Raw genomic sequence first — 55,328 nt, 5'->3', positions numbered from 1 at the left:
TGACATGGTCCTCCTGATTGGCCGAGGTGGGGGTGCTGTCGGTGACGGTGGGCGTCGCCAGATGCTTGTTCTCGCTCATCAGCGCGGCGGTCGTCACCTCGGCGATCATCAGGCCGGAGTTCAGGCCGGGATTCGGTGTGAGGAAGGGCGGCAGGTCGAAGCTGAGCGTCGGGTCGACCATCAGCGCCACCCGGCGCTGGGCGATGGCGCCGATCTCCGAAAGCGCCAGCGCCATCATGTCGGCAGCGAAGCCGACTGGCTCGGCATGGAAGTTGCCGCCCGAGACGATGCGGCCGTTCTGCAGCACCAGCGGATTGTCGGTGGCGGCATTGGCCTCGACCTCCAGCGTGCGGGCGGCCATGCGCAGCACGTCCATCGCGGCGCCGGTCACCTGCGGCTGGCAGCGGATGCAATAGGGGTCCTGCACCCGCGTGTCGCCTTCGCGGTGGCTCTCGCGGATCGCGGAGCCGTCGAGCAGGGCGCGCAGGGCGGCGGCGGCCTCGATCTGGCCGAGATGGCCGCGCAGGCTGTGGATCTCGGGCTCGAGCGGGGCGGTGGAGCCCATGATCGCGTCGGTGGAGAGCGCCGAGGTGACGAGCGCCGCCTGCGCCGCGCGCCAGCCGTCGAAGAGCCCGGCCAGCGCATAGGCGGTGGAGAACTGGGTGCCGTTGATCAGCGCCAGCCCCTCCTTGGGACCGAGCGTCACCGGGACGAGTCCGGCGCGGGCCAGCGCCTCGGCGCCCGGCAGCACCGCGCCGCCGATCTCCGCCTCGCCCGCGCCGATCATCACCGCAGCCATATGGGCGAGCGGGGCGAGGTCGCCCGAGGCGCCGACTGACCCCTGCGCCGGGATCACCGGGGTCACGCCCTCGGCCAGCATGCCTTCGAGCAGCACCACGATTTCCCAGCGCACGCCGGAGGCGCCGCGGCCGAGCGAGAGGAGTTTCAGCGCCAGCATCAGGCGGGCGACGGGGCGGGGCATCGGGTCACCCACGCCGCAGCAGTGCGACAGGATCAGGTTGCGCTGCAGGGTGGCGGTGTCCCTGGCGGCGATCTTCAGGCTGGCGAGCTTGCCGAAGCCGGTGTTCACGCCATAGACAGCCTCCTCGCCTGCCGCGGCCTCGGCGATGCGGGCGGCGGCGGCCTCGACCGCGGGGCGCGCCTCGGGCGAGAGCCGGGCGGCGCTGCCGTCGCGGTAGAGCCGTTCCAACTGGGCGAGGGTGGTCGCGCCGGGGATGAGGGTTTCAGACAAGCGAGCCTCCGAAGATCCGGGCATGGAGCGGCGTCGCGCCGATGCGGTAGCTGAGTTCGGCCGGGTGCCGCGCCTCCCAGACGGCAAGGTCGGCGCGCAGGCCGGGGACGATGGTTCCGGCGTCGCCGAGGCCGAGGGCGCGGGCGGCATGGGCGGTGGTGCCCAGCAGCGCCTCTTCCGGGGTCAGGCGGAACAGGGTGCAGGCCATGTTCATCGCGAGGCAGAGCGAGGTCATCGGCGAGGAGCCGGGGTTGCAGTCGGTCGCCACCGCCATCGGCACGCCATGGGCGCGCAGGGCGGCGATCGGCGGGGCCTGCGGATCGCGCAGCGTGAAATACGCCCCGGGCAGGATGACGGCGACAGTGCCCGCGGCCGCCATCGCCTCGACACCCAGATCGTCGAGGTATTCCAGATGATCCGCCGACAGCGCGCCATGCCGCGCCGCCAGCGCCGCGCCGCCGAGGTTGGAGAGCTGCTCGGCATGCAGCTTCACCGGCAGGCCCAGCCGATGCGCCTCGGCGAAGACCTCGGCGATCTGCGAGGGCGCGAAGGCGATGCCCTCGCAGAAGCCATCGACCGCATCGACCAGCCCCTCGGCATGGGCGGCGCGCAGGGCGGGCAGGGCGACCTCGGCGATATAGGCGTCGGCCCGGTCCTTGTAGTCGGCAGGCACGGCATGGGCGCCGAGGAAGGAGGTGAGGATGCGGACCTTGCGCTCCTGCCCGATGCGGCGGGCGACGCGCAGCATCTTCAGCTCGGTCTCGATGTCGAGCCCGTAGCCCGACTTGATCTCGATGCTGGCGACACCTTCGGCCAGCATGGCGTCGATGCGCGGCAGGGCCTGCGCCAGAAGCTCCGCCTCCGAGGCGGCGCGGGTGGCGCTGACGGTGGAGACGATGCCGCCGCCCGCGCGGGCCACCTCGACATAGCTCGCGCCCTTCAACCGCATCTCGAACTCGGCGGCGCGGTTGCCGCCGAAGACCGCATGGGTGTGGCAATCGATCAGCGCGGGCGTGACCAGCCGCCCTTCGAGATCCTGTCGCGGGCCGTCGAATTCCGCCGGCAGATCGGCCATGCGCCCGACCCAGCGGATCGTCTCGCCCTCGGTCACCACGCAGCCCTCTGGGATCAGCCCGTAGCCGCCCTGCATCGTCGCCACGGTCGCGTTGGCCAGAATCATCATGCCGCTTGCCTTTTGTCTGCGCATTGATTTAATTTGTCTGCACATAATAAACCCTGTCAAGAGGCTTGCCATGCAGGACGCGACGATCTGGGCCGAAACGGCGCTGCTGCCCGAGGGCTGGGCAAGGGATGTTCGGCTGACCCTGCGGGACGGCCGGATCGCCGCGCTGGAGACCGGCGTGCCGGGACAGGGGCTCGGCTGCCTGCTGCCCGCGCCGGTGAACCTGCACTCCCATGCCTTCCAGCGCGCCATGGCCGGGATGACCGAGCGGCGCGGCCCGGCGCAGGACAGCTTCTGGACATGGCGGCAGCTGATGTTCCGCTTTCTCGACGCGCTGACGCCCGAGGATGTCGGCGCCATCGCCGCCTTCGTGCAGATGGAGATGCTGGAGGCGGGCTATGCCGCGGTGGCCGAGTTCCACTACCTGCATCACCAGCCGGGCGGCGCGCCCTATGCCGATCCGGCCGAGATGGCGGGGCGGATCGTGGCAGCGGCGGCGGAGACCGGCTGCGGGCTGACGCTGCTGCCGGTGCTCTATCAGCAGGGCGGCTGCGACGGGCGGGCGCTGAGCCCGGGGCAGGCGCGCTTCGGCACTGACGTCGGGTGGTTCATGGCGCTGCGCGCGGCGGCGGGGCGCGGGCTGGCGGCCGACGGGGTGCTGGGCACGGCGCCGCATTCTTTGCGCGCGGTGAGCCGCGAGGGGCTGGCGGCGGTGACGGCGCTGCCCGGGCCGCTGCACATGCATCTGGCCGAGCAGGTGGCGGAGGTCGAGGAAGTCTCAGACGTCTACGGTGCGCGTCCGGTGGAGTGGCTCCTGGCCAACCACGCGGTCGATGCGCGCTGGTGCCTGATCCATTGCACCCAGATGCTGCCCACTGAAACCGAGGCTCTGGCGCGGAGCGGCGCGGTGGCCGGGCTCTGCCCGATCACCGAGGCCAATCTGGGCGACGGCATCTTCGACGGGGTGCGCTGGCTTGCGGCCGGCGGGCGCTTCGGCGTGGGCTCGGACAGCAACGTGCGCATCGCTCTGGCCGAGGAACTGCGGCTGCTGGAATATTCCCAGCGCCTGCGCGACCGGGGCCGGGCGATGCTGGCGGAGCCGGAGCGCTCCACTGGGCGGATGCTCTACGAGAGCGTGCTGGCCGGGGGCGCGCAGGCGGCGGGGCGGCAGAGCGGGGCGATCCGCGTCGGCGACTGGGCCGATCTTCTGGCGCTGGACACGCGGGCCGTCGATCTGGAGGGGCGGCAGGGCGATGCGCTGCTCGACGCCTGGATCTTCGCGGGCGATGATCGGATGGTGTCGGAGGTCTGGTCGGCGGGGCGGCCCGTGGTGAGCGGGGGGCGGCATGTAGGCCGCGACGCGATCGAGGCGCGCTACCGTAGGGTGATGGCCCGGCTGCGGGGGCTCCTGTGACGCCGCAGGGCTGGGAGGAGATCCGCGCCGAGGTGCTGCGCCGCATCCACGCCCGCGACTGGGCGCCGGGGGCGCTGATCCCGACCGAGGAGGCGCTGGCGCAGGAGTTCGGCTGTGCCCGGGCCACGGTGAACCGGGCGCTGCGCGAGCTGGCCGAGACGGGCGTGCTGGAGCGGCGGCGCAAGGCGGGAACCCGGGTGGCGCTCTCGCCGCCGCGCCGCGCCACGCTCGACATCCCGGTGACCCGGCTCGAGGTCGAGGGGCGGGGGCAGGCCTATGGCTTTCACCTGCTGGAGCAGCGGCTGCGCGAGGCTCCGGCGCCGGTTACCTCGCGGCTGGGGCTGGCGCCGGGGCTGGCGCTGCTGCAGCTGAAGACGCTGCATCTGGCCGACGGGCGGCCCTTCCTGCTGGAGGACCGCTGGCTGAACCCCGCCGTGCTGCCCGACCCGGCCCCGGATTTCGCCACGATCAGCGCCAACGAATGGCTGGTGGGCCATGTGCCCTATACCACCGGCGACATCGCCTTCTCCGCCGCCTCGGCCAGCGCGGAGGAGGCAGAGGTGCTGGGGCTGGCGGAGGGGGCCGCGCTCTTCATCGTCGAGCGCAGCACCTGGGAGCGGGATCTGCCGGTGACCACGGTGCGGCTCGCCTATGCGCCGGGCTATCGGCTGCGCACCGTGGTCTGAGCCGGCCGGCCGGGGGAGCCGCGCTTGGGGGCATCGAGCCCCCGCGAGCGGCGCTGCCGCGGACAGAGCGGCGGCGGGGCGCAGGGGGGGCAGGCATGAGTGGCCCAAGAAAAACCCGAAGGGTCAGCGGGCACCGAAGTGGCGCTGGACGATGCGCAGCAGGCGGCGGTGCATCGGGCTGATGCGGTGGCGCAGGTGCATCGCGGCATAGACCGGCTGGCGCAGCACCGGGGCATCGACCACGAGGCGGAAGCGCCCCGTGGCGATCATCTGCTGCGCGGTCTTCTCCAGCACATAGCCCGCGCCGCCCATGGCGTTGAGGAGCGCCGCCACCGTGGCGCTCTGCCCGACCGAGACCGGGGCGCCGGCGAGCTCGGGCAGGAGCTCGCGGTGCATCGCCTCGAAGGCATTGGAGAAATGCGCGAAGACGAAGCTGTCGGGCGCCACCTCGGCGCGGCGGTCGGTGTGGGAGGAGACCATCACATAGGGCAGCTCGCCCACATTGGTGAAATGCAGGTCGGGATGCGGCTTCGGCGCGAACATCACCGCGAAATCCTGCAGGCCCGTCAGCAGGTCGGCGCACATCTGGGTGGAATAGTCCGGCTCGATGTAGAAGGCGGCGTCGGGGATGGCGCGGCGGAAGTCGGCGACCCATTCGCCGATATGCTGGGCGGCGAGGTCGTTCTGGATGCCGAGCCGCACCAGATGCGCCGCCTCTCCGGGCACGCGGATGCGGCGGCGGGCCTCGTTCCATTCGTGGCGCAGGCTGCGGGCATGGGGCTCGAAGCGGCGGCCCTCCATCGTCGGCTCGGTCCCGGCCCGGGAGCGGTCGAAGAGCCGGGCGCCGAGCGCGGTTTCCAGCGCCGCGATCCGGGCCGAGACGGTGGATTGGGTGACGCCGAGCCGCTCGGCGCTGCGGTTGAAGCTGCGCGTCTCGACGAGGTCGAGGAAGGTCTCCAGAAGCTCGATCTGCATGGCTGCTCCTGATCGGGTTATCCGATCAATAGGGGGCTCGCGGCCGAATTGAAAGCCGTCTCGGCGCGCCCGATAGTGGGCGGCGACAGAGGGGGTGGACATGGCTGATTTTCCGACGAGCGCGCGTGTGGTCATCATCGGCGGCGGGGCGGTGGGGGCCTCGGCGCTCTACCATCTGGCGCTGGCCGGATGGACCGATGCGGTGCTTCTGGAGAAGAACGAGCTGACCGCCGGATCGACCTGGCATGCGGCGGGCAACGTGCCGACCTTCTCCTCCAGCTGGTCGATCATGAACATGCAGCGCTATTCGGCCGAGCTCTACCGCGGGCTCGGGCAGGCGGTGGATTACCCGATGAACTACCATGTCACCGGCTCCGTGCGGCTGGGGCACAGCCGGGAGCGGCTGCAGGAGTTCCGGCGGGTCCGCGGCATGGGGCGCTATCAGGGCATGGATCTGGAGGTTCTGGGGCCGGAGGAGATCCGCAGCGTCTATCCCTTCCTCGAGACGACGGGGCTGAGCGGAGCGCTCTATGACCCCTATGACGGCGACATCGACCCGGCGCAGCTGACGCAGGCGCTGGCCAAGGGGGCGCGGAGTCTGGGCGCGCGGATCGAACGCTTCTGCCCGGCGACGGGGGTGCGGCGCGAGGCCGGCGAATGGGTGGTGGAGACGCCGAAGGGCGAGATCCGCTGCGAGAAGGTGGTGAATGCCGCCGGATACTATGCCCGCGAGGTCGGCAAGTGGTTCGGGCGGGACATCCCGATGATGGTGATGAGCCATCAATACATGCTGTTCGACGCGATCCCCGAGCTCGCCGCGTGGTCGGCGGAGGCGGGGCACAAGCTGCCGTTGCTGCGCGACGTCGATTCCAGCTACTACCTGCGGCAGGAGAAGCAGGGCTTCAACCTCGGGCCCTATGAGCGGAACTGCCGGGCGCATTGGATCACGCCGGACGATCCCTTCCCGGAGGATTTCAGCTTCCAGCTCTTTCCCGACGATCTCGACCGGCTGGAGTGGCATATCGCCGACGCCATGGCGCGGGTGCCGCTGCTGGAGAAGGCCAATCTGACCAAGGTCATCAACGGGCCGATCCCCTACACGCCCGATGGCAATCCGCTGATCGGGCCGATGCCGGGCGTGCCCGATGCCTATGAGGCCTGCGTCTTCACCTTCGGCATCTGTCAGGCGGGGGGCGCCGGGAAGGTTCTGGCCGAATGGGTGACGGAGGGGCGGACCGAATGGGACATGTGGTCCTGCGACCCACGCCGCTTCACCGGCTTCGAGGATCGGGACTACTGCATCGCCAAGGGGATGGAGGTCTATGGCCACGAATACGCCATCCACTTCCCGCATCACAGCTGGCCCGAGGGGCGGGGCAAGAAGCTCTCGCCGGTGCATGACCGCATGGCGGACCTTGGCGCGCAGTTCGGCGCCTACAACGGCTGGGAGCGGGCGCTGTGGTATACGCGGCCGGGCGACGACACCTCGGAGGCGGGGACCCAGACATGGGACCGCGAGGGGCCGTGGTTCGGCGCGGTGAAGGCGGAATGCGAGGCGGTGCGCGACGCGGCGGGGCTGCTCGATCTGCCGGGCTTCTCGCGTTTCCGGGTGACGGGGCCGGGGGTGTCCGACTGGCTGGCGCTGCAGATCACCGGCAAGGTGCCAAAGGTCGGGCGGCTCGGCCTCGGGTATTTCGCCGACGAGGCGGGGCGGATCGTCACCGAGATGTCGATGGCGCGGATGGCTGATGACGAGGTGCTGCTGATCACCGCCGCCACGGCGCAGGCGCATGACCGGGAATGGCTGCTGGGGGCGCTGCCCGAAGAACTGCGGCTGGAGGACGAGACGGATGACTGGTCCTGCCAGATCCTCACCGGGCCTGCCTCGCGGGCGATCCTTGCCGGCGTGACGGGGGCCGATCTGGCGCGGCCCTGGCTCAGCTGGCAGGAAGCGGAGATCGCGGGGCTGCCGGTGCTGCTGCTGCGCGTCTCCTTTGCCGGCGAACTCGGCTGGGAGATCCACAGCCGTCTCGAGGATACGCCCGAGGTGGTCGAGGCGGTGCTGGCGGCGGGCGCCGGGCATGGGCTGCAGCCCTTCGGCATGTTCGCGCTGAACTCGCTGCGGATCGAGAAGGGCTACCGGGCGTGGAAGGGCGATCTGTCCACGGATTACACCGTGCTGCAGGGCGGGCTGGAGCGGTTCGTCGATTTCACCAAGCCCGCCTTCCGTGGCCGCGCGGCGCTGCTGGCCGAGAAGCAGGCCGCGCCGAAGCGGCGCTTCGTCAGCCTGATCGTCGCCGCGGGCGAGGCCGACCCGCCCTATATGTCGACCCTCTGGCACGGCGGCGCCGTGGTGGGCGAGACGACCTCGGGCTACTGGGGGCACCGCGGCGGGGCCTGCGTGGCGCTGGGCATGGTGCGGGCCGATCTGGCCGAGCCCGGGACCGCGCTGGAGGTCGAGATCTTCGGCGAGCGCTTCCCGGCGGTGGTGCAGCCGGATCAGGCGGTGTGGGACCCGCAGAACGCGAGGGTCCGGGCATGACGGCGGGGCGGGGCGAAGGGACAAGACATGGCTGAGATTCCGAAGCAGGCGCGGGCCGTCATCACAGGCGGCGGGATTTCCGGCTGCTCGGTCGCCTATCATCTGGCCAAGGCCGGGTGGACCGACGTGGTGCTCCTGGAGCGCAAGCAGCTGACCTCGGGCACGACATGGCATGCGGCGGGACTGATTGGCCAGCTGCGCGGCTCGCAGAACATGACGCGGCTGGCGAAATACTCCGCCGATCTCTACGTCCGGCTCGAGGCCGAGACCGGGGTGGCCACGGGGATGCGGCAGGTGGGCAGCATCTCGGTCGCGCTGACGGCGGCGCGGCATGAGGAGCTGCTGCGGCAGGCGACGCTGGCGCGCGCGCTCGACGTGGCGGTGCAGGAGATCTCGCCCGCCGAGGTCAAGGCGATGTATCCGCATCTGGAGGTCGGCGATGTGGTGGGGGCGGTGCATCTGCCGCTCGACGGGCAATGCGACCCGGCCAATATCGCCATGGCGTTGGCCAAGGGCGCGCGGATGCGCGGCGCGCGGATCGTCGAGGGGGTGAAGGTGCTGGCGGTGACCCAAGGCGCGGGCCGGGTCACCGGGGTGGACTGGGAGAGCGGCGGCGAGCGCGGCCATATCGCCGCCGATGTGGTGATCAACTGCGGCGGCATGTGGGGGCGCGATCTGGCTGCGGCCTCGGGCGTGACGCTGCCGCTGCATGCGGCGGAGCACTTCTATCTCGTCACCGAACCGATTGACGGGCTTGGACATTTGCCGGTTCTTCGCGTGCCGGACGAATGCGCCTATTACAAGTCCGACGCGGGCAAGATGATGCTCGGCGCCTTCGAACCCAAGGCCAAGCCCTGGGGGATGGGCGGCATCCCGGAGGACTTCTGCTTCGACTCGCTGCCCGAGGATTTCGACCATTTCCAGCCGATCCTCGAGGCCGCGATGCAGCGCATGCCGCTGTTCCAGACGGCGGGGGTGCATACCTTCTTCAACGGGCCGGAGAGCTTCACACCCGACGACCGCTACTACCTTGGCGAGGCGCCGGAGCTGGGCGGCTACTGGGTGGCGGCGGGCTACAACTCCATCGGCATCGCCTCCTCCGGCGGCGCGGGCATGGCGCTGGCCGCCTGGATCACCGAGGGCGAGCCGCCCTTCGACCTCTGGGAGGTGGATATCCGCCGCGCGCAGCCGTTCCAGAAGAACCGCCGCTACCTGAAGGAGCGGGTCTCGGAGACGCTGGGCCTGCTCTACGCCGACCATTTCCCCTACCGGCAGGTCGAGACTTCGCGCGGCATCCGCCGCTCGCCGATCCACGCGCATCTGCAGGCGCGCGGCGCGGTCTTCGGCGAGGTCGCGGGCTGGGAGCGGGCCAACTGGTTCGCCCGCGAGGGGCAGGAGCGGGAATACCGCTATGCCTGGGGGCGGCAGAACTGGTTCGAGAACCAGAAGGCCGAGCACGCGGCGGTGCGCGGCAAGGTCGGGCTCTTCGAGATGACCTCCTTCGGCAAGATCCGGGTGGAGGGGCGCGACGCCTGCGCTTTCCTGCAGCGGCTCTGCGCCAATGACGTCGATGTGGCGGCGGGGCGAATCGTCTACACCCAGATGCTGAACGCCCGCGGCGGGATCGAGAGCGACCTGACGGTGACGCGGCTGTCGGAGACGGCCTTCCTCTTGGTGGTGCCCGGCGCCACCCTGCAGCGCGATCTGGCCTGGCTGCGCCGGCATCTGGGCGAGGCCTTCGCGGTCGTGACCGATGTCACCGCCGCCGAGGCCGTGCTCTGCCTGATGGGTCCCGGGGCGCGGGAGGTGATGCAAGCCGTGAGCCCGAACGACTTCAGCAACGCGGCGCATCCCTTTGGCGTGGCGCGTGAAATCGAGATCGGCATGGGGCTCGCCCGCGCGCATCGCGTGACCTATGTCGGCGAGCTCGGCTGGGAGATATATGTCTCCACAGATCAGGCGGCGCATGTCTTCGAGACGCTGATCGAGCAGGAGGTCACGCTCTGCGGGCTGCACACGCTGGACAGCTGCCGGATCGAGAAGGGTTTCCGCCACTTCGGCCATGACATCACCGACGAGGATCACGTGCTGGAGGCGGGTCTGGGCTTTGCGGTGAAGACCGGCAAGGGCGACTTCCTCGGCCGCGAGGCGGTGCTGCGCAAGCGCGAGGCGGGGCTGTCGCGCAGGCTGGTGCAGTTCCGCCTGACTGATCCGGAGCCGATGATCTACCACAACGAGGGCGTGGTGCGCGACGGGCGGATCGTCGGCACCGTGACCTCGGGCAACTACGGTCATCACCTCGGCGGGGCGATCGGCCTCGGCTATGTGCCCTGCGAGGGGCAGAGCGAGGCGGAGATCCTGGGTTCGGTCTATGAGATCGAGATCGCCGGGCGTCGGCACCGGGCGGAGGCGTCGCTGGCGCCGATGTATGATCCCAAGGCCGAACGCGTGCGCATGTGATCGGGCCGCGCCCGGGGGTTTCACACCCCCGGACCCCCGTGGGATATTTTAGGACAGAAAATGGGGGAGATGATGGGCGAAGGTGAGGAGATTTGCGCACCGCGGGCGCGGCGGATGAGCGGCGGCGGCCGGGCGGCGCGGGTGGCGACCCGCTCGGCCCCGCTGGCCGAAAACCTGCGCCCGGTCCGCGCCGGGATGCCCGGCGGGCAGTACCGGCCCCTGACCGAGGCGGGGATGGCGAAGATCCATGCCTCGGCGCTGGAGGCGCTGGAGGTGATCGGCCTCAGCCAGGCGCCGGCCTCGGGGGTGGAGATCCTGACCGGCGCGGGGGCGATCCTCGGCGATGACGGGCGCATCCGCTTTCCGCGCGCGCTGGTCGAGGACATGCTCGCGGTGGCGGCGCGCGACATCACGCTCTTCGCGCGTGATCCGAAGTTCGATCTGCATCTTACTGGAAGCAATGTTCATTTCGGCACTGCGGGGGCGGCGGTGCATATCGTCGATCCGGTAACCAACAGCTATCGCGACTCCACCGCGCAGGACCTCTATGACGCGGCGCGGCTGACGCAGAACCTCGACAATGTGCATTTCTTCCAGCGCGCGATGGTCTGCCGCGACGTGGTCGACAATTTCGACATGGATATCAACACGCTCTACGCCTGTCTTGCGGGAACGAAGAAGCATGTCGGCACCTCCTTCTCCGACCCGGCCCACGTGCAGGGCTGCTTCGACCTTTTGCACATGGTGGCGGGCGGCGAGCAGGAGTGGCGCGCGCGGCCCTTCGTCAGCAACTCCAACTGCTTCGTCGTGCCGCCGATGAAATTCGCCGAGGAAAGCTGCATCACCATGGAGGCCTGCATCCGTGCCGGCATGCCGATGCTGCTGCTCTCGGCCGGGCAGGCCGGGGCGACCGCTCCGGCGCCGATCGCGCTGGCCATCGTGCAGGCCATGGCGGAATGCCTCGCCGGCGTGGTGTATGTGAACGCGATCAGCCCCGGCCATCCGGCGATCTTCGGCACCTGGCCCTTCGTGTCCGACCTGCGTACCGGCGCCATGTCGGGCGGCTCGGCCGAGCAGGCGCTCTTGACGGCGGGCTGCGCCCAGATGCACCGTTTCTACAACCTGCCGGGCGGGGCGGCGGCGGGGATCTCCGACAGCAAGCTGCCCGACATGCAGGCGGGCTGGGAACAGGCGATCACCAACACGCTGGCCGGGCTCTCCGGGCTCAACATGGTCTACGAGGCTGTGGGCATGCATGCCTCGCTTCTGGGCTTCTGCCTCGAGAGCCTGGTTTTGGGCGACGACATCCTCGGGCAGGTGCTGCGCACGGTGCGCGGCATCGACGTGACCGAAGACAGCACCAGGATCGAGGCGATGAAGGAGGTCTGCCTCGGCGGGCCGGGCCATTACCTCGGCCATGCCCAGACGCTGAGCCTGATGCAGACCGAATACATCTATCCCGCCGTCGGCAACCGGATGAGCCCGAAGGAATGGGTGGAGGCCGGGCGCCCGCTGCTGCTCGACCGCGCCATCGCCCGCAAGAATGCCATCCTTGACAAGGCCGGGTGTCAGGTGGACGCTCAGATCGACGCGGCGATCCGCGCCGCTTTCAACATCCATTTCAGGTGACTGGACGATGATCTCACAGCATGTTTCCGAGTTCTACATAAACGGCGAATGGGTGACGCCGTCGTCCGCGGCCACGAAGATGGGCGTGGAGAACCCGGCCACAGAGGAGATCGTCGCCGAGATCGCGCTGGGGTCCATCGCCGATGCCGACTGGGCGATCATGGCCGCCCGCGCCGCCTTCCCCGCCTACAGCCTCTGGCCGGTGGCGGAGCGCATCGCGCTGGTCGAGCGTCTGCTGACTGCCTACAACGCCCGCTACGAGGAGTTTGCGGAGGCGATGAGCCTCGAGATGGGCGCGCCGACCGAATGGGCCCGCGGCGCGCAAGCCTGGGCCGGGCAGGTGCATATCGAGAGCACCATCAAGGCGGCCAAGGACTTCCGCTGGGAATACAGCCGGGGCAGCACCCGCATCCTCCACGAGGGCATCGGCGTCTGCGGGCTGATCACGCCGTGGAACTGGCCGATGAACCAGATCGCCTGCAAGGTCGCCCCGGCGCTGGTCGCGGGCTGCACCATGGTGCTGAAACCCTCCGAGATCGCGCCGCTCTCGGGCCTGCTCTTCGCCGAGATCTGCCACGAGGCCGGGGTGCCCGCCGGCGTCTTCAACCTGGTGAACGGCACCGGCCCGGTGGTGGGGGCGCGGCTCGCCTCGCATCCCGAGGTCGACATGGTGAGCTTCACCGGCTCGACCCGCGCCGGCATACAGGTGGCCACCAATGCCGCGCCGACGGTGAAGCGGGTGGCGCAGGAGCTGGGCGGCAAGTCAGCCAACATCATCCTGCCCGGCGCCGACCTGCAGCTGGCGGTGACAAGCGGCGTCGAGGGCTGCTTCGGCAACTCCGGCCAGAGCTGCGACGCGCCGACCCGGATGTTCGTGCCCCGCGACCGGCAGGAGGAGGCGCTGGCCATCGCCAGGGAGGCTGCCGAGGCCACCGTCCCGGGCGATCCGAAGGACCCGGCGACGACCAACGGCCCGGTAATCTCCAAGGCGCAGTTCGACAAGATCCAGGGCCTGATCCAGAAGGGCATCGACGAGGGCGCGACGCTCGTCACCGGCGGAACCGGGCGGCCGCAGGGGCTGAACCGCGGCTGGTTCGTGCGGCCCACCGTCTTCGGCGACGTGACCAACGCCATGACCATCGCCCGGGAGGAGATCTTCGGCCCGGTGCTGGCGATCCTGCCCTACGACACGGTGGACGAGGCGGTGGAGATGGCCAATGACACGGTCTACGGCCTCGCCGCCTATGTGCAGGGCCCGCCGGAGGAGGCCCGCGCCGTCGGTCGCCGCCTGCGCGCCGGGCAGGTCAGCCTGAACGGCCCCGACTGGGACACCTTCGCCCCCTTCGGCGGCTACAAGCAATCCGGCAACGGACGGGAATATGCCGATTGGGGGATCGCGGATTTCTGCGAGGTCAAGGCCCTCGTTGGATATGGCGAGGCATGATGCGCTACGGATATATCGGACTGGGCAATCTCGGCGGCGCTCTGGCGATGAGCCTGCTGCGCGACGGGTTCGCCGTGACGGTGCATGATCTCGACAAGGGCCTGGCCGAGCGGCATCTTGCGATGGGCGCAAGCTGGGCCGAGAGCCCGGCGGCTCTGGCAGCGGAGGTCGATCACGTCTTCACCTGCCTGCCTTCGCCCGCCGTCTCGGAAGCCGTGCTGCGCCAGATGCTGCCGGTGCTGAAACCCGGCGCCACCTGGATCGAAAGCTCCACCCTCGGGCGCGACGACATCCTGCGGCTCGGGGCGCTGGCCGCCGAACATGGCGTGCGGCTGATGGAGGCGCCGGTGACCGGCGGGGTGCATCTCGCCGCCAAGGGCCGGATCACCGTGCTGGTCGGCGGCGACAGCGATCTCTACGACCGGCATCTGCCGGCGCTCGAAAGCATCGGCGACAAGATCTTCCACATGGGCCCGCTCGGCTCGGCGGCGGTGGTCAAGGTGATCACCAACATGCTGGCCTTCGTGCATCTGGTGGCCGATGGCGAGGCCTTGATGCTGGCCAAGCGCGGTGGGCTCGATCTCAAGACCGCCTGGCAGGCGATCGCCGCCTCCTCCGGCAGCTCCTTCGTGCACGAGACCGAGGGCCAGCTGATCCTGAACGGCAGCTACGACATCGCCTTCTCGATGGATCTGGCGCTGAAGGATCTCGGCTTCGCGATGGAGTTCGGTCGCGAGTTCGGCGTGCCGCTCGATCTCGTCGCCCTGACCGAGGAAACCTTCCTCAAGGGGCGCGAGGCCTATGGCGGTCAGGCGCAGAGCACGCAGATCGTCAAGCTCCTCGAAGATGCGCTGCAGACCGACCTGCGCGCCGAAGGCTTCCCGGCCCGGCTCACCTGATCATTTTCTGTCGGAAAATATCCTCGGGGGGTGAGCCGCGCAGCGGCGAGGGGGGCGGAAGCCCCCCTAAAATCCTTGCTCCAAGGATTTTCCGTCAGACCAGCCCGACGATCCGCCTTGCCTCGGCATGCAGATCGCCCAGGGCGTTGCGGTCCTCGCCGGGGAAGAACCGGGCGCGGGTGGCGGTGGGCAGCGGGCAGGGCGTCTCGATCAGCACGCGCGGGCCGATCTTCCGGGTCTCCTGCTGCCAGCTCCGCGCCAGCGCGATCTGCCCGGCCTTGGTCGCGCCATAGGCGCCGAAGAACGGCTGACCGGCGCGCGGGTCGTCGAGGAACAGCGCCGTGCCTTGCCCGGCGCGCAGCAGCGGCTCCACCATGGGGATCAGCATGCCGGTGGCGCGCAGGTTGATCGCCACCGACTTGTCCCAGTCCTTCGCGTCGAGATGCCCCGCAGGCGTCAAGGGGGCGGCATGGACCGCGGCATGAACCCAGAGATGCAGCGCGCCCCAGCGGTCGAAGATCGAGCGGCAGAGGTGGCGCATCGCATCGTCGTTGGTGATGTCCATCGGCGCCAGCGTCGCCAGCTCCGAGCCCGGGCGCCGCGCCTTGATGCGGTCGTCCAGCTCCTCCAGCCCGCCGACGGTGCGGGCGACGGCGACGACATGCCAGCCCTGCTCGGCCAGCTCTTCGGCCATGGCCATGCCAAGACCGCGCGAGGCTCCGGTGACCAGAGCGAGGCGGGGGGTGGGAAGGGTACTCATAGGATGACTCTCATGCAGATGCGCCGGGCGCGGCAGGCGGCGGTTACTCCGCCGCCTTCATCTCGAACCCCTGTTCGATCTTGTCGGAGGGAGCAACCGGATACTGGCCCGAGAAACAGGCATCGCAATATTGCGGCTGCTTGTCATTGCGGCCTTCCGCCTCGCCCGCGGCGCGGTAGAGCCCGTCGAGCGAGATGAAGCGCAGCGAGTCGACGCCGATCCAGTCGCGCATCTCGTCTTCCGACATGTTGGCGGCCAGCAGTTTCGAGCGTTCCGGCGTGTCCACCCCGTAGAAGCAGGGCCAGGCGGTCGGCGGGCTGGCGATGCGGAAGTGCACCTCGGCGGCGCCGGCCTCGAGGATCATGTCCTTGATCTTGCGGCTGGTGGTGCCGCGCACCACCGAGTCGTCGACGAGGATGACCCGCTTGCCCTTGATCAGCGCGCGGTTGACGTTCAGCTTCAGCCGGACGCCCATGTTGCGGATGCTCTCGGTCGGCTCGATGAAGGTCCGGCCCATGTACTGGTTGCGGATGATCCCCATGGCGTAGGGGATGCCGCTTTCCTGGCTGTAGCCGATCGCCGCCGGGGTGCCGCTGTCGGGCACCGGGCACACGAGATCCGCCTCGACCGGCGCCTCGCGCGCCAACTCCACGCCGATCTGCCGACGCGTCTCGTAGACGGAGCGGCCGCCGAGGATGCTGTCGGGGCGCGAGAAATAGACATGCTCAAAGATGCAGAAGCGCGCCTTCTTGCGCTCGAAGGGATGGAAGCTCTCCAGACCCTTCTCGTCGATCACCACCATCTCGCCGGGCTCGATCTCGCGCACGAACTCGGCGCCGATGATGTCGAGCGCGCAGGTTTCCGACGACAGGGCCCAGCCGTCGCCGACCTTGCCCAGCACCAGCGGGCGCACGCCCAGCGGGTCGCGCACGCCGATCAGCTTGCTGCGGGTCATGGCGACCACCGAGAAGGCCCCCTCGACGCGGCGCAGCGCGTCCTTCATCCGCTCGGGGATGTTCTTCTGGATCGAGCGCGCCATCAGGTGGATGATGCATTCGCTGTCCGAGGAGGACTGGAAGATCGAGCCGCGCTCGATCAGCTCGCGCCGCAGGGCGGCGGCATTGGTCAGGTTGCCGTTATGGGCGATGGCGGCGCCGCCCATGGCAAACTCGCCGAAGAAGGGCTGCACGTCGCGGATCGCGGTGGCACCCTTCGAGCCGGCGGTGGAGTAGCGCACATGGCCGATGGCGAGCGAGCCGGGCAGCGTGTCCATCACCGCGGCATTGGTGAAGTTGTCGCGCACATAGCCGAAGCGGCGGGCCGAGTTGAACCCGTGGTCGGGATGGTAGGTGACGATGCCGCCCGCCTCCTGACCGCGATGTTGCAGGGCATGCAGCCCGAGCGCCGTGAAGTTCGCCGCATCGGACACGCCGATCACGCCGAACACGCCACACTCCTCCTTCAGTTTGTCATCGTCGAAGGGATGGCTCAGGAAAGGACGCATTCTGTCCGGGCTCCGAATCCGAGGGGGGTTGACCCCTCATGTAGTGAGTTGTCACCCGAGTGTCACGGGCACAAAGCAGTTACTTTCAGTTCGCCGGGGCTGCGGGTGCCGCGGGGGCAGGCGTTGCCGGAACATCAGTCGCCGGAGCGGCACAGCTGCCCACCAATTGCTCGTAGCGCGCAACGATCCAGCCGGGAGCATCGGAGGGGATATTCTCGTCGATGTTGGATTGGAACGAGGCGAAGACCTTGGCGGAACGCGAGTTGTCGACCGTCGGGATGCTGTCTGCTGCGATGGCGCGATCATAGACGATGAAGGCCACGGCGACCAGAAGAATGCCGCGCACCACCCCGAAGAGGAAGCCCAGCCCCTGATCCACCCCGCCAAGCGCGGAGCGCTGGATGACCGAGGAGAACAGTGGCGTGAACAGCGACATGACGACGAGGCCGAGCGCGAAGACCGCAGCGAAGGCGGCGATGATCGACAGCTCGCAGCTGTCGCCGAGGAAGTCGCCGATCACCGGCAGTTCCTTGATCAGCGGCTGCGCCTGTGCCGCGAAGATGAAGGCGAGAACCGCCGCGCCGACCCATCCGGCAATGGCCATGATCTCGCGAACCACCCCGCGCGAATACGCAAGGATTGCCGACAGGACGATGACCACCGCCACAACGGCGTCGATGATGGTAAAGCCTTCCATTACGTGCTCCCCGGGGGACTAGCCTGCCCCGAACATTTCGCCCACGAACGCCGCGAGATCGGGCATCTGTCGCACCCGCATCCCTTCACCCTGTCCAAGCTTCGACCGGGACGGCGCAACTGCCTGTGAAAAACCAAGTTTCGACGCCTCTTTCAACCTGTTTTCGGTCTGCGTCACCGGGCGCAACGCGCCGGAGAGGCTGATTTCGCCGAAAAGCACCATGTCGGGCGGAATTGCCACATCTTCGCGGGCCGAGACGAGGGCCGCGGCAACCGCGAGATCGGCCGCAGGCTCGGAGACGCGCATCCCGCCTGCGACGTTGAGGAAAACGTCGAGCCCGGCGAAGGGGATGGCGCAGCGGGCCTCGAGCACGGCGAGGATCGTGGAGAGGCGGCCCGAGTCGAGGCCGACGACCGTCCGGCGCGGCGTGCCGAGGTTGGAGGGGGCGACGAGGGCCTGGATCTCGGTGAGGACGGGGCGGGTGCCCTCGATCCCGGCGAAGACCGCCGAGCCGGGGGCGGGGGTGTCGCGGTCCGAGAGGAACAGCGCCGAGGGGTTGGCGACCTGCTGCAGGCCGGCGCCGGTCATCTCGAAGACGCCGATCTCGTCGGCGGGACCGAAGCGGTTCTTCACGGCGCGCAGGATGCGGAACTGGTGGCCGCGCTCGCCTTCGAAATAGAGCACGGTGTCGACCATGTGCTCGACCACGCGGGGGCCGGCGATCTGGCCGTCCTTGGTGACATGGCCGACGAGGATCACCGCCACGCCGCGGCGCTTGGCGAAGGTGACGAGCTCGTGGGCGGCGGCGCGGACCTGGGAGACCGAGCCGGGGGCGCTGTCGACGGTGTCGAGCCACATGGTCTGGATCGAATCGATGATGGCGAGGCCGGGGCGTTCGGCGTCGAGCGTCGTCAGGATGTCGCGCAGGTTGGTTTCGGCGCCGAGGGCGACGGGGGCGTCGGTGAGGCCGAGGCGTTGGGCGCGCATGCGGACCTGGGCGGCGGCTTCCTCGCCGGAGATGTAGAGGCATTTCACGCCGCGGCGGGCGAAGCTGGCGGCGGCCTGCAGCAGGAGGGTCGACTTGCCGATGCCGGGGTCGCCGCCGACGAGGATCGCGGAGGCGGGGACGAGGCCGCCGCCGAGGACGCGGTCGAGCTCTTCCATGCCGGAACCGGCGCGGGGGGGCTCGGCCTCCTGGGTGGCGAGGTCGGTGAGGGGGATGGGGCGGCCCTTGGAGCCGAGCGATTTCGGACCGGAGGAAAGGGGGGCTTCCTCGACGATGGAATTCCAGGCTCCGCAGGCGTCGCAGCGGCCGGCCCATTTCTTGTGGACGGCGCCACAGACCGAGCAGGTGAAGACGGGGGAGGATTTTGCCATGCGGCCTTCATGCCCGGTTGAGGGGGCGGGTGCAAGCGGCGGGTTCAGGGGGTGGCGGGAATTGCGGGGTGGGGAATTTCACGCGTGAAAATCCGGGCAAGACATTGATATAAAAGGATAACCGCTGCGGCATTAAGGGGGTATTAGGGAGTGGTGGGTGGGCTGGAACCCCGCCCGGCGGAGTGGAGGAGGGAAATTGCCAGCGAGGCGAGGATGCAGGCGGTGAAGAGATAGAGGCCCCAGGCGGTCTCGACCGTGGCGAGGCCGATGCCCTTCAGCACGACGATGTAGAGCGCGATCAGGAAGATGTCGGCCATGGCGAGCTTGCCGAGGAGGTGCAGCGCCGGGAGCGCGCGGGGCGAGAGCAGGCCGAAGTGCAGAAGGGCAAGACCGATGGTCTTGAGATAGGGGGCGAAGAGCGCGCAGAAGGTGACGAGCAGAGCGAGGAAGACATCGGTCTGCCAGAGCGCTTGCAGGCCCGAGAGCACCGAGATTTCCGACAGGCCGAAGAGCGGCAGCATCCCGGCGCGCATCAGCGGCGCGAACCAGGCCAAGGGAAACAGCAGGAGCAGCGAGAGGTTCGCGAGGCGCAGCAGGCGGGTCATCGGTCGGCTCGGGCTCCGGCTCCGGCGCGGGGCGCGCGGGCGGGCCGGGGGGCCATCAGCGCAGCGCCTCGATCGGGCCCTCGGCGCGGCCGTGGATGAACTGTTGCACGTAAGGGTCTGGCGTCGCATCCATTTCCGAGACCGGGCCGCACCAGCGGATCTTGCCCCGGTGCAGCATCGCCACGTTGTCGGCGATGGCGCGGACGCTCGTCATGTCATGTGTGATGGTCATGGCGGTGGCGCCCATCTCGGTCACGATCTCGCGGATCAGGTCGTTGATGACGCCGGACATGATCGGGTCGAGCCCGGTGGTGGGTTCGTCGAAGAAGATGATCTCGGGATCGGCGGCGATGGCGCGGGCGAGGCTGACGCGCTTCTGCATGCCGCCCGAAAGCTCGGCCGGGAACTGGTCGGCCACCTGGGGCCCGAGGCCGACGCGGCGCAGCTTGTCGATGGCGATGGCGCGGGCCTCTTCCTTGGGGCGCTTGGTGGCGCCGCGCAGCAGGCGGAAGGCGACGTTCTCCCAGACAGGCATCGAATCGAACAGCGCGCCGCCCTGGAACAGCATGCCGAAGCGGGCGAGGAAGGCATCTCGCTCGGCGGTCTCGACATCCTCGTTGTCGAGCAGGATGCGGCCCTTGTCGGGATGCACCAGCCCGAGCACGCATTTCAGGAGCACCGACTTGCCGGTGCCCGAGCCGCCGATGATCACCATGCTGGTGCCGCTTTCGACCCTGAGGTCGATGCCGCGCAGCACCTCGTTCGATCCGAAGGATTTATGGACGCCGACAAGCTCGATCATGAGGTGAAGAAGATCTCCGTCAGCAGGTAGTTGGCGGCGAAGATCAGCACCGAGGCCGAGACCACGGCGGTCTTGGTCGCCCGGCCCACGCCCTGCGCGCCGCGGCCCGAGTTCATGCCGTGATAGCAGCCCATCAGCGCCACGATGAAGCCGAAGGCCGCGCCCTTCACCAGACCCGAGCCGACATCCCAGAATTCGAGGAAATCGACGGTGTTGCGCAGATAGGTCGCGGAGTTGAAATCCAGCCGGTAGACGCCGACCAGCCAGCCGCCGGCGATGCCGATGGCGTCGCCCACCGCGACCAGCACCGGCACGGCGAGCGTCGCGGCCAGCACGCGCGGCACGGCGAGATATTTCAGCGGGTTGGTCGAGAGGGTGACCAGAGCGTCGATCTGTTCGGTCACCTTCATGGTGCCGATCTCGGCCGCGATGGAGGAGGCGACGCGGGCTGCGACCATCAGGCCGCCGAGCACGGGGCCAAGCTCGCGCACCATGCCGATGGCGACGATGGAGGGCACGACGGCCTCGGCGGAAAAGCGTGCGCCGCCGGAGTAGATCTGCAGCGCCAGCGCGCCGCCGGTGAAGAGCGCGGTCATGCCGACCACGGGCAGGCTGAACCAGCCGATCTGCATCAGCGCGTGCAGCGCTTCGCGCGGGTAGAAGGGCGGGCGGAACAGGTGGCCGACGATCGCCGCGGCAAAGAGGGCGATGCGGCCGACCGCGGCCAGCCCGCCGAGCGTTGCCCGCCCGAGTGCGGCCACCGGGCTCAGCACGCTCACGCGCCGCTTCCCGTGTAGCGTCTGGTGTAGCGGGTGCCGAGGCTGGTCAGGATCTCGTAGCCGATGGTGCCGGCGGCTTCGGCCAGATCGTCGGGCGACTGCTGCGGACCGATGAAATCGAGCGTGGCGGGCACCTCGGGCAGATGGGTCACGTCGACGGTGATGAGATCCATCGAGACGCGGCCGATCAGCGGACAGGGCACGGTGTCATCCCAGAAGACGGCATTGTTGGAGAGGCTGCGCAACAGCCCGTCGGCATAGCCGCCCGAGAGCGTGGCCACGACCGAGGGCACCTCGGCGGTCCAGCTGTTGGCATAGCCCACCGTTTCGCCCACGGCGACGTCGCGCAGCTGCACGACGGGGAGCGAGAGGGTGACCACGCGCTGCGCCGCCTCATAGGGCAGGCCGCCGTAGAGGCCGATGCCGGGGCGGGTCAGGTCGAAGTGATAGTCGGGGCCGAGCAGGATGCCGCCGGTGGCCGAGAGCGAGCGCGGCACGCCGATGCCGTCGGTCATGGCGTGGAATTCGGCGAGCTGGGCCGCGTTCATCGGATGCTCGGGCTCGTCGGCGCAGGCGAGATGGCTCATCAGGAGCTCGGGGCCGGCGGAAAGCACCAGTTCGGCCACCGCCTCCCATTCGCCCATCTCCATCCCGAGCCGGTTCATGCCGGTGTCGAGCTGGATGCCGAAGGGATGGCCCGGCAGCGTCTCGAAGTGGCGGGTGATCTGGTCGATGGAGTTCAGCATCGGCGTGAGGTCGAGGCCGCGGATCAGATCGGTGTCGCCCTCCATATGGCCGGAGAAGACCGAGATCTGCGGGCCGGGACCGAGGGCCTGACGCACGGCGGCGGCCTCCTCGGCGGCGGCGACGAAGAAGCGCCGCGCCCCGGCCTGTGCCAGCGCCCGCGCCACGCGGGGGGCGCCGAGGCCGTAGGAATCGGCTTTCACCACCGCGCCCGTCTGGGTGCCGGAGGCGGTCATGCGGTCGAGCGCGCGCCAGTTGGCGGCGATCGCGTCGAGGTCGATGGTGAGGGATGCCGTTGCCATGGCGGTGTTTTGCCATTCGCGCGGCGAAGGTCAAGCGGAAAGCCGTGCCGCCCGGGGGGAGCCGCCGCCGGGGGCATCGAGCCCCCGCCGGCGGCCCTGCCGGGGAGGACCGGCGGGCGGTGCGACGGTGGCGGCCGAGGGAGGGCCCGACGGACGGGTGGCGTGGCGGCGGCGGGGCTGCTAAACCGCCGGAAAACCATCTGGAGAAAGACCATGTTCGATCTGACGGGAAAATCCGCGCTGGTCACCGGCGCCTCGGGCGGGATCGGCGGCGGCATCGCGCGCGCGCTGCATGCGGCGGGGGCGACGGTGGCGCTGTCGGGCACGCGGACCGGGCCGCTCGAGGCGCTGGCCGGGGAGCTGGGCAGCCGGGCGCATGTGCTGGCCTGCGATCTGTCGGATGCGGCCTCGGTCGAGGCGCTGCCCAAGGCCGCCGCCGAGGCGATGGGGGCTGTCGACATTCTCGTCAACAATGCCGGGATCACCCGCGACCAGCTGATGATGCGGATGAGCGATGCCGACTGGGATTCGGTGCTGGCGGTGAACATGACCTCGACCTTCCGGCTGTGCCGGGGCGTCATGCGCGGCATGATGAAGGCGCGCTGGGGGCGGATCGTCAACATCACCTCGATCGTCGGCACCACCGGCAACCCGGGGCAGGCCAATTACGCCGCCTCCAAGGCCGGCGTCGTCGGCCTGTCGAAGAGCCTTGCCGCCGAGGTGGCGAGCCGGGGGATCACGGTGAACTGCGTGGCGCCGGGCTTCATCACCACGGCGATGACCGACAAGTTGAGCGACGACCAGAAGAGCAAGCTTCTGGTGCAGGTGCCCGCCGGGCGGATGGGCGAACCGGGTGACGTTGCGGCAGCGGTGCTCTATCTTGCCAGCGTGGAAGCGGCCTATGTCACCGGTCAGACCTTGCATGTGAACGGCGGGATGGCCATGGTCTGAGGGCTGCGCGTGACGCGACGCTCGTGGCACGGGAAAGCGTTTGCCTTGCGCACACGCCCTTGCTATAGGCGCGTTTGAAGACCCCGGAGGCCGTGCCTCCGGCCCCCCGGCGCGTTGCCGGGACCAGCCGCCTTACGGGGCAAGGGACAACGAGACCGGGAAGCCTCCCGCAACGAATGAGGAAGTGACATGAGCGACATCGCTGATCGCGTGAAGAAGATCGTCGTCGAGCATCTGGGCGTCGAAGAGGACAAGGTGACCGAGAACGCCTCGTTCATCGACGACCTCGGCGCCGACAGCCTCGACACGGTCGAGCTCGTGATGGCCTTCGAGGAAGAGTTCGGCATCGAGATCCCGGATGACGCTGCCGAGACCATCCAGACCTTCGGCGACGCGGTGAAGTTCATCACGGAAGCCGCCTGATCGCATCGGGCACTGGGTTTCGAGACGGGCGTCCTTCGGGGCGCCCGTTTTGCTTTGCGGGCCCCCGATGCCCCCGCCATTCGCGAAGCACGAATGGCAGGCGGCGGTCCTTCAGGCGGAGCATGATCCTGCCGCGCCGGCGCTTGGGGCTTGCCTTTGGACCCGAGGGGCGGAACTGTCGTCTCCGGGCCTCGGGAGATGCGGCATGGCGACACTGGCGGAGATGTTCGGTGCGGGACCGGCGAAGACCTTCATGGGCCTGCCGGGCTGCCGCGATCTGGCGCGGCTCGATGCCGGGATCGCGATCATCGGCGCCGCAGGCTGCACGCCCTATCCCTCAGTGGGCTTCTATTGCGCGGGCGGGCCTGCCGCGATCCGCGGCGCGGCGGCGGATTACGCGGCGAACCTCGGGCATGTGAACTTCGATCTCGGCGGCCCGGTGTTCCCGACCGGCATTTCGGCGGTCGACGCGGGGGACCTGCCGCAGGAGGAGGGCGATCCGGCGGGCAACCGGGCGCGGATCTTCGGCGCGGTGAGCCATGTGCTCGACCGGCGCGGGGTGCCGGTGCTGATCGGCGGCGACGATTCCCTGCCGATCCCGATGCTCGAGGCCTTCGGCGCGCGCGGCAAACGCTACACCGTGCTGCAGATCGACGCGCATATCGACTGGCGCGACGAGGTCGGTGGCGAACGCTGGGGCCTCTCCTCCACCATGCGGCGGGCGAGCGAGATGGGCCATGTGGAGAGGATCATCCAGGTCGGCCAGCGCGGCATCGGCTCGGCCCGGCCCGAGGATCTGCGCGCGGCGCTGGACTGGGGGGTGGAATTCGTGCCCGCGGGTGAGGTGGCGCGGCAGGGGGTGTGGCGCGCGGTCGATCTGATCCCCGAGGGGGCCGAGGTCATCGTCTGCTTCGACTGCGACGCGCTCGACCCTTCGGTGATGCCCGCGGTGATCGGGCGCACGGCCGGCGGCATGAGCTATTGGCAGGTGCTGGAGCTGATCGGCGCGGTGGCCGAGAAGGCGCGGATCGCGGGCTTCGATCTGGTGGAGTTCATGCCCGGGCGCGACATCGACGGGCAGGGCGCGCTGGTGGCGGCGCAGCTCCTGGCGGGGGTGCTCGGCATCCTGGCAAGGCAGGCATGAGCGTGTCTTCCCTGGGCAAATATCCCCCGCGGAGCGTCGCGGCCGGCCGCGGGCGGCGCGCCTGATGGCTGCGCGCGGCTGGCCGCGGGCGCCAGAGCCGCAGGAGGGGGCTCGATGCCCCCGACGGCGGCGCCTCCGGGGCGGCGGGGCGCTCCGTGATCTGCCCCGTGATCTGCCCCATGATCTGCCCTGCGGTGGCGCTATGTTGCGAAGGGCAGGTGGGGCGTGTATCACCCGGGATTGCGAAGGCCCCAGCGTGGGTTGAAGAGGAGAAGTCGGATGCGTCGAGTGGTTGTCACGGGTCTCGGAATGGTTACGCCGCTGGCCTGCGGGGTCGAGGAAACCTGGTCGCGGCTGATCGCCGGGCAATCGGGCGCCGGGATGATCAAGCGGTTCGACACGACCAATGTCGTGACCCGCTATGCCTGCGAGATCCCGCTGGGCGACGGCAGCAACGGCACCTTCAATGCCGATCAGTGGATGGAGCCGAAGGACCAGCGCAAGGTCGACGACTTCATCCTCTACGGCATGACCGCCGCGGTGCAGGCGGTGCAGGATTCGGGCTGGATGCCCACGGACGAGGAGGACCGCTGCCGCACCGGGGTGATGATCGGTTCCGGCATCGGCGGGCTGTCGGCCATCGCCGACACGGCGGTGCTGATCAAGGAAAAGGGGCCGAAGCGGGTCTCGCCCTTCTTCATCCCCTCGGCGCTGATCAACCTCGTGGCCGGGCAGGTCTCGATCCGCTTCGGCTTCAAGGGGCCGAACCATGCGGTGGTCACCGCATGCTCGACCGGGGCGCATGCCATCGGCGATGCGGCGCGGCTGATCCAGTGGGGCGATGCCGATGTGATGGTGGCGGGGGGGGCCGAAAGCCCGATCTCGGAGATCGGCATTGCCGGGTTCAACGCCTGCAAGGCGCTCTCGACCAAGCGCGGCGACGCGCCCGAGACCGCCTCGCGGCCCTATGACGCGGATCGCGACGGGTTCGTGATGGGCGAGGGCGCGGGCTGCGTCGTGCTGGAGGAATACGAGCACGCCAAGGCACGCGGCGCCAAGATATATGCCGAGGTGCTGGGCTACGGGCTCTCGGGCGACGCCTATCACATCACCGCCCCGGCGGAGGATGGCGACGGCGGCTATCGCAGCATGTCGATGGCCCTGAAACGGGCGGGGGTGGAGCCGTCGCAGATCGACTACATCAACGCGCATGGCACTTCGACCATGGCCGACACGATCGAGCTTGCCGCCGTGGAGCGGCTTTTGGGCGAGGCGGCGTCGCGGGCCACCATGTCCTCGACCAAGTCGAGCACCGGGCATCTTCTGGGCGCCGCCGGGGCGATCGAGGCGATCTTCTGCGTGCTGGCGATCCGCGATCAGGTGGCGCCGCCGACCATCAACCTCGACAACCCGGCGGTGGAGACCAAGCTCGACCTCGCCCCCAACAAGGCGGTGAAGCGGAAGATCGACATCGCGCTGTCGAATTCCTTCGGCTTCGGCGGCACCAATGCGAGCCTCGTTCTGGGCAAGGTGCAGGGCTGATGTGGCGCTCGGTCGCCTCGAACGCGCTGACGCTGTTCATCGTGCTGCTGGTGGTGGCAGCCGGGCTTCTGGCACTGGGGCGCGAGCGGTTCTCGGGGCCGGGGCCGCTGACCGAGGCGGTCTGCGTGCGGGTGGAGCGGGGGGATTCGCTCTCGGCTGTCAGCCGCAAGCTGGAGGCGCAGGGCGCGGTGTCGGATGCGCGGATCTTCCGCATCGGCGCGGATTATTCGGACAAGGCCGCCGGGCTGAAGTTCGGCAGCTATCTGGTGCCGCCCGCGGCCTCGATGTCGCAGGTGCTGGATATCCTGACGGCGGGCGGGCAATCGACCTGCGGGCGCGAGGTGAACTACCGCATCGGCGTGCTGACCTCGGAGATCATCCTGCGCGAGCTGGATGCGGCGACCAACAGCTTCGTCGAGGTGGCGAAGTTCGACCCGGCGGTGGCGGAAGCTCCGGCGGCCTATACCGAGCTGGCCGGCGAGGACGATCTGCGCTGGCGGGTGACGCTGGCCGAGGGCGTGACCAGCTGGCAGGTGGTGGAGAGCCTGAAACGGGCCGAGTTCCTCGAGGGCGAGATCGCCGAGGTGCCGCCGGAGGGCACGCTGGCGCCCGACAGCTATGAGGTGACGCGCGGCGGCGACCGGGCGGAGCTCGTGGCCGAGATGACGGCGCGGCAGACGCGGGTGCTGGCCGAGCTCTGGGCGGCCCGCTCGCCGGATGTGCCCTACGAGACGCCGGAAGAGGCGCTGATCATGGCGAGCATCGTCGAGAAGGAGACCGGCATTCCCGAGGAGCGGCCGCAGGTGGCCTCGGTCTTCGTGAATCGGCTGGCGCAGGGGATGCGGCTGCAGACCGACCCGACAGTGATCTACGGCATCACCAAGGGCGAGGGCGCTTTGGGGCGCGGGCTGCGGCAGAGCGAGCTGCGGCGGCGGACGGAATACAACACCTATGTCATCGACGGGCTGCCGCCGACGCCGATCGCCAATCCGGGGCGACTGAGCATCGAGGCGGCGCTGAACCCGGCCGAGACCGACTATGTGTATTTCGTGGCGGATGGCAGCGGCGGGCACGCCTTCGGCCGGACGCTGGAGGAGCACAACCGCAACGTCGCCGCCTGGCGGCGGATCGAGGCGGAGCGCGGCCAGACGCCGCCGGTCGGGGTGCAGAGCGACTGAGTTAAGAAAAGGTTAAGCCTGCGCGCGGTAAGCCCTTGGCATCGCTGCGTTTTTTGATTGACTCTGCGCCCGGTCTGATCTATACCTTGGGGCATGCTAGAAGAAGTGGGAGAGCGGCGCGGGGTGACCCGGTGCCGCTTTTTCTTTTCGCTCGTGCGGACAGGCATGAAACGCGGAAGCTGCAGGGTATGACAATCGAGTTCTCCTCGGGAGATGGGCTGCCGGTGGATCTGCTGGCCGCCACGGAAGAGATGTATCGCGAAGCGGCGGAGGATCTGGTGCGGGCGAAGCAGAAGCTTCGCGCGGGCCAGTTCGACGAGGTCAAGGCGGCCGTGCAGGCGGTCAAAGATCTCAAGACGGCGCTTCATCTGGTGATGGAAGAAAGGGCGAGGGTTGAAAAACTCCGTAGACAGGTTGGTGGAGTCGCGCAGGACCACATGCTCGACTTCGACGCCGCACGCGATGAGATCGGGCGCCGCCTGGCTCGCCTCCGCGACGCCGGAGATGGTGAGTGAGTTTCTGGAAGGGCTGAGCGGCAATGCTCTGCTGGCCCTGCCGTGGATGTTCGAGTTCTGGGCGCTGCCGCATCAGCTGCCCCCCGAGGGCGCCTGGAAGAGCTGGGTGATCATGGGCGGGCGCGGAGCGGGCAAGACGCGGGCCGGGGCCGAGTGGGTGCGGGCCGAAGTGGAGGGCTCCGCGCCGCTCGACCCCGGCAGGTCGCGGCGGGTGGCGCTGGTGGGCGAGACGGTCGATCAGGTCCGCGAGGTGATGGTGTTCGGCGAGAGCGGCATCCTCGCCTGCTCGCCGCCGGACCGCCGCCCGGAGTGGGAAGCGGGGCGGCGGCGGCTGGTCTGGCCGAACGGCGCCACGGCGCAGGTCTTCTCGGCACATGAGCCGGAGAGCCTGCGGGGGCCGCAGTTCGACGCGGCCTGGGCCGACGAGCTGGCGAAGTGGAAGAAGGTCGAGGAGGCCTGGGACATGCTGCAGTTCGCGCTGCGGCTGGGGACGCATCCGCGGCAGGTTGTGACGACGACGCCGCGCAATGTGGGGGTGCTGAAGGCAATCCTGAAGAACCCCTCGACCGTGGTGACCCATGCCCCGACGGAGGCGAACCGGGCTTACCTCGCCGCGTCCTTCCTCGAGGAGGTGCGGGCGCGCTACGAGGGGACGCGGCTCGGGCGGCAGGAACTGGAGGGGGTGCTGCTGGAGGAGGCCGAGGGCGCGCTCTGGACGGCTGCGCGGCTGGAGGCGCTGCGGCTGGACGTGGCGCCGCGCCTGAGCCGGGTGGTGGTGGCGGTCGATCCGCCGGTCACCGGGCATGGCGGGTCGGACGAATGCGGGATCGTCGTGGTGGGGGCCGTCACCGAGGGGTCGCCGCAGGACTGGCAGGCGGTGGTGCTGGAGGATGCCTCGGTCGCCGCCGCCTCGCCCGATGCCTGGGCCCGGGCGGCGCTGGCGGCGGTCCGGCGGCACGGGGCGGAGCGGCTGGTGGCGGAGGTCAACCAGGGCGGCGATCTGGTGGAATCGGTGATTCGGCAGATCGACCCGCTGGTGCCCTATCGCGGCGTGCATGCGACGCGGGGAAAGGTGGCCCGCGCCGAGCCGGTGGCGGCGCTCTACGAGCAGGGCCGGGTCAGGCATCTGCGCGGGCTGGCGGGCCTCGAGGCGCAGATGTGCCGGATGACGTTGCAGGGCTACGAGGGCAGGGGCTCGCCCGACCGGGTGGATGCGCTGGTCTGGGCGCTGACCGATCTGATGATCGAGCCCTGCCGCGCCTGGGTGAACCCGCGGCTGCGGACGCTCTGAAGGCGCGCCCGGGGGCGGGCAGCCTTCGGGCGAGGGATTTCTTGCCAGGATGAAGACAGGACGCTGCGACCTTCGGGGCGCGGGCTGAGGGCGCGTGCCCGGACGGATCAGGAGGGTTGCGACATGGTGTTGGGGTTTCTGCGGCGGCGCGGGCCGGAGGTGGTCGAGACGAAGACCTCGGCCACCGGGCCGATGATCGCCTGGCAGGGCTCGGGGCGGGTGGTCTGGAGCCCGCGCGATGTGGGCTCGCTGACGAAGACCGGGTTTCTGGGCAATCCGATCGCCTTCCGGGCGGTGAAGCTGATCTCGGAGGCGGCCGCGGCGCTGCCTCTGGTGCTGCAGGATTGCGAGCGGCGTTTCGATCTGCATCCGCTGCTGGATCTGGTGGAGCGGCCGAACCCGGTGCAGGGGCGGGCGGATCTGCTGGAGGCGGTCTATGCGCAGCTTCTGCTGACGGGCAACGCCTATCTTGAGGCGGTGCCGGGGCTCGGCACGCTGCCGGGGGAGCTGCATGTGCTGCGCTCGGACCGGATGGCGCTGGTGCCGGGGGCGGATGGCTGGCCGGTGGCCTATGACTATACGGTGGGGGCGCGGAAGCATCGCTTTGACATGACGGGCGGCGTGGCGCCGATCTGCCATATCAAGACCTTCCATCCGCAGGACGACCACTACGGCTTTTCGCCCATGCAGGCGGCGGCGGTGGCGGTGGATGTGCATGTCAGCGCCTCGCGCTGGTCGAAGGCGCTGTTGGACAATGCGGCGCGGCCCTCGGGGGCGATCGTCTACAAGGGGCCGGACGGGCAATCCTCGCTGAGCGCGGATCAGTATGACCGGCTGGTGGGCGAGATCGAGGCGAACCATCAGGGGGCGCGCAATGCGGGGCGGCCGATGCTGCTGGAAGGTGGGCTCGACTGGAAGCCGATGGGCTTCTCGCCTTCGGACATGGAGTTCCAGAAGACCAAGGAATCGGCGGCGCGGGAGATCGCCATCGCCTTCGGCGTGCCGCCGATGCTGATGGGGATCCCGGGGGATGCGACCTATGCCAATTACCAGGAGGCGAACCGGGCCTTCTACCGGCTGACGGTGCTGCCGCTGGCGGCGAAGGTCACGGCAGCGGTGTCGCACTGGCTGGCGGGGTTCAGCGGCGAGCGGGTGATGCTGCGGCCGGATCTCGATCAGGTGCCGGCGCTGGCGGCGGAGCGCGACCAGCAGTGGATGCGGGTCGGGACGGCGGATTTCCTGACGGTGGCGGAGAAGCGGGCCCTGCTGGGCCTGCCGCGGATCGCGGAGGGCGAATGATCCAGCCGCGCAACGGGGGCTCGCGCTTCCTCTACGACAGTTTCGATGTGGCCAGCGCCCGGATCGACGCCAACGAGCGCGTCGCCGAGGAGCGCTGGAGCGCGCTGGAATACCGGCTGGGCCAGATCGAGAGCACGCTGGAGCGGCTGGAGCGCCGCATCTGGCTGGGGGTTTACGGGGTCGCCGCCTTCCTTCTGACGCAGGGGGCGGAGGCTGTGCTGAGGGCGGCGATGAGGTGAGGCGATGGGGATGAGGGACGTGTTCGGCGCGCCGGAGGTGAAGTTCCACCGGCCCGAGGCGGGGCTGGTGGTGACGGAAGGCTCGAAGGTGGAGGGCTATGCCTCGATCTTCGGCAGGCGCGACCAAGGCGGCGACGTGGTGCTGGCGGGGGCCTATGGCGGGTCGCTGGCGGCGCTGGCTGCGGCGGGGCGGCGGGTGAAGATGCTGTGGCAGCATGATCCGGGCCAGCCGATCGGGGTCTGGGACGAGGTGCGGGAAGACGCCACCGGGCTCTATGTCAAGGGGCGCATCCTGACCGAGGTGGAGCGGGGCCGCGAGGCGGCGGCGCTGCTGGCGGCGGGGGCGATCGACGGGCTGTCGATCGGCTATCGCACGCTCCGGGCGGAGCGCGATGCCAAGGGCGGCCGGGTGCTGGCCGAGGTGGAGCTTTGGGAAGTGTCGCTGGTGACCTTCCCGATGCTGGCGGAGGCGCGGGTCGCGGCCAAGGCCGAGACGCCGGGCGATTGGAACTGGCGCGATCTGGCGACGATCTTCGAGGATGCGCGCCGGGCGCTGGCCGAGGGCTGACAGGTTCACGAAAGGGAAAGACGGGATGACCGAGACGAGGACTCGGGCCGGGACAGGCATGTCCGAGGCCCGGACGCCGGTGGCGGAGGTGCAGACTGCCGTGACCGGGTTCCTGAAGGAGATCAAGGGCTTTCGGGATGAGGTGAAGTTGGTGTTGCAACAACAGGAAGAGCGTTTGACCATGCTGGATCGGAAAACCATGAGCTACGGGCGCCCGGCGCTGTCGGCGGCGGCCGAGACCGAGGCGCCGCATGTGAAGGCCTTCGACGCCTATCTGCGCTCGGGCGACGATGACGCGCTGCGCGGCCTCGTGCTGGAAGGCAAGGCGATGAGCACCGCGGTGGCGGCGGATGGCGGCTATCTGGTCGATCCGCAGACGGCAGACACCATCCGCTCGATGCTGGTCGCCACCTCGTCAATCCGGGCGGTAGCCAATGTGGTGAATGTGGATTCGTCGAGCTTCGACGTGCTGATCGACCGCACGGAAGTCGGCTCGGGCTGGGCGACGGAGGTGGCGGCGCAGGCCGAGACCTCGACGCCGACCATCGAGCGGATCTCGATCAAGCTGCACGAGTTGTCGGCCATGCCGAAGGCGAGCCAGCGGCTGCTGGACGACTCGGCCTTCGACGTGGAGGGCTGGCTGGCGGGCAAGATCGCCACGCGCTTCATCCGCGCGGAATCGGCGGCCTTCGTCAGCGGCGACGGGGTGGACAAGCCCAAGGGCTTTCTGCTGCCCGCCAAGGTCGCGAACGCCTCCTGGAGCTGGGGCAGCATCGGCTATGTCCCGACCGGGGCGGCGGCGGATTTCGCCGCGACCAATGCGGCGGATTGCATCATCAACCTGGTCTACGCGCTGGCGGCGGATTACCGGGCCAATGCGACCTTCGTGATGAATTCGAAGACTGCCGGCGCGGTGCGCAAGATGAAGGATGCCGACGGGCGCTTCCTGTGGTCGGACGGGCTGGCGGCGGCGGAGCCGGCGCGGCTGATGGGCTACCCGGTGCTGATCTGCGAGGACATGCCGGATATCGCGGCCAATGCCTATGCCATCGCCTTTGGCGATTTTTCCAGCGGCTACACCATCGCCGAGCGGCCCGACCTGCGGGTGCTGCGCGACCCGTTCTCGGCCAAGCCGCATGTGCTGTTCTATGCGAGCAAGCGGGTCGGGGGCGACGTGACCGACTTTGCCGCAATCAAGCTGCTGAAGATCGCCGTCTCCTGACCGGGGCGGCGCTGATCCGGCCCTGAGCGGCCGGAGCATGGGTGCGCATCGGGGCTCCGGCCCTCGCGCCGTCTAGCTGCTTCCTCCGTCCGAGCGACGCGGGTGTGCACCCATGAAATCTTCCGGGGGAGAGCGGGGAGTTCATCATGTTGATCGAGCAGACCACAGTGCCTGTCGCCGCCCTGCCGGTGCAGGGGCTGAAGGACCATCTGCGGCTGGGCACCGGGTTTTCCGACGACGGTCTGCAGGACGGGTTGATCGAGAGCCATCTGCGCGCGGCTCTGGCGGCGATCGAGGGGCGGATCGGCAAGGTGCTGATCGCGCGGCGCTTCCAACTGGTGCTGGAGGACTGGCGCCGCGACACCGGGCAGGCGCTGCCGGTGGCGCCGGTCTCGGCGGTGCTGTCGGTGACGCTGGTCGATGCGGCGGGCGCGGCAAGGCCGGTGCCGGCGAGCGACTGGCGGCTGGTGCCGGACATGCACCGGCCGAAGCTGATGCCGGTGGGGCTGCTGTTGCCCACGGTGCCGACCGGAGGGCGGATCGAGGTGGTGTTCGATGCGGGCTTCGGGGCTGCCTGGGCCGCGGTGCCTGCCGATCTGGCGCAGGCGGTGCTGCTGCTGGCGGCGGACTATTACGACACCCGCAGCGAGGCCGGGCTGCGCACGGCTGGGCTGCCCTTTCCGGTGGTCGCGCTGATCGAGCGCTGGCGCACGGTGCGGGTGCTGGGCGGGGGGCAGGCATGAGCGTGGAGCTGGGCCGCGCGCTGGTGCTGGAGCGGCCGGTGCGGGTGGCGGATGGTGCGGGGGGCCATGCCGAGAGCTGGGTGGCGCTCGGCACGCTCTGGGCCGAGGTGGCGCCGGGCTCGGGGCGCGACGTGGCGGGCGAGGAGGTGACGCTGGCCTCGGTCCCCTATCGGATCACGGTGCGGGCCGCGCCCTTTGGCGCGCCGTCGCGGCCGGTTGCGGGGCAGAGGTTCCGCGAGGGGGGAAGGGTCTTTGCCATCCTCGCGGTGTCGGAGCGCGATGCGGGTGGGCACTACCTGACCTGCTTTGCCCGCGAGGAGGGTCCGGCATGAGCTATGGCGTGGCGGCGGCGTTGCAGGCGGCGGTCTATCAGCGGCTGGCGGGGACGGGCGCTCTGGCGGGGGTGCCGATCCATGACGCGATCCCGCCGGGGGGCGGGAGCGGAACCTATGTGCTGCTCGGGCCGGAGGAGGTTTCGGACCAGTCGGACAAGAGCGGCGGCGGGGCGGAGCATCGTTTCGTCGTCAGCGTGATTTCGGATGCCGAGGGGTTTCTGGCGGCGAAGGCGGTCGCGGCGGCGGTGTCGGACGCGCTGGTGGATGCCGCGCTGACGCTGGTGCGGGGGCGGCTCGTCGGGCTGCGCTTCGTGCGGGCGGTGGCGAAGCGGCGCGATGCGGGCGCGGTGCGGCGGATCGATCTGACCTTCCGGGCGCGGGTCGAGGACTGAACAGGAGTGGAGAGCGAGATGGCTGTGCAGAACGGCAAGGACTTGTTGATCAAGCTGGACCTGACCGGGGACGGGCAGTTCGAGACCATCGCGGGGCTCAGGGCCACGCGGATCAGCTTCAACGCGGAGGCGGTCGATGTGACCTCGCTGGAAAGCCAAGGCGGCTGGCGCGAGCTGCTGGGCGGCGCGGGGGTGAAATCGGCCTCGATCTCGGGCTCGGGGGTGTTTCGCGATGCGGGCACCGACGAGCGGGCGCGGCAGATCTTCTTCGACGGCGAGGTGCCGGATTTCCAGGTCATCATCCCGAGCTTCGGCGTGGTGCAGGGGCCGTTCATGATCACGGCGGTGGATTACGCCGGGAGCCACAACGGCGAGGCGACCTATGAGCTGACGCTGGCCTCGGCGGGCATGCTGAGCTTCACGGCGCTCTGATGGCGAATCCCTGGGCGGGAGAGGTGGCGATCTGGCTCGATGGCCAGCGTCATGTCGGCAAGCTGACGCTGGGGGCGCTGGCGGAGCTGGAGGCGGCGCTGGAGACGGGCTCGCTGGTCGATCTGGTGGAGCGGTTCGAGGGCGGGCGGTTCTCCACCCGCGACGTGCTGGCGCTGCTGGTGGCGGGGTTGCGCGGCGGGGGCTGGCAGGGGACGGCGGCGGATCTGCGCACGGTGGAGATCGGCGGCGGGCCGGTGGAGGCGGCGCGGGCGGCGGCGGAGATGCTGGCGCGGGCCTTTGCGGTGCCGGGAGAGTGAGCGGGATCGACTGGGCCGGGCTGATGCGGGTCGGGCTGACCGGGCTGCGGCTGTCGCCCGAGGCGTTCTGGCGGCTGACGCCGGTGGAGTTGCGGATGCTGCTGGGGATCGATGCGGTGGCCCCCCTGACCCGCGCGCGGCTCGACGAGCTGGCGCGCGCGTTCCCCGATGCGAGGAGGACGGGTGATGGCGCGGATTGAGGAGCTGGAGGATCAGGTGGCGGCGCTAGAGGCGAGCCTCGGCGGGGCCGTGGGCGTGGCGCAGGCCTTCGAGGGCGAGCTGTCGCGGATGCGCGAGTCCATGGTCTTCACCGGGCGCGAGGTGGACCGGCTGTCGACCGGCATCGGCTACGGGCTGCGGCGGGCCTTCGATGGGCTGGTCTTCGACGGGATGAAGTTGTCGGAGGCGCTGGAGGGCGTGGCGCGGACGATGATGGACACGGTCTATGCCGTGGCGATGAAGCCGGTGCAGGCAGCGGTGGGCGGGCTCATGGCCAGCGGGCTCAACGCGCTGATGAGCAGCGCGATGCCCTTTGCCAAGGGGGGTGCCTTTTCGGAGGGGCGCGTGATGCCCTTTGCGCGCGGCGGCGTGGTGGCTGGAGCGACGGAGTTTCCGATGCGCGGCGGGCGCGGGGTGATGGGCGAGGCCGGGCCGGAGGCGATCCTGCCCTTGGCGCGGGGCGCGGACGGGCGGCTCGGCGTGCAGATGGCGGGCGGCGGGCAGGCGGTGACGGTGGTGATGAACGTGACCACGCCGGATGTGCAGGGCTTTCAGCGCAGTCAGGGCCAGATCGCGGCGCAGATGGGCCGGGCCTTGGCGCGCGGCCAGAGGAACAGGTGAGAGCATGGGATTTCACGAGGTTCGCTTTCCCGCCAACCTGAGCTTCGGCTCGGTCGGGGGACCGGAGCGGCGCACGGAGATCGTGACGCTGGCCAACGGATTCGAGGAGCGCAACACGCCTTGGGCGCATTCGCGCAGGTGGTATGACGCGGGGGTGGGGCTGCGCTCGCTCGACGATGTCGAGGCGCTGATCGCCTTCTTCGAGGCGCGGCGCGGGCAGATGTTCGGCTTTCGCTGGAAGGACTGGGCGGATTACAAATCCTGCGCCGCGTCGAAGACCATCGGGCCGCAGGATCAGCTGATCGGCCATGGCGACGGGGTGCGGACGGTGTTCGCCCTGACCAAGACCTATCTCTCGGGCGCCGAAAGCTATGTGCGCCCGGTGGCAAAGCCGGTGGTTGGCACGGTGCGGGTGGCGGTGGCGGGCGATCCGAAGGTGGACACCGAGGAGTTCTGGGTCGATCCGGCGACGGGGGCGGTGACCTTCGCCGTGCCGCCCGATCTCGGGACGGCGGTGACGGCGGGGTTCGAATTCGATGTGCCGGTGCGGTTCGACACCGACCGCATCCAGACCTCGGTCGCCTCGTTCCAGGCGGGGGATGTGCCCAACGTGCCGGTGGTCGAGGTGCGGCTGTGAGTGCCGAGGCGCTTTACGCACATCTGGAAAGCGGCTCGACCACGGTCTGCCGCGCCTGGGCGGTGGTGCGGCGGGATGGGGCGGTGTTCGGCTTTACCGATCATGACCGCGATCTGAGCTTCGATGGCATCCTGTTCCGGGCCGACAGCGGGCTGACGGCGCGGAGCCTGCAGCAGACGACGGGGCTCTCGGTCGACAACTCCGAGGCGCTGGGGGCGCTGTCGGATGCGGCGGTGACCGAGGCCGATCTGCTGGCGGGGCGGTTCGACGGGGCGGAGGTGCGCTGCTGGCTGGTCAATTGGGCGAAGGTCGGCGCGCGGGTGCTGCAGTTCCGCGGCAGCCTTGGTGAGATCGTCCGGTCGGGCGGGGCGTTCCGGGCGGAGCTGCGCGGGCTGACCGAGGCGCTGAACCAGCCGCAGGGCCGGGTCTATCAGCGCGACTGCACGGCGATCCTCGGTGATGCCGGATGCCGCTTCGATCTGGGGCAGGCGGGATTCGTGGCGGAGCGACTGGTGGAAGGGGTGGAGGAGCGGGTGCTGTTCCGGTTCACCGACTTCACCGGTTTCGACGACCGCTGGTTCGAGAAGGGGCGGCTGACGGTGCTGAACGGGGACGCTGCGGGGATCGTCGGCATCGTCAAGAACGACCGGCTGAGCGCCGAGGGGCGGGTGGTGGAGCTGTGGCAGGCGATCGGGCCTGAGGTGCGGCCGGGCGATCTGGTGCGGGTGGAGGCGGGCTGCGACCGCAGGTTCGACACCTGTCGGCTGAAGTTCGGCAATCAGCGCAACTTCCGCGGCTTCCCGCATATTCCCGGAGAGGACTGGCTTGCGGCCTATCCGAGTTCAGCCAGCGTGAACGACGGCGGGAGCCTCGGATGAGCGGGGCGCTGGTGGTTGCCGAGGCGCGGCGCTGGATCGGCACGCCCTATGTGCATCAGGGAGCGGTGCGGGGGGCGGGGACGGATTGCCTCGGGCTGCTGCGCGGGGTCTGGCGGGCGCTCTGCGGGCCGGAGCCGGAGCCGGTGCCGGCCTATACCCGCGACTGGGCCGAGCCCGCGGGGGCCGAGGTGCTGCTGGCGGCGGCGGAGCGCTGGCTGCGGCGCAAGACCGGCGGCACACCTGAGGCGGGTGAGGTGCTGCTGTTCCGGATGCGCGAGGGGGCGGTGGCCAAGCATCTGGGCATTCTCGCGCGGACCGGGCCGGAGGCGAGTTTCATCCATGCCTATAGCGGGCATGGCGTGATCGAGAGCCCGCTCTCCGCCGCCTGGGCACGGCGGATCGCGGCGCGTTTCGACTTTCCCACAGGAGCAGAGTGAATGGCGACCTTGTTGCTTTCCGCGGCCGGCTCGGCGCTTGGCGCGGGGTTCGGCGGCAGCGTGCTGGGGCTTTCCGGTGCGGTGATCGGCCGGGCCATCGGCGCGACGCTGGGGCAGGTCATCGACCAGCGGCTGCTCGGCGCGGGATCGGACGTCGTGCAGACCGGGCGGGTGGATCGGTTCCGGCTGACGGGGGCCAGCGAAGGCGCTGCGGTGGCGCAGGTCTTCGGGCGGGTGCGGCTGGGCGGGCAGGTGATCTGGGCGACGCGCTTTCTGGAAAGTGCGACGACCAGCGGCGGCGGCAAGGGCGCACCGCGACCGATGACGGTGAGTTTCTCCTATACGGTCAGCCTCGCCATCGCGCTTTGCGAGGGCGAGATCATGCGGGTCGGGCGGATCTGGGCCGATGGGGCCGAGGTGCTGCCGGCGCAGCTGAACCTGCGGGTCTACACCGGGGCGGAGGATCAGCAGCCCGACCCGAAAATCGAGGCGGTCGAGGGGGCGGGGATGGCCCCGGCTTACCGCGGCATCGCCTATGTGGTGCTGGAGGATCTGGAGCTTGGGCAGTTCGGCAACCGGGTGCCGCAGTTTTCGTTCGAGGTGTTCCGCGCGGCGCAGGGGGAGTTTGCCGAGGAGGTGATGGACCTGAGCCGCGCGGTGCGGGCGGTGGCGCTGATCCCGGGGACGGGGGAATATGCGCTCGCCACGACGGCGCTGCATGTGAATGACGGGCTCGGGGTGAATGCGCCGGTCAATGTGCATGCGCCCTCGGGGCGGACCGACATCTCGACGGCTCTGGTGCAGCTGACCGAAGAATTGCCGAACTGTCGTTCGGTTTCGCTGGTGGTGTCGTGGTTCGGCGACGATCTGCGCTGCGGACAGTGCGAGGTGAAGCCGAAGGTCGAGCCGCAGTCGCTGGATGCCGAGGGCATGGCATGGGAGGTGGCGGGGCTTAATCGGGCGGGGGCGGCGCGGGTGGCGCTGGCCGAGGGGCGCCTGGTCTATGGCGGTACGCCCGCCGATGCCTCGGTGATCGAGGCGATCCGGGCGATCCGCGAGGCCCGGCAGGAGGTGATGTTCTATCCCTTCGTGCTGATGGACCAATTGCCGGGCAATGGCCTGCCCGACCCGTGGACCGGCGCGGCGGATCAGCCGTCGCTGCCGTGGCGCGGGCGGATCACGCTTTCACAGGCGCCGGGGCGCGAGGGCACGCCCGACCGCAGTGCGGCGGCGGCGGCGGAGGTGGCGGCGTTCTTCGGCAGCGCGGCGGCCGGGGATTTCGAGGTCGAGGAGGGCGAGCTGGTCTATAGCGGGCCGGAGGAGTGGCGGTATCGGCGCTTCGCGCTGCATTGCGCGCATCTGTGCGTGATGGCGGGTGGGGTTGATGCCTTCTGCATCGGGTCGGAACTGCGCGGGCTGACGCAGATCCGCGGCGCGGAGGACAGCTTTCCCGCCGTGGAGGCGCTGCGCGCGCTGGCGGCCGATCTGCGCGCGATCCTCGGGCCGGGGACGAAGTTGACCTATGCCGCCGACTGGTCGGAGCATGCCACCTATCAGGCCGATGGGAACCTCTATTTCCATCTCGATCCGCTCTGGTCGGATGCCAATATCGACTTCATCGGCATCGACAATTACATGCCGCTGGCCGATTGGCGGGATGGCGAGGACCATGCCGATGCGGGCTGGGGAGCGATCTACGATCTGGGCTATCTGAAGGCCAATATCGCCGGGGGCGAGGGGTTCGACTGGTTCTACGACTCGCCCGAGGGCGAGGCGGCGCAGCGGCGCAAGCCGATCGAGGACAAGGCGCATGGCGAGCCCTGGGTCTACCGCTACAAGGATCTGAAGAGCTGGTGGTCCTCGGCCCACCATCCGCGGATCGGCGGCGACCGTGCTGCGGTGCCGACGGCGTGGGAGCCGCAATCCAAGCCGATCCGCTTCACCGAATACGGCTGTGCCGCGATCGACAAGGGGGCCAACCAGCCGAACCGCTTCCTCGATCCGAAGTCGTCGGAGTCGCTGCTGCCGCGCGCGTCGAACGGGCGGCGGGACGATCTGATGCAGATGCAGTATCTGCGGGCGATGGCCGAGTTCTGGGACGATCCGGCGCAGAACCCGCGCTCCGCGATCTATGACGGGCGGATGGTCGATGCCGGGCGGATGCATGTCTGGACTTGGGACGCACGGCCCTTTCCGCAGTTTCCCAACCTGCTCGACGTCTGGGGCGATGGCGAGAACTACGGGCGCGGGCATTGGCTGACCGGGCGGGCCAGCTCGCAGGCGCTGGCCTCGGTCGTGGCGGAGATCTGCGAGCGGTCGGGGGTCAGGGCCTTCGATGTCTCGGCGCTCTACGGGGTGGTGCATGGCTATGCGGTGGCCGAGCTCGGCAGCGCGCGGGCCGCGCTGCAGCCGCTGATGCTGGCCTACGGTTTCGAGGCGGTGGAGCGCGGGGGGCTTCTGGTGTTTCGCATGCGGGACGGGCGCAGCCGCGGCGCGCTCGATCCCGAGCGGCTGGCGCTGAGCGAGGAGATCGACGGGATCACCGAGACCGCCCGGGCTGCCGAGGCGGAGATGGCCGGGCGGGTGCGGCTTGGCTATGTCGAGGCCGAGGGAGATTACGCGGTCCGGCAGGCGGAGGCGGTGTTTCCCGACGAGGATAGCCTCGGCGTGTCGCAGAGCGATCTGCCGCTGGTGCTGACCCCCGCCGAGGCGCGCGGGACGGTGGAGCGCTGGCTCTCCGAGGCGCGGGTGGCGCGGGACACGGCGCGCTTTGCCCTGCCACCCTCGGCGCTGGCTTGGGGAGCGGGCGATGTGGTGGAACTGGACGGCACGCGCTACCGCATCGACCGTATCGAGAGCGGGGCGTCGCAGCTGGTGGAGGCCGTGCGGGTGGAACCGGGGGTCTATCGGCCGAGCGACGCCGCCGAGGAGCGCGCGGTCCCCAGGCCCTTCGTGCCGCCGGTGCCGGTGTTTTCGCTGTTTCTCGACCTGCCTTCTGCTTCTGGGCGGCGAGGTGCCGCATGCGCCGCATGTCGCGGTGACGGCGACGCCCTGGCCCGGCTCGGTCGCGGTCTGGAGCGCTGCCGAGGATGCGGGCTATCAGCTGAACCGGCTGCTCGCGGTCTCGGCGGTGATCGGCGAGACCAAGACGGTGCTGCGGGCGGCGCGGGCGGGGCTCTGGGACAGGGGCGAGCCGCTGCGGGTGAAGGTCTATGGCGGGGCGCTGGCCTCGGCTTCCCCGCTCGCGGTGCTGAACGGGGCCAATGCCATGGCCATCGGCGACGGATCGCCCGGCCGCTGGGAGATCTTCCAGTTTGCGCAGGCGACGCTGATCGGGCCGCAGCTCTACGATCTGACGCTGCGCCTGCGCGGGCAGAAGGGCAGCGATGCGGTGATGCCGGAGAGCTGGCCGATCGGCAGCTTCGTGGTGCTGCTGAGCCCGCAGGTGCCGCAGATCGAGCTGCCGAGTGCAGCGCGTGGCCTCGCGCGGCACTACCGGATCGGGGGGGCGGGGCGCAGCTACGATGACCCTTCGGTGATGCATCTCGTCGCGGCCTTCGACGGGATCGGGCTCCGGCCCTATGCCCCGGTGCACCTGCGGGCCGAGCGGCAGGCGAATGGCGATCTGCGGATCACATGGCGGCGGCGCACCCGGATCGACGGAGACAGCTGGCAATCGCAGGAGGTGCCCCTCGGCGAGGCGCGCGAGGCCTATGCGCTGCGGGTGACGCGCGAAGGCGCGATTCTGCGCAAGGCCAGCGTGGAGAGCCCGGTCTGGATCTACAGCGCGTCGCAGCAGGCAGCCGATGGTGGCGGTGCGCTTAGGGTCGAGGTGGCACAGGTCTCGGAAAGTTTCGGCAACGGCCCGTTCCGCGCGCTGAGCCTGCCATGAGATGCGGACAGTGCTTCTGGCCGATATCGTGACGGTGGCGCGGGTGCTGATGGCGCTTCCCGTGGCGGAGCGGAAGACCACGCTCGACCTTCTCTTCTACCGCGCCCATGCGGCGCATGCGGTCATGAAGCGGCTCAGGCGGGCGCATCCCCTCTGGGGCTGCGGCAGTCTCGGTTCGGCCACGGCGGGGATGCCGCGGCGGCGCGAGCCTTTCGCCACCGATCCCGACTATCTTGCGGCGCTGGGGCTCGTCATCGCGGCACTGGCGGCGCGGCAGGGACGAAAGGCGGAGCGGCGCGCCCGCCCTCTTGGACTGTCGCCGCCGCCACCTATGTGCTAATCTTCAGTCGTGAACGGAGGACCAGCCATGGCCGAAACCAAACCCCGTGTGTCAACTGTCGATCCGGTCTGGCAGCGCATCTGCGAGGAGGCCGTGGCGGCCATTCAGGCGGAGCCGCTGCTCGGCGGGCTGATCCATTCCAGCCTGCTGCACCACCCGTCGATGGAACGGGCGCTGGCCTACCGCTTCTCGCTGAAGCTGGCTTCGGGCGAGATGAGCGAGCAGATCCTGCGCGAGATCGCCGACGAGGCCTTCGCCCGCGAGCCCGATCTGGGCCAGATGGCGCGGGCCGACATCATGGCCGTGTTCGAGCGCGATCCCGCCTGCCACCGCTTCCTCCAGCCCCTGCTGTTTTTCAAGGGCTATCAGGCGGTGCAGGCTTACCGCATCGGTCATTGGCTCTGGACCCAAGGGCGGATCGACCTGGCCTATTTCGTGCAGATGCGGGTGTCGGAAGCCTTCGGCGTCGATATTCACCCGGCGGCGCAGGTCGGGCGCGGGCTGATGATCGACCACGCGCATTCCATTGTCATCGGCGAGACGGCGGTGGTGGGCGACAATGTCTCGATGCTGCATTCGGTGACGCTGGGCGGCACCGGCAAGGAAGACGGCGACCGGCATCCCAAGATCGGCAACGGCGTGCTGATCGGGGCAGGAGCCAAGGTGCTGGGCAACATTCACGTCGGCCATTGCAGCCGCATCGCGGCCGGGTCGGTGGTGCTGCATGACGTGCCGCCCTGCTCGACCGTGGCCGGCGTTCCGGCGCGGGTGGTGGGCGAGGCGGGCTGTGCGCAGCCCTCGGTCACCATGGACCAGCTGATTGCCGGTCAGGTCTGAGAAAACCTCTCGAATGAAAACGGCCCGGAGCGCACGCTCCGGGCCGTTTTTTCATATCCGGAAGCCGGTTCAGGCCAGCATCGCCATCGGGTTCTCGAGGTTCTCGACGATGGCCTTGAGGAACTCCGCCCCCAACGCGCCGTCGATCACCCGGTGATCGACCGAGAGCGTCATCGACATCACGGTGGCCACCGTGACCTCGCTGCCCTTCACCACCGGCTTCTTCACCCCGGCGCCGACCGCGAGGATCGAGCCGTGCGGCGGGTTGATCACCGCGTCGAAGTTGTCGATCCCGAACATCCCGAGATTGGAGATCGCGAAGCTGCCGCCCTGATACTCATGCGGCGCCAGCTTGCGGGTCTTGGCGCGGGCGGCCAGATCCTTCATCTCCGCCGACAGGGCCGAGAGCGTCTTCTGATGCGCGTCGCGCAGCACCGGGGTAAAGAGCCCGCCTTCGATTGCCACCGCCACCGCCACATCCGACGGCTTCAGCCGCAGGATGCGGTCGCCGGCCCAGACGGCATTGGCATTGGGCACCGCCTGCAGCGCCAGCGCGCAGGCCTTGATGATGAAGTCGTTCACCGACAGCTTCACCCCCCGGCCTTCGAGCTGGGCGTTCAGCTCGGCACGGAACTTCATCAGCGCATCGAGCTGCACGTCGCGGCGCAGATAGAAATGCGGGATGGTCTGCTTGGCCTCGGTGAGACGCGCGGCAATGGTCTTGCGCATCCCGTCGAGCGTCACCGTCTCGTAGTCGCGGTCGGCGAACATCTTGGCGACGGCCTCGGCCGAGGCGCCTGCCGGCATGGCCGAGGGGGCAGGGGTCGCAGGCGCTGCTGCCGGGGTCGCCGCTTCGGCCTTGGCCGCCGCAGGCGCCGCTGCCGAGGGCTGGGCCCCCTCGACATCCGCCTTCACGATCCGCCCATGCGGGCCGGAGCCCTTCACGGCCGTCAGGTCCAGACCCTTCTCGCGCGCGATGCGCCGGGCCAGCGGCGAGGCGAAGACCCGCGCCCCCGAGGAGGCCTTCGCCTCCGGCGCCGCAGGCTTCTCGGCCGGTTTCTCGGCGGGCGCCGCCTTGGACTGGGCCGGGGCGGCTTGATCCGCAGGCTCTTCCGCTGGCGGGACCTTCTTCTCCGACACCACGTCGCCGCCCTTGGCCGGCGCCGCATCGGCGTCCTCGCCTTCCTCCAGCATCACGGCGATGGGGGTGTTCACCTTCACCCCGGAGGTGCCTTCGGCGATCAGCAGCTTGCCGACGATCCCCTCATCGACCGCCTCGAACTCCATCGTCGCCTTGTCGGTCTCGATCTCGGCGAGGATCTGGCCCGACTTGACCGCATCCCCCTCCTTGACCAGCCATTTCGCCAGCGTGCCTTCCTCCATCGTCGGAGACAGCGCGGGCATCAGAACTTCGGTTGCCATGGGCTTGCCTCCTCAGCGGTAGCAGACGGATTTGACGGCTTCGACGACTTCCGCCGTCGTCACCAGCGCGAGCTTTTCGAGATTCGCCGCATAGGGCATCGGCACGTCCTTGCCGGTGAGGTTCAGCACCGGGGCGTCGAGATAGTCGAAGGCCCGCTGCATGATCGTCGCCGAGAGGTGGTTGCCGATGGAGCCCACCGGCCAGCCCTCTTCCACCGTGACGCAGCGGTTGGTCTTCTTCACCGACTCGAGCACCGTGTCATAGTCGATGGGCCGCAGCGTGCGCAGGTCGATGACCTCGGCGCTGATGCCGTCCTCGGCCAGCTTCTCCGCCGCTTCCAGCGCATAGGTCATGCCGATGCCGAAGCTGACGATGGTCACATCCGTGCCGTCGCGCCAGATCTTCGCCTTGCCGAATGGGATGGTGAAATCGTCGAGCACCGGCACCTCGAAGGAGCGGCCGTAGAGGATCTCGTTCTCGAGGAAGATCACCGGGTTCGGATCGCGGATCGCCTGCTTCAACAGACCCTTCGCATCGGCGGCCGAATAGGGCATCACCACCTTCAGCCCCGGGATCTGCGCATACCAGGCGGCATAGTCCTGGCTGTGCTGCGCGCCGACGCGGGCCGCCGCGCCGTTCGGGCCGCGGAACACGATCGGGCAGCCCATCTGGCCGCCGGACATGTAGAGCGTCTTCGCCGCCGAGTTCAGGATCTGGTCCATCGCCTGCATGGCGAAGTTGAAGGTCATGAACTCGACGATCGGGTTCAGCCCGCCGAAGGCCGCGCCGACCGCGATGCCGGCGAAGCCGTGCTCGGTGATCGGCGTGTCCACCACGCGCTTCGGCCCGAACTCGTCGAGCAGGCCTTGGCTGATCTTGTAGGCGCCCTGATACTCGCCCACCTCTTCGCCCATCAGGAAGACGCGGTCATTGCCGCGCATCTCTTCCGCCATGGCCTCGCGCAGCGCCTCACGCACGGTCATCGTCTTCATCGCCGTGCCTTCGGGCCAGTCCGGCGAGACCGGGGGCTTCGCGGGCACCGCCGAACCGGGCGAGGAGACCAGCGGCTCGTCGACCGCCTTGCCTTCCGATCCTTCCGGCTGTTCGGGCTGCTTCTCGACGCTGGCCGAGGGAGCCGCGGCCTTTTCCGGCGCGGCGTCGGCGCTCTCGCCTTCCTCCAGCATCACCGCGATCGGCGTGTTCACCTTCACGCCCGAGGTGCCTTCGGCGACCAGCAGCTTGCCGACGATCCCCTCGTCCACCGCCTCGAATTCCATCGTGGCCTTGTCGGTCTCGATCTCGGCGAGGATCTGGCCGCTTTTCACCGCGTCGCCTTCCTTCACCAGCCACTTGGCCAGCGTGCCCTCTTCCATCGTCGGCGAGAGCGCGGGCATCAGTACTTCGGTTGCCATGGGTTCTCTCCTCAGGCGTAGATGTCGGTCCAGAGTTCCTCGAGCGCAGGCTCGGGGCTCTCCTTGGCGAAGTCGGCGGACTCGTTCACCACGGCCTTGATGTCGCGGTCGACGGCTTTCAGATCCTCGTCCGAGGCATGGCCGCCCTGCAGCAGCATGTCGCGCACATGCTCGATGGCGTCCTTCTCGTCGCGCATCTTCTGCACCTCCTCGCGGGTCCGGTATTTCGCCGGGTCCGACATCGAGTGGCCGCGGTAGCGGTAGGTCATCATCTCGAGGATATAGGGGCCCTCGCCGGCGCGGCAGGCGGCAACCGCCTTCTCGCCGGCAGCCTTCACCGCCAGCACGTCCATGCCGTCGACAGCCTCGCCCTTGATGCCATAGGCGGCGCCACGCTCCCAGAGCGAGGGCGACTTGGTGGAGCGCTTCACGCTCGTGCCCATGGCGTACTGGTTGTTCTCGATGACGAAGACGACCGGCAGGTTCCACAGCTCGGCCATGTTGTAGGTCTCGTAGACCTGACCCTGGTTCGCCGCGCCGTCGCCGAAATAGGCGAAGGTCACGTTGTCATTGCCCAGATACTTGTCGGCGAAGGCAAGCCCCGCGCCCAGCGGCACCTGCGCGCCGACGATGCCGTGGCCGCCGTAGAAATGCTTCTCCTTGGAGAACATGTGCATCGAGCCGCCCTTGCCCTTGGAGTAGCCCCCCTCGCGCCCGGTCAGCTCGGCCATCACCCCCTTGGGGTCCATGCCGCAGGCCAGCATGTGCCCGTGGTCGCGGTAGGAGGTGATCCGCTTGTCGCCTTCCTTGGCGGCGGCCTCGAGCCCGACGACCACGGCTTCCTGGCCGATGTAGAGATGGCAGAAGCCGCCGATCAGGCCCATGCCGTAGAGCTGCCCGGCCTTTTCCTCGAATCGTCGGATCAGGAGCATCTCGCGGTAGTAGGTCAGCAATTCGTCTTTCGAGACGTTGGATTTCTCCGGCGATTTCTTGGTGGCCATGCAGGCTCCTCCCGTCGCAGACAAGTAGTTTAATGCTGAACTATCTTTAGCGTATCGGAAAGCATTGGGCGAGAGCAAACTGAGAGCCGCTCCGGTGGCCTCAGACCGGCGATCCGCCACCACGGATTTTCTGCGAAAATCCCCCCAGGCGCGTTTTCTGCGAAAACGCTTCCTCCCGATCTTTCGCAGAAAGATCGCCTACCGCAAGTCTTCGCAGAAGACTTGCCGCCCTGACGCGACGCAAGCCGCGTCTGCACGGGCCGTGCATGCCCCGTGCATCGGATGTGCATCGTGATCTAGCGGATGACGATCTCGTCGGCGCGGACATAGCCCAGCACGTCGCGGGCCTGTTCATCGAGCAGGTCGAGATCGAGGTAGTCGTCCGACAGGCGGCGGGTCTTGTTCTGCATCTCGGCCAGATCGGTTCGCAAGAGGTCACGCTCGGCCCGCAGCGCGTCGGCCTCGGCCTTGATCTGCACCTGCCGGAACACGCCGAAATCGCCCTGCACGGCGGCGAAGGTGAAATAGGCGCCCAGGGTGAAGGCCAGAATGAAGTAAAGCGTGGCGCCGATTGCCGGGCGCGATTGCGAGCTGCTCATGGACAGGGCCTCAGGTGGTGGCCCCTCGTTCAGCGGGGGCGCATCCGGGAATCATGGCAGATGGCGAGCGATTTGGGAATCCGAAAATGACAGGAGCGCCAAACACTTCGGCGCCTGTCCCGCCGGGGCGGGACAGGCGGAAAAGCGGCTCAGGCGCGGCCCTTGTAGATGTCGACCAGCTTGCCCAGCATGGCGAGGGCGTCACTGCGCGAGCGCTGGAAGCTGTTGCGCCCGATGATCGAGCCGTTGCCACCGCCGTCGCGGATCGCGCGGGCGTCGTCATAGACCGAATCCTCGCCCTTCTTGGCACCGCCCGAGAAGACCACGATGCGCCGCCCGGCAAAGCTCGCGTCCATGCAGTGCCGCACCCGCGCCGCCTGGGTGGCGATGTCGATGTTCTGCTCCTCGTAGACCTTCTTGGCCTCCGCCAGCATCAGGTGGTCGGTCGAGAGCTTGATCTTGATGACATGCGCCCCGAGCAGCGCCGCGATCTGCGCCGCATAGGCCGCCACATCGATCCCGGTCTCGCCATCCTTGCTGATCGCCTCGCCGCGCGGGTAGGACCAGATCACCGTGGCGACACCCTTGGCCGCCGCCTCCTGCCGCATGGCAGAGATTTCTTCATACATATCAAGGGCCATGTCCGAGCCCGGATAGATGGTGAAGCCGATGGCCGCGCAGCCCAGACGCAGCGCGTCGTCGACGCAGGCGGTGATCGCCTGGTTCTTGCCGGCGGTGTCGGACATCAGCGAATTGGCCGAGTTCGCCTTGAGGATCGTCGGGATCTGGCCGGCAAAGGTGTCGGCCCCGGCTTCCAGCATGCCCAGCGGGGCAGCGTAGGCGTTGAGCCCCGCGTCGATCGCCAGCTGGTAGTGGTAATGCGGATCGTAGGCCGCCGGGTTGGCCGCGAAGGTGCGCGCCGGGCCGTGCTCGAAGCCCTGGTCGACCGGCAGGATGATCATCTTCCCGGTGCCGCCCAGCTTGCCCTCCATCAGCATCCGGCAGAGGTTCGCCTTCACGCCGGGCGTCTCGCCTTCGTAATTGCTGAGGATTTTCTGAACAACTTTGCTCGCGCGCATTCCGAGGTCCTTCCAAATGGGTTTATGCCCAGCGGTCTAGAACCCCGGAAACGCCTTCGCAACGCTGTTGGCGCTAACAGCGTGAAAAACGGCGGAAAATCCCGGTCTCAGCCCTCCAAAGCCGCCACACCGGGCAGTTCCTTGCCTTCCATCCATTCGAGGAAGGCACCGCCCGCCGTCGAGATGTAGCTGAAGCCCTCGGCCGCCCCGGCCTTGTTCAGCGCCGCCACCGTATCGCCGCCGCCCGCGACCGAGATCAGCTCGCCAGCCTTGGTCAGCTGCGCCACCTGCAGCGCCGCGGCATTGGTCGCGGCATCGAAAGGCTCGATCTCGAAAGCGCCGAGCGGGCCGTTCCAGATCAGCGTCTTCGCTGTGGCGAAGACCTCTGACAGCGCCGCCACAGTCTTCGGCCCGGCGTCGAGGATCATCGCATCGGCGGGGCAGGCGGAGACATCGACCGACTCGTTCGCCGCCCCGGCCTTGAACTCGCGCGCCACCACCACGTCGAGCGGCAGGTGGATGGTGCAGCCGGCGGCCTTGGCCTTCTCGACGATCTCCAGCGCGGTCGGCGCCATGTCGCGCTCGGCCAGCGACTTGCCGACTTCGACGCCCTGCGCCACGAGGAAGGTGTTGGCCATGCCGCCGCCGATCACCAGATGATCGACGCGGCCCACCAGATTACCCAGAAGGTCGAGCTTGGTCGAGACCTTGGCCCCGCCGACCACCGCCACCACCGGGCGCTGCGGCTTGCCGAGCGCCGCTTCCAGCGCCTTCAGCTCGGCCTCCATCAGCCGTCCCGCCGCCGCCGGCAGCAGCCGGGCGATGGCCTCGGTCGAGGCATGGGCGCGGTGCGCCGCCGAGAAGGCGTCGTTCACATAGACATCGCCGAGGTCCGCCGTAGCCTTCGCGAGCTCGGGATCGTTCTTCTCTTCCCCGGCATGGAAGCGGGTGTTCTCCAGCAGCAGAACCTCGCCCTCCAGCATCGCCCCTACCGCCTGCTCGGCCTCCGGCCCGACGCAGTCGCTGGCGAAGGAGACCTTGGTGCCGGGCAGGGCCTTCTGCAGCGCGGGAAGCACCAGACGCAGGCTCATCTCCTCGACGACCTTGCCCTTGGGCCGGCCGAAATGCGCCAGAAGCACCGGCTTGCCGCCCTTGGCCAGAATGTCTGTCACCGTCGGCACGATCTTCTCGATCCGCGTCGCATCGGTCACTTCGCCGTTTTCCATCGGCACGTTCACATCGACCCGGACCAGCACGACCTTGCCGGCAAGATCCATGTCGTCGAGTGTTTTCCAGCCCATGATGCGCTCCCTGATGTGATGTGGCCTCCTGTTTCGTCCCAACTCGGGCGCAAGGTCAACCGGCGGCATGACGCAGCCGGAGAAATTCAGACCTTTTCCTGAGGGCCGTGCAAGACTAGGTTCAGCCAACCCAAGACAGAGGAGTGCCTCATGGCCGAGATTACCGATCCCGAGAACACGATCATCATGACGCTGAAGGACGGCGAGGTGGTGATCCAGCTGCTGCCGGATGTGGCCCCCAAGCATGTCGAGCGGATGAAGGCCCTCGCCCGTGGCGGCGCCTATGACAACGTGGTGTTCCACCGCGTCATCGACGGCTTCATGGCCCAGACCGGCGACGTGGCCAATGGCAATGCCGAGAAGGACTTCAACCTGCGCCGCGCCGGCACCGGCGGGTCGGACATGCCGGACCTCCCGGCGGAATTCTCCAAGTTGCCGCACGCCCGTGGGTCCATCGGCGCCGCGCGCTCGCAGAACCCGAACTCGGCCAACAGCCAGTTCTTCATCAACTTCAAGGACAACGATTTCCTGAACGGGCAATACACCGTCTATGGCAACGTGATTTCCGGCATGGAGTTCGTTGACAAGATCACCCGGGGCGAGCCTGCGCCGAACCCGGACCGCATGATCTCGGTCAAGGTCGCGGCAGATGTCTGACGGGCGCTTCCTCGCAAGCGGGATCATGGCGCTGGGGCTGGCTGTTCTCGGCGGCTATGGCCTGTCGCAATCCGCCGTCATGGCGCAGGACGCCACCGACGGCCCCGGCCCGAACCTCAGCATTGAGGTCGCGGGCGCGGCCAACGGGACCGTGGTCATCGACCTGATGCCCGAGGTGGCGCCGCAGCACGTGGCGCAGATCACCGCGCTAGCCGGGCAGGGCGCCTATGACGGGGTGGTGTTCCACCGCGTCATCGACGGCTTCATGGCCCAGACCGGTGATGTGCAATATGGCAAGGGTTCCGACCTTTCCAGCGCGGGCATGGGCGGCTCCGACCTGCCGGACATCCCGGCGGAGTTCTCGGACGTCAGCTTCGAGCGCGGCGTCGTCGGCATGGCCCGGTCGGCCAGCCCGGATTCGGCCAACTCGCAGTTCTTCATCATGTTCGCCCCGGGCGAGTTCCTGAACGGCCAGTATACCGTGGTCGGCAAGGTGATTTCGGGGATGGATGTCGTGGACAGCATCGCCAAGGGCGAGCCGCCGAGCACGCCGGACGTGATGACCAAGGTCACGGTCGCGCCCTGAGGCGTCGGGACAAATGGAAAGGCCGGGGGGCTGTCTGCCCCCCGGACCCCCCGAGGATATTTGAAGACAGAAAATGAGGGTCAGGCGAGTCTGACCAACTTGTGTTTCTTCTTGCCGATCGAGACCTTAAGTTCTTCGCCGACCGTCTCCGCCGTCACCGTCGCATTGGCGTCACTGACCGGCTCGTTGTTGAACCGCAGCCCGTTCTCGGCCACCAGACGCTTCGCCTCCTTGCCCGAGGTCACCAGACCGGCCGCGACGAGGAAATGGCTGACCGAAAGCCCGCCGTCGAGCTTGGCCGCCTCCAGCGTCACCACCTCCAGCTCGTCGCCGACGCCGCCCTGTTCGAACACCGCCCGCGCCGTGGCTTCCGCCGCCGCCGCCGCTTCGGCGCCGTGCAGCAGGGTCGTCACCTCGTTGGCGAGGATCACCTTGGCCGCGTTGATCTCCGAGCCCTGCAGTGCGCCGAGCCGGTCGCACTCTTCCACCGGCAGCTCGGTGTAGAGCTTGAGGAAGCGGCCCACGTCGGCGTCGGTGGTGTTGCGCCAGAACTGCCAGAAGTCGTAGGGCGACAGCATCTCGCCGTTGAGCCAGACGGCGCCGCCCTGCGACTTGCCCATCTTGCGCCCGTCCGACGTGGTCAGCAGCGGCGAGGTCAGGCCGTAGATCTCGTCATCCAGCACGCGGCGGGTGAGGTCGATCCCGTTGATGATGTTGCCCCACTGGTCAGACCCGCCCATCTGCAACAGGCAGCCGTAGCGGCGGTGCAACTCGAGGAAGTCGTAGGCCTGCAGGATCATGTAGTTGAACTCGAGGAAGGACAGCGACTGCTCGCGGTCCAGCCGGGATTTCACGCTCTCGAATGCCAGCATCCGGTTCACCGAGAAATGCCGCCCGATGTCCCGCAGGAAATCGAGGTAGTTCAGATCGTCGAGCCATTCGGCGTTGTTCAGCATCAGCGCATCGGTCGCGCCCTCGCCGTAGGAGAGGTAGCGGGCGAAGACCTGCTGCATCCCGGCGATGTTGGCGTCGATCTGCGCCGGCGTCAGCAGCGGGCGTTCATCGGCGCGGAAGGAGGGGTCGCCCACCTTGGTCGTGCCGCCGCCCATCAGGGTGATCGGCTTGTGCCCGGTCTTCTGCAGCCAGCGCAGCATCATGATGTTGAGGAGATGCCCGACATGCAGCGAGGCCGCCGTGGCGTCATAGCCGATATAGGTCGGCACGACCCCCTTGACCAAGGCCGCGTCGAGCGCCTGATAATCGGTGCAATCGGCCAGGAAGCCGCGCTCGATCATCACACGCATGAATTCGGATTTCGCATGGTAGGTCATCGGGGTCTCGTGCTTTAACAGGTCATCTCGTGACGGGTTTCGTATATCGGGGGCAGGGTGTGAGGGGAAGGGCATGTTGAAACCGGGGGCGCTCTGGGTCTTGGGGGCGATGTCGGGCACCTCGCTCGACGGGGTCGATGCGGCGATGCTGCTGACCGATGGCGAGCGGATACTGGAGCTGGGCGACAGCGCCTACCGCCCCTACAGCGAGGCCGAGCGGGCGGTGATCCGCGCGGGCTTCGGCTGCTGGCCGGGCGAGGCCGCGGCGCAGGCGGCGGCGGAGGTGGTGGAGACCGCGCATGCCGAGCTGCTGTCGCGCTTTCCGGGGGCGGATCTCGTCGGCTTCCACGGCCAGACGCTGGCGCATGATCCGGGCGGGCGCGGCACGCATCAGGCCGGCTCGGGCGCGGTGCTGGCGCAGGTGCTGGGTGTGCCGGTGGTCTGGGATTTCCGCACCGCCGACGTGCAGATGGGCGGGCAGGGCGCGCCGCTGGCGCCCTTCTTCCACTTCGCCTGCGCCCGGCGCATCGGCGCCGATCTGCCGCTGGCCTTTCTCAACCTCGGGGGAGTCGGCAACCTGACATGGGTCGATCCGCGCCAGCCGGTGCCCGAGGCGCCGGGGGCCTGCCTTGCCTTCGACACGGGGCCGGCCAATGCGCCGGTGAACGACCTGATGCAGGCGCGCCGGGCGCTGACGCAGGACGAGGGCGGCAGGCTGGCCGCCGAGGGCCGGGTGGAGGAGGCGGTGCTGGAGCAGTTCCTGCGCCATCCCTATTTCTTCCGCATGCCGCCGAAATCGCTGGACCGCAATGCCTTTCCCGCGCTTTCCGAGGCGGTCGCGGGCCTTTCGGATGCCGATGCGGCGGCGACGCTGACGGCGGCCTGTGCCGCCGCGGTGGCGCGCGGGGCCGAGCATTTCCCGACGCCGGTCTCGCGGGTGCTGGTCTGCGGGGGCGGGCGGCACAACGCCACCCTGATGGCGATGCTGGCCGAGCGGCTGGCCTGCGAGGTGCAGCCGGTGGAAGCGGTGGGCCTCGACGGCGACATGCTGGAGGCGCAGGCCTTCGCTTTTCTCGCCATCCGGGTGGCGCGCGGCCTGCCGACCTCGGGGCCTTCGACCACCGGGGTCTCGGCGCTGGTCGGGGGCGGGCAGATCAGCCGCCCGGACTAGCGCGGAATCTCGACGCCGGGCGGGGCCAGCTCGAAGCCCTCGAAGCGAAAGCCGGGGCTGACGGTGCAGCCGACGAGGCTGTAATCCCCGGTCGTGCGCGCGGCCTGCCAGTGGAACGGCGGCACGATGCCCTGCACCGATTGCCCCGCCAGCGCGTCGGGGCCGAGCAGCAGATCCCGCGCCGGGCCTCGCGCCTCGGCGGCGATCGACAGGATCAGCGGAGCGCCGGCATGGAAATGCCAGATCTCCGCGGCATCGACCCGGTGCCAATGCGAGCGTTCGTTCGCTTTCAGCAGGAACAGGATCGCCGTGCCCGCGGCGGGGCCTTCGCCCTCGGCCATCCAGGTCTGGCGATACCAGCCGCCCTCGGGATGAGGGGCGAGATCGAGGGCGCGGATGATCCGGTCGGCGTCGGTCATGGCGGTGGGCCCGGAAGGAAGAAGGCCCCGGCGTTTCCGCCGGGGCCTTGTGATATCAGCGCTTCAGGATCGAGCGGCCGGCGTATTCGGCCACTTCGCCCAGCATTTCCTCGATGCGGATCAGCTGGTTGTATTTCGCCAGACGGTCGGAGCGCGACAGCGAGCCGGTCTTGATCTGGCCGCAGTTGGTCGCCACGGCGAGGTCGGCGATGGTGCTGTCCTCGGTCTCGCCCGAGCGGTGCGACATGACGTTGGTGTAGCGCGCGCGATGCGCTATGTCGACGGCGGCGAGCGTCTCGGTCAGGGTGCCGATCTGGTTCACCTTCACCAGCATGGAGTTGGCGCAGCCCGCCGCGATGCCTTCGGCCAGACGCTTGGGGTTGGTCACGAAGAGATCGTCGCCGACCAGCTGGATCTTGTCGCCCAGCGTCTCGGTCAGCATCTTCCAGCCGTCCCAGTCATCCTCGGCCATGCCATCCTCGATCGAGATGATCGGGTAATCGCCGCAGAGCGCCGCCAGATAGGCCACGTTCTCTTCCGAGCTGAGCGACTTGCCTTCGCCCTTCATCTCGTACTTGCCGCCGCGGTAGTATTCGGTCGACGCGCAGTCGAGCGCGAGGAAGATCTCCTCGCCGGGGCGGTAGCCGGCCTTCTCGATGGATTTCAGCACGAAGTCGAGCGCCTCGCGGGTGGAGCTGATGTTGGGGGCAAAGCCGCCCTCGTCGCCGATCCCGGTGTTGAAGCCCGCTGCCGACAGTTCCTTCTTCAGCGTGTGGAAGACTTCGGAGCCCATGCGGATCGCGTCGCGGATGTTCTCCGCCGCCACCGGCATAATCATGAATTCCTGGATGTCGATCGGGTTGTCGGCATGTTCGCCGCCGTTGATGATGTTCATCATCGGCACCGGCAGGATGCGGGCCGAGGTGCCGCCTACATAGCGGTAGAGCGGCTGGCCGGAAACCTCGGCGGCTGCCTTGGCCACGGCGAGCGAGACGCCGAGGATGGCGTTTGCGCCCAGACGCGACTTGTTCGCCGTGCCGTCCATCTCGATCATGGTGCGGTCGATGCCGACCTGCTCGGTGGCGTCGAAGCCGACCAGCTCTTCGGCGATCTCGCCGTTGACGGCAGCGACCGCCTCCAGCACGCCCTTGCCCATGTAGCGGGCCTTGTCGCCGTCGCGGCGTTCCACCGCCTCATGCGCGCCGGTCGAGGCGCCCGAGGGAACGGCGGCGCGGCCCGAGGCGCCGCTTTCCAGCGTCACGTCCACCTCGATCGTGGGGTTGCCCCGGCTGTCGAGAATCTCGCGGGCGTGGATGTCAACGATCGTGCTCATGGCATGTCCCTGTGCTGCGGAAGTTTGCCGCCCTCTTACCCTGCGTCGGGCCGCATGAAAAGGGCGCGCCGCCGCAGCCGCTGCTCGCGCGCGAAGGTGTAGAGACCGGAGCCGATGATCAGCGCCGCCCCGATCAGCACCCAGCGGTCGGGCCGCTCGCCGAAGACCAGCGTGCCGATCACGAGGGCGAAGATGAGGCGCGAATAGCGGAAGGGGACGATGGCCGAGACCTCGCCGACGCGGGTGGCGAGGATCACCGTCCAGTAGCCGACGAAGCCGAAGAGAAGCGCGCCGCACAGGAGGCCCAGCTGCGCCGGGGTGGGCCAGACCGCGCCGCCGCCGATCAGCAGCATGCCCGCGCCGAGCACCGCCACCGTGACGAAGGCCCAGGCGCCGACCTGCATCGTCGAGATGCTGGCGGGCAGGCGGCGGGTGGCGATGTCGCGCACCGACATGCCGATCACCGCCAGAACCCCCCAGAGCGAGGCGAGATCGAAGCCGTCGAAGCCC

54 protein-coding genes and 1 pseudogene (2 of these 55 running past the window's edge) are annotated in these 55,328 nt (G+C 69.0%); 34 read left to right on the top strand and 21 right to left on the bottom strand.

The window, feature by feature from the left end; genetic code table 11:
• A protein-coding gene (gene hutH, locus AC3A5Z_RS11930) for a histidine ammonia-lyase (protein WP_487519548.1) crosses the window boundary here: on the bottom strand, positions 1-1,252 show its 5' portion. Its footprint begins 293 nt before the window's first position; the window shows 1,252 of its 1,545 coding nt (coding positions 1-1,252); its start codon is at positions 1,250-1,252; its stop codon lies off the left edge, out of view.
• Positions 1,245-2,435, bottom strand: a complete 1,191-nt coding sequence (gene hutI, locus AC3A5Z_RS11925; protein ID WP_487519547.1) for an imidazolonepropionase — start codon at positions 2,433-2,435, stop codon at positions 1,245-1,247. Before hutI ends, hutH begins: the two co-directional genes overlap by 8 nt.
• 70 nt (positions 2,436-2,505) lie before the next feature.
• On the opposite strand from hutI, the gene AC3A5Z_RS11920 reads away from it, so the two are divergent.
• Positions 2,506-3,849, top strand: a complete 1,344-nt coding sequence (locus AC3A5Z_RS11920) for a formimidoylglutamate deiminase (protein ID WP_487519546.1) — start codon at positions 2,506-2,508, stop codon at positions 3,847-3,849.
• A complete protein-coding gene (gene hutC, locus AC3A5Z_RS11915; RefSeq protein ID WP_487519545.1) occupies positions 3,846-4,535 on the top strand; it encodes a histidine utilization transcriptional repressor HutC in 690 nt (229 codons plus the stop codon). Before AC3A5Z_RS11920 ends, hutC begins: the two co-directional genes overlap by 4 nt.
• Before the next feature lie 123 nt (positions 4,536-4,658).
• Here the strand turns inward: hutC and AC3A5Z_RS11910 are convergent, their stop codons facing one another.
• Positions 4,659-5,510 carry a LysR family transcriptional regulator gene (locus tag AC3A5Z_RS11910; RefSeq protein WP_444666527.1) on the bottom strand — a complete coding sequence of 284 codons (852 nt, stop codon included), beginning with the start codon at positions 5,508-5,510 and terminating at the stop codon, positions 4,659-4,661.
• Positions 5,511-5,610: 100 nt separating this feature from the next.
• Between AC3A5Z_RS11910 and AC3A5Z_RS11905 the strand changes: the two genes are divergently transcribed.
• The 5 genes from AC3A5Z_RS11905 (at position 5,611) to AC3A5Z_RS11885 (ending at position 14,484) form a co-directional block, all read left to right on the top strand.
• Complete coding sequence (locus AC3A5Z_RS11905; protein WP_487519544.1) at positions 5,611-8,052, top strand: GcvT family protein; 2,442 nt, start codon at positions 5,611-5,613, stop codon at positions 8,050-8,052.
• 27 nt (positions 8,053-8,079) lie between these two features.
• Complete coding sequence (locus tag AC3A5Z_RS11900; protein WP_487519543.1) at positions 8,080-10,512, top strand: GcvT family protein; 2,433 nt, start codon at positions 8,080-8,082, stop codon at positions 10,510-10,512.
• Positions 10,513-10,581: 69 nt separating this feature from the next.
• Positions 10,582-12,141 (top strand): trimethylamine methyltransferase family protein, encoded by a 1,560-nt coding sequence (locus tag AC3A5Z_RS11895; RefSeq protein WP_487519610.1) that lies wholly within the window; start codon positions 10,582-10,584, stop codon positions 12,139-12,141.
• Between the two features lie 7 nt (positions 12,142-12,148).
• Positions 12,149-13,585, top strand: a complete 1,437-nt coding sequence (locus AC3A5Z_RS11890; protein ID WP_487519542.1) for an aldehyde dehydrogenase family protein — start codon at positions 12,149-12,151, stop codon at positions 13,583-13,585.
• Positions 13,582-14,484, top strand: a complete 903-nt coding sequence (locus AC3A5Z_RS11885) for an NAD(P)-dependent oxidoreductase (protein ID WP_487519541.1) — start codon at positions 13,582-13,584, stop codon at positions 14,482-14,484. Before AC3A5Z_RS11890 ends, AC3A5Z_RS11885 begins: the two co-directional genes overlap by 4 nt.
• 94 nt (positions 14,485-14,578) lie before the next feature.
• Here the strand turns inward: AC3A5Z_RS11885 and AC3A5Z_RS11880 are convergent, their stop codons facing one another.
• The 8 genes from AC3A5Z_RS11880 to alr all read right to left on the bottom strand — a co-directional run bounded on the left by AC3A5Z_RS11880 (position 14,579) and on the right by alr (position 22,054).
• The gene (locus AC3A5Z_RS11880) at positions 14,579-15,244 is read right to left on the bottom strand and encodes an SDR family NAD(P)-dependent oxidoreductase (protein ID WP_487519540.1); all 666 of its coding nucleotides are present in this window, start codon (positions 15,242-15,244) and stop codon (positions 14,579-14,581) included.
• A gap of 43 nt (positions 15,245-15,287) precedes the next feature.
• Positions 15,288-16,748: an amidophosphoribosyltransferase gene (gene purF, locus AC3A5Z_RS11875; protein ID WP_487519539.1), complete on the bottom strand. Its 1,461-nt coding sequence runs from the start codon at positions 16,746-16,748 to the stop codon at positions 15,288-15,290.
• A gap of 85 nt (positions 16,749-16,833) precedes the next feature.
• Positions 16,834-17,445 (bottom strand): CvpA family protein, encoded by a 612-nt coding sequence (locus AC3A5Z_RS11870; RefSeq protein ID WP_487519538.1) that lies wholly within the window; start codon positions 17,443-17,445, stop codon positions 16,834-16,836.
• 18 nt (positions 17,446-17,463) lie between these two features.
• A complete protein-coding gene (gene radA / locus AC3A5Z_RS11865; RefSeq protein ID WP_487519537.1) occupies positions 17,464-18,822 on the bottom strand; it encodes a DNA repair protein RadA in 1,359 nt (452 codons plus the stop codon).
• A gap of 143 nt (positions 18,823-18,965) precedes the next feature.
• Complete coding sequence (locus AC3A5Z_RS11860; protein WP_487519609.1) at positions 18,966-19,418, bottom strand: paraquat-inducible protein A; 453 nt, start codon at positions 19,416-19,418, stop codon at positions 18,966-18,968.
• 64 nt (positions 19,419-19,482) lie between these two features.
• On the bottom strand, positions 19,483-20,229 hold the full coding sequence (locus AC3A5Z_RS11855; RefSeq protein ID WP_444666519.1) for an ABC transporter ATP-binding protein: 747 nt from the start codon (positions 20,227-20,229) through the stop codon (positions 19,483-19,485).
• Complete coding sequence (locus AC3A5Z_RS11850; RefSeq protein WP_487519536.1) at positions 20,226-21,008, bottom strand: MlaE family ABC transporter permease; 783 nt, start codon at positions 21,006-21,008, stop codon at positions 20,226-20,228. The genes AC3A5Z_RS11855 and AC3A5Z_RS11850 overlap by 4 nt, the downstream gene beginning before the upstream one ends.
• On the bottom strand, positions 21,005-22,054 hold the full coding sequence (alr, locus tag AC3A5Z_RS11845; protein WP_487519535.1) for an alanine racemase: 1,050 nt from the start codon (positions 22,052-22,054) through the stop codon (positions 21,005-21,007). Before alr ends, AC3A5Z_RS11850 begins: the two co-directional genes overlap by 4 nt.
• Positions 22,055-22,267: 213 nt before the next feature.
• On the opposite strand from alr, the gene fabG reads away from it, so the two are divergent.
• The 24 genes and pseudogenes from fabG to cysE all read left to right on the top strand — a co-directional run bounded on the left by fabG (position 22,268) and on the right by cysE (position 42,506).
• Complete coding sequence (gene fabG, locus AC3A5Z_RS11840; RefSeq protein WP_487519534.1) at positions 22,268-23,005, top strand: 3-oxoacyl-[acyl-carrier-protein] reductase; 738 nt, start codon at positions 22,268-22,270, stop codon at positions 23,003-23,005.
• Positions 23,006-23,194: 189 nt separating this feature from the next.
• Positions 23,195-23,428, top strand: a complete 234-nt coding sequence (locus AC3A5Z_RS11835) for an acyl carrier protein (protein WP_107662634.1) — start codon at positions 23,195-23,197, stop codon at positions 23,426-23,428.
• Between the two features lie 205 nt (positions 23,429-23,633).
• Entirely contained in the window at positions 23,634-24,572 is a 939-nt protein-coding gene (locus tag AC3A5Z_RS11830) for an arginase family protein (RefSeq protein WP_487519533.1), read from the top strand.
• 279 nt (positions 24,573-24,851) lie between these two features.
• Positions 24,852-26,114, top strand: a complete 1,263-nt coding sequence (fabF, locus tag AC3A5Z_RS11825) for a beta-ketoacyl-ACP synthase II (RefSeq protein WP_487519532.1) — start codon at positions 24,852-24,854, stop codon at positions 26,112-26,114.
• Positions 26,114-27,292 (top strand): endolytic transglycosylase MltG, encoded by a 1,179-nt coding sequence (mltG, locus tag AC3A5Z_RS11820; protein ID WP_487519531.1) that lies wholly within the window; start codon positions 26,114-26,116, stop codon positions 27,290-27,292. Before fabF ends, mltG begins: the two co-directional genes overlap by 1 nt.
• 188 nt (positions 27,293-27,480) lie before the next feature.
• Positions 27,481-27,807 (top strand): hypothetical protein, encoded by a 327-nt coding sequence (locus tag AC3A5Z_RS11815; protein WP_487519530.1) that lies wholly within the window; start codon positions 27,481-27,483, stop codon positions 27,805-27,807.
• Positions 27,755-29,098: a DNA-packaging protein gene (locus tag AC3A5Z_RS11810; protein ID WP_487519529.1), complete on the top strand. Its 1,344-nt coding sequence runs from the start codon at positions 27,755-27,757 to the stop codon at positions 29,096-29,098. Before AC3A5Z_RS11815 ends, AC3A5Z_RS11810 begins: the two co-directional genes overlap by 53 nt.
• Before the next feature lie 123 nt (positions 29,099-29,221).
• Positions 29,222-30,397, top strand: a complete 1,176-nt coding sequence (locus tag AC3A5Z_RS11805; RefSeq protein ID WP_487519528.1) for a phage portal protein — start codon at positions 29,222-29,224, stop codon at positions 30,395-30,397.
• Positions 30,394-30,636 (top strand): GTA head formation protein, RCAP_rcc01685 family, encoded by a 243-nt coding sequence (locus tag AC3A5Z_RS11800; protein WP_107662640.1) that lies wholly within the window; start codon positions 30,394-30,396, stop codon positions 30,634-30,636. Before AC3A5Z_RS11805 ends, AC3A5Z_RS11800 begins: the two co-directional genes overlap by 4 nt.
• Positions 30,637-30,640: 4 nt before the next feature.
• Positions 30,641-31,204: an HK97 family phage prohead protease gene (locus AC3A5Z_RS11795; protein WP_487519527.1), complete on the top strand. Its 564-nt coding sequence runs from the start codon at positions 30,641-30,643 to the stop codon at positions 31,202-31,204.
• A 25-nt stretch (positions 31,205-31,229) separates the two neighbouring features.
• Positions 31,230-32,426 (top strand): phage major capsid protein, encoded by a 1,197-nt coding sequence (locus tag AC3A5Z_RS11790; RefSeq protein WP_487519526.1) that lies wholly within the window; start codon positions 31,230-31,232, stop codon positions 32,424-32,426.
• Positions 32,427-32,569: 143 nt separating this feature from the next.
• Positions 32,570-33,169, top strand: a complete 600-nt coding sequence (locus tag AC3A5Z_RS11785) for a head-tail connector protein (protein WP_487519608.1) — start codon at positions 32,570-32,572, stop codon at positions 33,167-33,169.
• Positions 33,166-33,501, top strand: coding sequence for a head-tail adaptor protein (locus AC3A5Z_RS11780; protein ID WP_487519525.1), 336 nt, complete (start codon positions 33,166-33,168; stop codon positions 33,499-33,501). The genes AC3A5Z_RS11785 and AC3A5Z_RS11780 overlap by 4 nt, the downstream gene beginning before the upstream one ends.
• Positions 33,498-33,896, top strand: coding sequence for a DUF3168 domain-containing protein (locus AC3A5Z_RS11775; RefSeq protein WP_487519524.1), 399 nt, complete (start codon positions 33,498-33,500; stop codon positions 33,894-33,896). Before AC3A5Z_RS11780 ends, AC3A5Z_RS11775 begins: the two co-directional genes overlap by 4 nt.
• A gap of 18 nt (positions 33,897-33,914) precedes the next feature.
• Entirely contained in the window at positions 33,915-34,328 is a 414-nt protein-coding gene (locus tag AC3A5Z_RS11770) for a phage major tail protein, TP901-1 family (RefSeq protein WP_487519523.1), read from the top strand.
• Positions 34,328-34,645: a gene transfer agent family protein gene (locus AC3A5Z_RS11765; RefSeq protein WP_136793679.1), complete on the top strand. Its 318-nt coding sequence runs from the start codon at positions 34,328-34,330 to the stop codon at positions 34,643-34,645. Before AC3A5Z_RS11770 ends, AC3A5Z_RS11765 begins: the two co-directional genes overlap by 1 nt.
• Positions 34,642-34,845 (top strand): rcc01693 family protein, encoded by a 204-nt coding sequence (locus tag AC3A5Z_RS11760; protein ID WP_487519522.1) that lies wholly within the window; start codon positions 34,642-34,644, stop codon positions 34,843-34,845. Before AC3A5Z_RS11765 ends, AC3A5Z_RS11760 begins: the two co-directional genes overlap by 4 nt.
• Positions 34,832-35,485, top strand: a complete 654-nt coding sequence (locus tag AC3A5Z_RS11755) for a phage tail tape measure protein (protein WP_487519521.1) — start codon at positions 34,832-34,834, stop codon at positions 35,483-35,485. The genes AC3A5Z_RS11760 and AC3A5Z_RS11755 overlap by 14 nt, the downstream gene beginning before the upstream one ends.
• 4 nt (positions 35,486-35,489) lie before the next feature.
• Positions 35,490-36,122: a phage distal tail protein, Rcc01695 family gene (locus AC3A5Z_RS11750; RefSeq protein WP_487519520.1), complete on the top strand. Its 633-nt coding sequence runs from the start codon at positions 35,490-35,492 to the stop codon at positions 36,120-36,122.
• Positions 36,119-37,000 carry a DUF2163 domain-containing protein gene (locus AC3A5Z_RS11745; RefSeq protein WP_487519519.1) on the top strand — a complete coding sequence of 294 codons (882 nt, stop codon included), beginning with the start codon at positions 36,119-36,121 and terminating at the stop codon, positions 36,998-37,000. The genes AC3A5Z_RS11750 and AC3A5Z_RS11745 overlap by 4 nt, the downstream gene beginning before the upstream one ends.
• Entirely contained in the window at positions 36,997-37,437 is a 441-nt protein-coding gene (locus tag AC3A5Z_RS11740) for an NlpC/P60 family protein (protein WP_487519518.1), read from the top strand. Before AC3A5Z_RS11745 ends, AC3A5Z_RS11740 begins: the two co-directional genes overlap by 4 nt.
• A pseudogene (locus AC3A5Z_RS11735) lies at positions 37,438-41,329 on the top strand (baseplate multidomain protein megatron).
• 1 nt (position 41,330) lies between these two features.
• Complete coding sequence (locus AC3A5Z_RS11730; RefSeq protein WP_487519517.1) at positions 41,331-41,669, top strand: DUF7742 family protein; 339 nt, start codon at positions 41,331-41,333, stop codon at positions 41,667-41,669.
• Between the two features lie 27 nt (positions 41,670-41,696).
• Positions 41,697-42,506 carry a serine O-acetyltransferase gene (gene cysE, locus AC3A5Z_RS11725; RefSeq protein ID WP_487519516.1) on the top strand — a complete coding sequence of 270 codons (810 nt, stop codon included), beginning with the start codon at positions 41,697-41,699 and terminating at the stop codon, positions 42,504-42,506.
• Positions 42,507-42,575: 69 nt separating this feature from the next.
• Here cysE and AC3A5Z_RS11720 read toward each other — a convergent pair whose 3' ends face one another.
• The 6 genes from AC3A5Z_RS11720 to AC3A5Z_RS11695 form a co-directional block, all read right to left on the bottom strand.
• Complete coding sequence (locus AC3A5Z_RS11720; RefSeq protein WP_487519515.1) at positions 42,576-43,928, bottom strand: pyruvate dehydrogenase complex dihydrolipoamide acetyltransferase; 1,353 nt, start codon at positions 43,926-43,928, stop codon at positions 42,576-42,578.
• A gap of 12 nt (positions 43,929-43,940) precedes the next feature.
• Entirely contained in the window at positions 43,941-45,341 is a 1,401-nt protein-coding gene (locus tag AC3A5Z_RS11715) for a pyruvate dehydrogenase complex E1 component subunit beta (protein ID WP_487519514.1), read from the bottom strand.
• Between the two features lie 11 nt (positions 45,342-45,352).
• Positions 45,353-46,342 (bottom strand): pyruvate dehydrogenase (acetyl-transferring) E1 component subunit alpha, encoded by a 990-nt coding sequence (gene pdhA, locus AC3A5Z_RS11710; protein ID WP_444666502.1) that lies wholly within the window; start codon positions 46,340-46,342, stop codon positions 45,353-45,355.
• Between the two features lie 296 nt (positions 46,343-46,638).
• Positions 46,639-46,941 (bottom strand): FtsB family cell division protein, encoded by a 303-nt coding sequence (locus AC3A5Z_RS11705; RefSeq protein ID WP_487519513.1) that lies wholly within the window; start codon positions 46,939-46,941, stop codon positions 46,639-46,641.
• Positions 46,942-47,090: 149 nt separating this feature from the next.
• Positions 47,091-48,020, bottom strand: coding sequence for a class I fructose-bisphosphate aldolase (locus tag AC3A5Z_RS11700; protein WP_487519512.1), 930 nt, complete (start codon positions 48,018-48,020; stop codon positions 47,091-47,093).
• 107 nt (positions 48,021-48,127) lie between these two features.
• Positions 48,128-49,321 (bottom strand): phosphoglycerate kinase, encoded by a 1,194-nt coding sequence (locus AC3A5Z_RS11695; RefSeq protein WP_487519511.1) that lies wholly within the window; start codon positions 49,319-49,321, stop codon positions 48,128-48,130.
• Positions 49,322-49,471: 150 nt separating this feature from the next.
• Here AC3A5Z_RS11695 and AC3A5Z_RS11690 point away from each other — a divergent pair, with 150 nt between their 5' ends.
• Positions 49,472-49,978: a peptidylprolyl isomerase gene (locus tag AC3A5Z_RS11690; protein WP_487519510.1), complete on the top strand. Its 507-nt coding sequence runs from the start codon at positions 49,472-49,474 to the stop codon at positions 49,976-49,978.
• Positions 49,971-50,564 (top strand): peptidylprolyl isomerase, encoded by a 594-nt coding sequence (locus AC3A5Z_RS11685; RefSeq protein WP_487519509.1) that lies wholly within the window; start codon positions 49,971-49,973, stop codon positions 50,562-50,564. The genes AC3A5Z_RS11690 and AC3A5Z_RS11685 overlap by 8 nt, the downstream gene beginning before the upstream one ends.
• Positions 50,565-50,644: 80 nt before the next feature.
• Here the strand turns inward: AC3A5Z_RS11685 and tyrS are convergent, their stop codons facing one another.
• Positions 50,645-51,895 (bottom strand): tyrosine--tRNA ligase, encoded by a 1,251-nt coding sequence (tyrS, locus tag AC3A5Z_RS11680; RefSeq protein WP_487519508.1) that lies wholly within the window; start codon positions 51,893-51,895, stop codon positions 50,645-50,647.
• 73 nt (positions 51,896-51,968) lie between these two features.
• Between tyrS and AC3A5Z_RS11675 the strand changes: the two genes are divergently transcribed.
• Entirely contained in the window at positions 51,969-53,066 is a 1,098-nt protein-coding gene (locus tag AC3A5Z_RS11675; protein WP_487519507.1) for an anhydro-N-acetylmuramic acid kinase, read from the top strand.
• On the opposite strand, the gene AC3A5Z_RS11670 is transcribed toward AC3A5Z_RS11675, so the two are convergent.
• The 3 genes in view from AC3A5Z_RS11670 to AC3A5Z_RS11660 are tightly spaced (at most 55 nt apart) and all read right to left on the bottom strand, a layout consistent with a single transcriptional unit that may run on beyond the window.
• Positions 53,063-53,485: a cupin domain-containing protein gene (locus AC3A5Z_RS11670; protein WP_487519506.1), complete on the bottom strand. Its 423-nt coding sequence runs from the start codon at positions 53,483-53,485 to the stop codon at positions 53,063-53,065. The two genes, AC3A5Z_RS11675 and AC3A5Z_RS11670, sit on opposite strands and share 4 nt — an antisense overlap.
• Positions 53,486-53,540: 55 nt before the next feature.
• Positions 53,541-54,818 carry a phosphopyruvate hydratase gene (gene eno / locus AC3A5Z_RS11665; RefSeq protein WP_487519505.1) on the bottom strand — a complete coding sequence of 426 codons (1,278 nt, stop codon included), beginning with the start codon at positions 54,816-54,818 and terminating at the stop codon, positions 53,541-53,543.
• A gap of 35 nt (positions 54,819-54,853) precedes the next feature.
• Positions 54,854-55,328, bottom strand: the 3' portion of a protein-coding gene (locus AC3A5Z_RS11660) for a DMT family transporter (RefSeq protein ID WP_487519504.1). Its footprint extends 416 nt past the window's final position; the window shows 475 of its 891 coding nt (coding positions 417-891); its start codon lies off the right edge, out of view — the gene reads right to left on this strand; the stop codon is at positions 54,854-54,856.

This window comes from Cereibacter sp. Soil_C_27, from assembly GCF_057657095.1.
Note: the sequence above shows the minus strand (reverse complement) of the source record. Positions and strands in the feature narration are given on the sequence as shown.

Excerpts from the sequence above, each read along its gene's own strand:
- hutI (WP_487519547.1), bottom strand. The coding sequence starts at position 2,435 with ATGATGATTCTGGCCAACGCGACCGTGGCGACGATGCAGGGCGGCTAC.
- AC3A5Z_RS11920 (WP_487519546.1), top strand. The coding sequence starts at position 2,506 with ATGCAGGACGCGACGATCTGGGCCGAAACGGCGCTGCTGCCCGAGGGC.
- AC3A5Z_RS11910 (WP_444666527.1), bottom strand. The coding sequence starts at position 5,510 with ATGCAGATCGAGCTTCTGGAGACCTTCCTCGACCTCGTCGAGACGCGC.
- AC3A5Z_RS11905 (WP_487519544.1), top strand. The coding sequence starts at position 5,611 with ATGGCTGATTTTCCGACGAGCGCGCGTGTGGTCATCATCGGCGGCGGG.
- AC3A5Z_RS11900 (WP_487519543.1), top strand. The coding sequence starts at position 8,080 with ATGGCTGAGATTCCGAAGCAGGCGCGGGCCGTCATCACAGGCGGCGGG.
- AC3A5Z_RS11895 (WP_487519610.1), top strand. The coding sequence starts at position 10,582 with ATGATGGGCGAAGGTGAGGAGATTTGCGCACCGCGGGCGCGGCGGATG.
- AC3A5Z_RS11890 (WP_487519542.1), top strand. The coding sequence starts at position 12,149 with ATGATCTCACAGCATGTTTCCGAGTTCTACATAAACGGCGAATGGGTG.
- AC3A5Z_RS11885 (WP_487519541.1), top strand. The coding sequence starts at position 13,582 with ATGATGCGCTACGGATATATCGGACTGGGCAATCTCGGCGGCGCTCTG.
- AC3A5Z_RS11880 (WP_487519540.1), bottom strand. The coding sequence starts at position 15,244 with ATGAGTACCCTTCCCACCCCCCGCCTCGCTCTGGTCACCGGAGCCTCG.
- purF (WP_487519539.1), bottom strand. The coding sequence starts at position 16,748 with ATGCGTCCTTTCCTGAGCCATCCCTTCGACGATGACAAACTGAAGGAG.
- AC3A5Z_RS11870 (WP_487519538.1), bottom strand. The coding sequence starts at position 17,445 with ATGGAAGGCTTTACCATCATCGACGCCGTTGTGGCGGTGGTCATCGTC.
- radA (WP_487519537.1), bottom strand. The coding sequence starts at position 18,822 with ATGGCAAAATCCTCCCCCGTCTTCACCTGCTCGGTCTGTGGCGCCGTC.
- AC3A5Z_RS11855 (WP_444666519.1), bottom strand. The coding sequence starts at position 20,229 with ATGATCGAGCTTGTCGGCGTCCATAAATCCTTCGGATCGAACGAGGTG.
- alr (WP_487519535.1), bottom strand. The coding sequence starts at position 22,054 with ATGGCAACGGCATCCCTCACCATCGACCTCGACGCGATCGCCGCCAAC.
- fabG (WP_487519534.1), top strand. The coding sequence starts at position 22,268 with ATGTTCGATCTGACGGGAAAATCCGCGCTGGTCACCGGCGCCTCGGGC.
- AC3A5Z_RS11835 (WP_107662634.1), top strand. The coding sequence starts at position 23,195 with ATGAGCGACATCGCTGATCGCGTGAAGAAGATCGTCGTCGAGCATCTG.
- AC3A5Z_RS11830 (WP_487519533.1), top strand. The coding sequence starts at position 23,634 with ATGGCGACACTGGCGGAGATGTTCGGTGCGGGACCGGCGAAGACCTTC.
- fabF (WP_487519532.1), top strand. The coding sequence starts at position 24,852 with ATGCGTCGAGTGGTTGTCACGGGTCTCGGAATGGTTACGCCGCTGGCC.
- mltG (WP_487519531.1), top strand. The coding sequence starts at position 26,114 with ATGTGGCGCTCGGTCGCCTCGAACGCGCTGACGCTGTTCATCGTGCTG.
- AC3A5Z_RS11815 (WP_487519530.1), top strand. The coding sequence starts at position 27,481 with ATGACAATCGAGTTCTCCTCGGGAGATGGGCTGCCGGTGGATCTGCTG.
- AC3A5Z_RS11810 (WP_487519529.1), top strand. The coding sequence starts at position 27,755 with ATGAGATCGGGCGCCGCCTGGCTCGCCTCCGCGACGCCGGAGATGGTG.
- AC3A5Z_RS11805 (WP_487519528.1), top strand. The coding sequence starts at position 29,222 with ATGGTGTTGGGGTTTCTGCGGCGGCGCGGGCCGGAGGTGGTCGAGACG.
- AC3A5Z_RS11800 (WP_107662640.1), top strand. The coding sequence starts at position 30,394 with ATGATCCAGCCGCGCAACGGGGGCTCGCGCTTCCTCTACGACAGTTTC.
- AC3A5Z_RS11795 (WP_487519527.1), top strand. The coding sequence starts at position 30,641 with ATGGGGATGAGGGACGTGTTCGGCGCGCCGGAGGTGAAGTTCCACCGG.
- AC3A5Z_RS11790 (WP_487519526.1), top strand. The coding sequence starts at position 31,230 with ATGACCGAGACGAGGACTCGGGCCGGGACAGGCATGTCCGAGGCCCGG.
- AC3A5Z_RS11780 (WP_487519525.1), top strand. The coding sequence starts at position 33,166 with ATGAGCGTGGAGCTGGGCCGCGCGCTGGTGCTGGAGCGGCCGGTGCGG.
- AC3A5Z_RS11775 (WP_487519524.1), top strand. The coding sequence starts at position 33,498 with ATGAGCTATGGCGTGGCGGCGGCGTTGCAGGCGGCGGTCTATCAGCGG.
- AC3A5Z_RS11770 (WP_487519523.1), top strand. The coding sequence starts at position 33,915 with ATGGCTGTGCAGAACGGCAAGGACTTGTTGATCAAGCTGGACCTGACC.
- AC3A5Z_RS11765 (WP_136793679.1), top strand. The coding sequence starts at position 34,328 with ATGGCGAATCCCTGGGCGGGAGAGGTGGCGATCTGGCTCGATGGCCAG.
- AC3A5Z_RS11755 (WP_487519521.1), top strand. The coding sequence starts at position 34,832 with ATGGCGCGGATTGAGGAGCTGGAGGATCAGGTGGCGGCGCTAGAGGCG.
- AC3A5Z_RS11750 (WP_487519520.1), top strand. The coding sequence starts at position 35,490 with ATGGGATTTCACGAGGTTCGCTTTCCCGCCAACCTGAGCTTCGGCTCG.
- AC3A5Z_RS11740 (WP_487519518.1), top strand. The coding sequence starts at position 36,997 with ATGAGCGGGGCGCTGGTGGTTGCCGAGGCGCGGCGCTGGATCGGCACG.
- AC3A5Z_RS11730 (WP_487519517.1), top strand. The coding sequence starts at position 41,331 with ATGCGGACAGTGCTTCTGGCCGATATCGTGACGGTGGCGCGGGTGCTG.
- cysE (WP_487519516.1), top strand. The coding sequence starts at position 41,697 with ATGGCCGAAACCAAACCCCGTGTGTCAACTGTCGATCCGGTCTGGCAG.
- AC3A5Z_RS11720 (WP_487519515.1), bottom strand. The coding sequence starts at position 43,928 with ATGGCAACCGAAGTTCTGATGCCCGCGCTGTCTCCGACGATGGAGGAA.
- AC3A5Z_RS11715 (WP_487519514.1), bottom strand. The coding sequence starts at position 45,341 with ATGGCAACCGAAGTACTGATGCCCGCGCTCTCGCCGACGATGGAAGAG.
- pdhA (WP_444666502.1), bottom strand. The coding sequence starts at position 46,342 with ATGGCCACCAAGAAATCGCCGGAGAAATCCAACGTCTCGAAAGACGAA.
- AC3A5Z_RS11705 (WP_487519513.1), bottom strand. The coding sequence starts at position 46,941 with ATGAGCAGCTCGCAATCGCGCCCGGCAATCGGCGCCACGCTTTACTTC.
- AC3A5Z_RS11700 (WP_487519512.1), bottom strand. The coding sequence starts at position 48,020 with ATGCGCGCGAGCAAAGTTGTTCAGAAAATCCTCAGCAATTACGAAGGC.
- AC3A5Z_RS11695 (WP_487519511.1), bottom strand. The coding sequence starts at position 49,321 with ATGGGCTGGAAAACACTCGACGACATGGATCTTGCCGGCAAGGTCGTG.
- AC3A5Z_RS11690 (WP_487519510.1), top strand. The coding sequence starts at position 49,472 with ATGGCCGAGATTACCGATCCCGAGAACACGATCATCATGACGCTGAAG.
- AC3A5Z_RS11685 (WP_487519509.1), top strand. The coding sequence starts at position 49,971 with ATGTCTGACGGGCGCTTCCTCGCAAGCGGGATCATGGCGCTGGGGCTG.
- tyrS (WP_487519508.1), bottom strand. The coding sequence starts at position 51,895 with ATGACCTACCATGCGAAATCCGAATTCATGCGTGTGATGATCGAGCGC.
- AC3A5Z_RS11675 (WP_487519507.1), top strand. The coding sequence starts at position 51,969 with ATGTTGAAACCGGGGGCGCTCTGGGTCTTGGGGGCGATGTCGGGCACC.
- AC3A5Z_RS11670 (WP_487519506.1), bottom strand. The coding sequence starts at position 53,485 with ATGACCGACGCCGACCGGATCATCCGCGCCCTCGATCTCGCCCCTCAT.
- eno (WP_487519505.1), bottom strand. The coding sequence starts at position 54,818 with ATGAGCACGATCGTTGACATCCACGCCCGCGAGATTCTCGACAGCCGG.